We start from the raw sequence: 53,430 nt of genomic DNA, 5'->3' as shown, positions 1-53,430 counted from the left end.
TCTGCCAGGACTGCTGGAACGCGAAGCGGGCCGCCTCGACCTCGTGGCGCTGGTCGGCGTGCAGGACGCCGAGGGCGTAGGCCGTGGCCGGGGCGATCCGGGGGGTGCGGGCTGCGGCCGCCGCGGCGGAGGCCGCCTCGGAGGCGTCGCGGTGGCGGTTGAGGGCCTCACCGGCCGCGAGGAGGCGTACGTCCACGGGGACCGCCTGGGGGTGGAGGACCTCCAGGGCGTAGCGGTGGAGGCGCAGCAGGAGCCGGACCTGGTGCCAGGGGGCGTCCTGGGGGTGGGGGGCGGTGTCGGGGGAGAGGCCGTGGATGAGGGCCTCGGCGTTGTAGGGGTGGCCGGCGGTCAGCAGGGGGAGGCCGGCAACGGCGTCGCGGAGGCGGTCGTGGGCGGCGGCGGCCAGGGGGCGCAGGTCCAGGGCGGGGGCGGTGGGGGTGAGGGGGACCTCGCTGGCGAGGACGGCGACGCTGTCGGCGACGGCGTGGAAGCGGGAGGAGCCGAGCGCCTGGAGGGCCGCCGAGTGGGCCCGGGTGCGGGCGAGGGTGAGCTGGCGGTCGAGGAGGGCGCCCGCTTTCGCGGCGCCGATGGTGAGGTTGCCGCGGTCGGGGGTGGCCGGGGTGCGGGTGCCGGTGCCCCCGGGCCCCGGCGGGCCCGCGCGTTCCGCCCCGGCGGTGCGGCCGGTCACGGGGGCGCCGGCCTGGGAGGGGAGGGCGGCGGTGGCTCCGGACAGCCGGTTCAGGGCCGCCACCAGGCGGTCCAGCCGGGCCGCGTAGGCGTGCTCGCGGCCCAGGGTGCCCGACAGCCAGGCCAGTTCGGGGCGGAGGGACTCCGACCAGTCGGCGTCGAGCAGTGGGCGGAAGGTGTGGAGGGTGCCGCTGATGCGGCGGGCCGAGCGGCGCAGGGCGAGCGCCGCGTCGGTCGACTCCTCGGCTCCGGTCGCCGCACCCCCACCGCTCTCCCGGTGGGTGCGCAGCGCGCGGAGGAACTCGGTGGCCTGGGTCCGCAGATACCCGGCGAGGGCGTCGGCGGCGACGGCCGTGGAGTTCCTGGGGTCAAGGTGTTGCTGTGCCACGCCGGCGCCTCCGGGCGTCAATGAGCATCTCCTGGACGTTGCGCAGGGGCTGGCCGTCCGCGTCGGTCGAGTGCCGGGTCCACTCGCCGTCGGGGCCGAGGTGCCAGGAGGAGGTCGTGTCGGACATACCGGTCTCCAGCAGGCGGTTGAGGGCCGCCCGGTGCGCCGGGTCGGTGACTCGTACGAGGGCCTCGATCCGGCGGTCGAGGTTGCGGTGCATCATGTCGGCGCTGCCGATCCACACCTCGGGCTCGCCGCCGTTGCCGAAGGCGAAGATCCGGGAGTGTTCGAGGAAGCGGCCGAGGACGGAACGGACGCGGACGTTCTCCGAGAGGCCGGGGACGCCGGGGCGTACCGCGCAGATGCCGCGCACCCAGATGTCGACGGGCACCCCGGCCTGCGAGGCCCGGTAGCAGGCGTCGATGAGGGCCTCGTCGACCATCGAGTTGACCTTGATGCGGACGGACGCGGGACGTCCGGCGCGGTGGTGCTGGACCTCCTTGTTGACGCGGGCGATCAGTCCGTCGCGCAGGGACTTGGGGGCGACGAGGAGCCGGCGGTACGTCTCGCGGCGGGAGTAGCCGGAGAGACGGTTGAACAGGTCGGAGAGGTCCGCGCCGACCTGCTGGTCGGCGGTGAGCAGACCCAGGTCCTCGTAGAGGCGGGCCGTCTTCGGGTGGTAGTTGCCCGTGCCGACGTGGCTGTAGCGGCGCAGGGTCTCGCCCTCCTGGCGGACCACCAGGGACAGCTTGCAGTGGGTCTTCAGACCGACCAGGCCGTAGACGACGTGGCAGCCCGCCTCCTCCAGCTTGCGGGCCCACTTGATGTTGGCCTGCTCGTCGAAGCGGGCCTTGATCTCGACGAGGACGAGGACCTGCTTGCCGGACTCGGCGGCGTCGATCAGCGCGTCCACGATCGGGGAGTCGCCGGAGGTCCGGTACAGGGTCTGCTTGATGGCGAGGACGTCCGGGTCGGCGGCCGCCTGCTCCAGGAACGCCTGCACGGAGGTGGAGAAGCTGTCGTACGGGTGGTGCAGCAGGACGTCCCGCTCGCGCAGGGCGGCGAAGATGTCGGGCGGCGACGCGGACTCGACCTCGGCGAGGTCGCGGTGGGTGCCGGCGATGAACTTCGGGTACTTCAGCTCGGGCCGGTCGAGGGCGCCGATGCCGAAGAGACCGGTGAGGTCGAGAGGGCCCGGCAGCGGGTACACCTCGGCCTCGGAGATCTTCAGCTCGCGGACCAGCAGGTCGAGGACGTACCGGTCGATGGACTCCTCGACCTCCAGGCGCACCGGCGGCCCGAAGCGGCGCCGCATGAGCTCCTTCTCCAGCGCCTGGAGGAGGTTCTCCGCGTCGTCCTCCTCGACCTCCAGGTCCTCGTTGCGGGTGAGGCGGAACGCGTGGTGCTCCAGCACCTCCATGCCCGGGAACAGCTCCTCCAGATGGGCCGCGATCACGTCCTCGATGGGGACGTAGCGGCTGGGGGAGGCCTCCAGGAAGCGGGAGAGCAGCGGGGGGACCTTCACGCGGGCGAAGTGCCGGTGGCCGGAGACCGGGTTGCGGACGACCACGGCCAGGTTCAGCGACAGGCCCGAGATGTACGGGAAGGGGTGCGCAGGGTCCACGGCGAGCGGGGTGAGGACGGGGAAGATCTGGTGCCGGAAGAGAGTGAACAGGCGGGCCTGCTCCTTCTCGGTGAGCTCGCCCCAGCGGACCACGTGGATGCCCTCCTCGGCGAGGGCCGGGGCGATGTCCTCGTGGAAGCAGGCGGCGTGCCGGGCCATCAGCTCACGGGAGCGGGCCCAGATCATCTCCAGCACCTCGCGGGGCTGGAGACCGGAGGCGGACTTGGTGGCGACGCCGGTGGCGATACGGCGCTTCAGACCGGCCACCCGGACCATGAAGAACTCGTCCAGGTTGCTGGCGAAGATCGCGAGGAACTTGGCCCGCTCCAGCAGGGGCGTGTTCGGGTCCTCGGCGAGTTCCAGGACACGCTCGTTGAAGGCGAGCCAGCTGCGCTCCCGGTCGAGGAAGCGGTTCTGCGGCAGGCGGTCGCCGTCGTACGGCGCCTCCTCGTAGGCGTCGAGGTCGGCGTCCATGTCGGGTTCGAGATCGGAGACGACCGCGGCCACCGTGTGCGGGCGGTGCGCGGCTATGGAGCCGACGGACGGCTGCTCGTGCTGGACCTGTGCCTGGGCGTTGGACTGGCTCATGGCACCATTCTTCCGCGCCGCGAGCATCACAGGCGCGTCGGACAGGGCCACAGGGAGCGCGACGGCGTTCCCGGCGATGTCCGCGTCGATCCGCGCGACGACGTCGTCGGTGCCGCCGGGGTGGGCCGCGGTGGCCGGGGGACGGCCGCTCCCCGCGCCCTTCCCGTTGCTTGGGCCGTTGCGTGGGGGAGGCGAGGGCTCGGGCGGGACGGGGTTCATTGCGGAAGCGTCGCAAGGTCGTCTGAATCGCCGGTTACGGAGACCTTACGTGCGGGATAGCGCAGGGAGGCCCGCCGGTTCCCCGAGTGGGCGCCGGCCCGTCTCCGAAGCGCCCCGTTTCGTAAGGCGCCCCGCCTTCTCGCCCCGCGCCGGTGCACGCCTTCGGCACGCCCCTCCCCCCGTAGGAAGGGCGTGCCGGGTCCGGGGCGCCGGTCAGCGGGTGCGGCGGCGCAGCAGCCAGTAGGCGGCACCGGTGGCCACGACGGCGACGGTGAGGATGACGCTGGTGGTCATCAGGTGCAGGGGCCAGAAGTGGGAGGCCGGGTGTTGGCTGGGGAACCAGCTGCCGCCGGTGCCGGAGAGGGTCCTCGCGGGCCACAGCTCGTGCCAGTGCCGGTCGACGTACAGGTGGAACCAGAGGATCAAGCCGAACGCCACGGCCAGGGCGGGCAGCGAGCGCCGCAGGGCGATGCCCGCGAGGGCGCCGACGGCCAGGGCGCACAGGGCGTACGCGAGGACCGCCGGGCCGCGGTTCAGGAAGGGGTCGGGGTCGTGCCACTCGCTGCCCCGCAGGTCCTGGCTCGCCGTCCAGAACCAGCGGTAGACCAGGACCAGGACGGTGGTCCCGACGGTCAGCGCCACAGCCGGCACCGCGAGCTTGGCGGTGAGCCAGCGGGTGGGGCTGATGGACTGGGCCCAGGCCAGCTGGGCGGTGCCCCGCTCCAGCTCGCGGCCGATGAGGGAGGCGCCGGCCCAGGCGGCGATGCCGTAGGAGGCGTATGCGATGAGGGTGCCGATCCAGCCCTCGTTCATGGAGTGGCTGAACGTCATCACGTCGATGCAGCCGCCCTCCACCCTCCGGCAGGCGGCCATCTCGGCGCGCACCCGTGCGCCCGAGACGTACTGCACCCAGAACATCCAGCCCGTCATCAGCAGGACGTACGCGCACCACACCAGCAGGGCCGGGCGGTGCACGCGCAGCACGGTCCAGGTCAGGCCGCGCAGACGGGGGCCTTGACGAGCGGCGGTGGCGGTGGCGGCGACGGCGCTCGTCATGACGTACCTCCTGTACGGCGGCGCAGCAGGTGGAAGGAGGCCAGGACCAGCAGGGCGGTGACGGCGAGGATGACGCCGGTGGTCATCAGGTGCAGGGGCCAGAAGTGGGACTGGGGGTGCACCTCGGCGTACAGGTCGGTGAAGCCGTTGTCGGCCATGCACCTGGCGTAGTCGGCGTCGGCGTCGACGTCGAAGCAGGTCAGGTCATTGATCCGGGCACCCGAGCCGGTGACCGCGCCCAGCTCCAGCTGGTTGGCCGACATCGGCAGTCGGCTCGCGGCGGTGCCGGTGAGCGTCTTCGTCGGCCACAGCGTGATCGACCGCTCGTCGAGGTACAGGTGGAGGCAGACGATGAAGGCGACGGCCGTGCCCAGCGCCGGCAGCGCCCGCTTCAGGGCCAGGCCCGCCAGCGCGCCGACGGCCAGTGCGCACAGGGCGTACGCGACGACCGCGGGGCCACGATTGACGAAGGGGTCGCTGTAGTACCAATCGTCGCTGCGCACCTCCTCGTTCGCCGACCAGATCCAGCGGTAGACCAGCATCAGCACCGTGGTGCCCACGGTGAGGGCGACTGCGGGAACCGCCAGCTTGACCGTGAGCCAGCGTGTCGGGGTGACCGACTGGGTCCAGGCCAGGTGGGCCGTGCCGTGCTCCAGTTCGCGCCCGGTCAGGGAGGCACCCGCCCAGGCGGCCACGGCGTAGGAGGCGTAGGCGACGAAGGTACCGACCATGGACATGCCCTCCCCGAAGGCGAACATGTCGAAGTCGATGCAGCTGCCGTCCTGTCCACGGCAGGTGTCCTGCGCGGCGCGCGCCCGCGCCCCCGAGACATAGTGCACCCAGAGCATCCATCCGACCGTCCCTACTACGTACGCGCACCACACCAGCAGTGCCGGGCGGTGCACACGCAGGACGGTCCCGGTCAGGCCGTGGAGGCGCACGCGCCCTCGGGTGGTGGAGGCGGTGGTGTCGACGGTCGTCGTCATGACGTGCCTCCCGTACGGCGGCGCAGCAGGCGGAAGGAGAGCACGACCAGCACGGCGGTGACGGCGAGCACGACGCCGGTCTCGACGAGCTGGAGGGGCCAGAAGTGGGACGCGGGGTGGTAGTCGCGGTAGTGGGTGACGACGTCCCGCCCGAGGACGCAGTTGTCGCTGGTCAGGCAAGGATTGGGGACCCGGTCGCCGGTGGGGGTGATGCCGCCCTCGTCGACGGTCATGCCGATGTAGCCGGGGTATCCCTCGGTGGCCGGGGTCGTCGCGGTCCTCGCCGGCCACAGGTACGGCCGGGCCAGTTCGAGGGCGTACAACAGACCGCCCAGGGCGAAGAAGCCGTAGCCCATGGAGGACAGGGAGCGGCGGGTGAGCAGGCCGGCCAGGACGCCGACGGCGAGGCCGAGCAGGACATGGGCGACGGCGGCGGGGCCGTTGGCGACGAAGATCTCGCTGTCGTGCCAGTGCTGGACGCCCCGCGCCCCCCACTGCTCGGTGTGGGCCTGCCACATCGTCCGGTGCAGTTGGACGAGCAGGAGCGTGCCGGCGCAGAGCACGGCCGCGGGGAGGGCGAGCTTGGCGGTGAGCCAGCGGGCCGGGGTGACGGACTGCGTCCAGGCCAGTTTCGCGGTGCCGCTCTCCAGCTCCCGCCCGATCAGCGCGGCGCCCGCCCAGACGGCGACGAGCAGCGGCGCGATGGTGATGATCGCGGAGCCCAGGTACATCGCCGTGTCGTACAGCTCGATCGCGGGGGCGTTGAGGTTGCAGCCCTCGTCCACCACTCCGTTGGCGCAGCCCCCCGAGGTGTACGCGGCCCAGGCGGCGTTGCCGCCCGCTACCGCGGCCCACAGCAGGCACCCGGCGGCCACGGCGACGAGGAGCGCCCAGAACCACACGGCCGCGCTGTGCAGGCGCAGCAGCGTCCAGGTCAGTCCGCGCGGGCCGCCCCTCGTGCGGGGCGCGGTGGTCGTGAGGGCGGTCACGCGGCGCCTCCCGTGCGGCGGCGCAGCAGGTGGAAGGAGGCCAGGACCAGCAGGGCGGTGACGGCGACGACGATGCCGGTCTCGACGAGCTGGAGGGGCCAGAAGTGGGAGGAGGGGTGGGACTGGGCCCAGTAACCGACGACGTCGCTCCGGCCGCAGTCGGGCTCCCCGCAGAGGACGTTGGAGATCCGGTCGCCCGAGGCGGTGACGATGCCCTGGTCGACGAGCATGCCTTTCCAGAGGGGCTCCGAGGAGGACGAGCGGGTGTCCACCACCGGCCACAGGTGGTCCCGGTTCGCCTGGAGGACGCCCATGAGGGCGAGCGTGCCCGCGAACCCGGCGGCGAGCGCGGGCAGCGAGCGGCGGAGCAGCAGGCCGGCCACCACGCCGACGGTCAGGGCGAGGAGGGCGTAGGCGGTGGCGAGGGTGCCGTTGCCCGTGAAGGTGGTGACGGCGAACCAGTCGCGGGTGACCACCGCGCGCCGCAGCGGCTCCTCCCGCCACCACACCAGACGGTTCAGCAGGGTCAGCAGGACCGTCCCCGACACGATCAGGGCGGCCGGGACGGCCAGCTTGGCGGCGAGCCAGCGGGCCGGGGCGACGGACTGCGTCCAGGCCAGCTTCGCCGTGCCGCTCTCCAGCTCGCGGCCGATCAGCGAGGCGCCCGCCCAGGCCCCGATCAGGGCGGGCGCGACGGTCAGGACGGCGGGGCCCAGGGTGACCACCATGTCGTAGCGCTGGTAGGCGGGGCCCATGTCGCAGTAGTCGGCCTCCCGGCAGCCGCTCTTGAGGTAGGCGTCCCAGGCGGCGTCGAACCCCGGCCCCGCGGCCCACAGCAGTCCGCCGCCGATGAGCGCCACCAGCAGCCCCCAGAACCACAGCGCCGACTGGTGCGGGCGCAGCACGGCGCGGGCCAGGGCGCGAGTGGGGTGCGCGGGGCGGCGGTCCGGTGCCCCGACGGACAAGACGGTCACGGCGCTCATACGGAGGCTCCGCGGGTGCGCGTGCCGTTGGTCTCGCCGTCGTTGTTCCCGCTGTTCGTGCCGCCGTCGCCCTCGTCGTGGGCGTCCCCCTCGTCCGTGAGGGTGAGCGCCGGGGCGCCGGGGGCCCGCAGGTGGGCGAGGACCAGCTCCTCCAGGGTCGGCTCGGCGGTCCGCCAGCCGGCGGCGATCCGGCCCTCGGGCCGTATGAGCGCGGTGATCTGACGGCCGGTCGTACGGGACTCGACGACGGTGTGCGGGGCGAGGTCGCCGGTCGGGCCGGTGACCAGGGTGTGCGCGGCGATGAGGGCGTCGAGCGGGCCGGCCAGGCGGACACGTCCGCCGCCGAGGAGGAACAAGTGGTCGCAGGAGCCCTCCAGTTCGGCCACCACGTGCGAGGACATGACAACCGTGGTGCCGTGGTCGGCGGAGTCCGCGAGCAGGGTGCCCATCAGCTGGTGCCGGGCCAGCGGATCGAGGTCGGCCATCGGCTCGTCCAGCAGCAGCAGTTCGGGCCGCTTGCCGAGGGCGAGGGCGAGCGCGACCCGGGTGCGCTGGCCGCCGGAGAGGGAGCGGATCTTGGAGCCGAGGTCCAGCCCGCCCTCCTCGACGATCCGCCCGGCCACGGCCGCGTCCCAGCGGCGGGGGTTCAGCTCGGCGCCCATGCGCAGGGTCTCGGCGACGGTGAGCTGCGGGTACAGGGGCTTGTCCTGGGCGACGTACGCCATGCGCTCGCGGGCCGCCGACGGGGTCGTGCCCAGCACGCTGATGCCGCCCTCGGTGGGCGCGAGCAGGCCGGCCGCGTGGGCCAGCAGCGTCGACTTGCCCGCGCCGTTCGGTCCGACGACCGCGCAGACGCGCCCCACCGGGAGCCGCAGCGTGCAGTCGCGCAGCGCCCAGCCCCCCTGCCGCCACCCGAACCTCTTGCCGAGTGCGGCCGTCTCGATGGCCGTGTCGGTCATGCCTCGTCCCCCTGATCTTCCTTGAAGTGTTCGTCCAGTACGGAGGTGAACAGCGCCTCGACGTCGCCCCGTTCGAGCCCGGTCTTCTTGGCTCGGACGGTCCACTGGTCCAGCTCCGCGCGCAGCGGGGAGTCGACCGGATGGGCGCCCAACGACTTCCGTACGAAGGTGCCGAGGCCGCGGCGGGCCTCGACCAGGCCCTCGCGCTCCAGCTCGCGGTAGGCCTTCAGCACCGTGTTCGGGTTGATGGCGGTGGCCTCCACGACCTCGCGGGCCGTGGGGAGCTTGTCGCCGGGTTCCAACAGGCCGAGCCGCAGGGCCTGTTTGGTCTGCTGGACGATCTGCACATAGGTGGCGACACCGCTGCGCCGGTCGATGCGGTACTCGACCACTCGAACAACCACCCTTTCACTAATTGAGTAGTGAAAGGGTGGTGCAAGAGAGGGGGCGGTGTCAACACACCGCCCCCTGCCGGTCTCCTGCCCGTGTCCTGTCCGTCTCCTCCCCGTGGACGACTTCCGCCGGGGAGCCCCGGGACCCCGCCCCGAACGTCAGGTTTCGCTGCGGTACATCAGATCCGTCTCGTACGTCACGAATCCGAGGCGTTCGTACACGGTCACCGCCGCCTTGTTGTCGGCGTCGACGTAGAGCATCGCGGTGGGCAGGCCCTGCGCGGCCAGGTGGCGCAGACCGATCGTGGTGAGCGCCTTGCCGAGGCCGCCGCCCTGGGCGCCGGGGCGGACGCCCACGACGTAGACCTCGCCGAGCTGTTCGGCGGCGTGGACCTTCGTCCAGTGGAAGCCGGCGAGTTCGTCGCCCCGGAACGCCAGGAAGAAACCCGCCGGGTCGAACCAGGGCTCGGCCTTGCGGTCGTCGAGGTCGCGCTGGGTCAGGGAGCCCTGTTCCGGGTGGTGGGCGAACGCCTCCGCGTTCGCGGCGAGCCAGGCCGTGTCGTCCTCGCCGGGCACGAACGCGCGGACGGTGACGCCCTCGGGCAGGACCGGCTCCGGGGGGTCGAAATCGGCCAGCGAGCGGCGCATCTGGCGCAGTTCGCGGAACAGGGTGAGGCCGAGGACCTGGGCGAGGTGCCGGGCCGCGGAGTGGCCGCCGTGCGCCCAGACGCGCAGCCGCTTGCCGGACTCGGCGAGCAGCGCCGAACCGAGGGCCCGCCCGTGGCCGTGGCCCCGGTGCGAGGGGTGCACGACGAGTTCGGCCGCGGGGGCCTCGACGGGGTCGGTGTCCTCCAGCTGGGCGTAGCCGGCCAGGGTGTCGCCGACGGTGAGGAGGAGGTGGCGGACGCCCTCGCGGGGGCCGCCGCGGAGTTGGAGGCGGCCCTGCTCGGACACCGCGGGCTGGCCGTCGACCTGGGCGGCCTCGTCGAGGAGGTCGAGGACGGCCGCCCTCTGGTCGGGCGTGAGTTCCAGGCGGGTCTCGATACTGCGGGCGGCTGCGTGGGGCCGGGCGGCGTCGTCGCTGGTCATGGGTTCGAGATTAACCGGGGGCCGCGGCGGGAGGGCGCCTCGGAACCGGGTCCGTTCCCCGGGGCGGCGGGCGCGGGCGCGTGGTTGGCCTGATACCGGCGGCGTGGAGGGGCGGGGGGTGAGGCGAACCGGACTGGGCGGAGGGGCGGGGGGTGAGGCGAACCGGCCTGCGTGGAGGGGCGGTGGGTGACGCGAACCGGCCTGCGTGGAGGGGCGGTGGATGACGTGAACCGGCCTGCGTGGAGGGGCGACGGGTGATGTGATCCCGCCACCGTGACACAACCGCACACGAAGGCTTCCATCTCCGTGGCGGAGCGGCACATCTCGCGCTCCCGCGCCCCTTTCGGGCGGTCCGTACGCCCCGTTTTGTCAATCATCCTCCTCGATGGCAACCAGGTCGTAACCATGAACCCCCTGTCGCGCTACGCGCGTTGACCCTACGCTTCGGGCCGACGGGGCCTGTTCTCACGTTTTCCTTACGTCTCTTACGAACCAGGGGGGCACATGTCAGCCACACCCCACGCGCAACGCCGTGGCAGCCGCCGCAACCGGATCGTCGCGGTAGCGGCCGGCATCGCGACCGTCGGTGCGCTGGCCGCCGCCATCCCGGCGAGCGCCGGTGAGGCCAAGCCGGGCAAGACCGAGCCGAGCCGGTACCAGGACGTGCAGCTGCTGTCGTTCAACGACCTGCACGGCAACCTGGAGCCGCCGGCCGGTTCCTCGGGCCGGGTGACCGAGCTGCACGAGGACGGCACGACCACGACGATCAACGCCGGTGGTGTGGAGTACCTGGCCACGCATCTGCGCGACGCCCGCGGGGACAACCCGTACTCGATCACGGCGGCCGCCGGTGACATGGTCGGAGCCTCGCCGCTGCTGTCGGGCCTGTTCCACGACGAGCCCACCATCGAGGCGCTGAACCACCTCGACCTCGACGTCACCAGCGTCGGCAACCACGAGTTCGACGAGGGCGCCAAGGAACTGGCCCGCCTGCAGAAGGGCGGCTGCCACCCCACCGCCGGCTGCTACGTCAAGGGCAAGAAGTTCAAGGGCGCGGACTTCCCGTACCTCGCGGCGAACGTCATCGAGAACAAGACCAAGAAGCCCCTCCTGAAGCCGTACTGGGTGTGGAAGAAGAACGGCGTCAAGATCGGCTTCATCGGTGTGACCCTGGAGGACACGCCGGGCGTCGTCTCCGCCGAGGGCGTCAAGGGCCTCACCTTCAAGGACGAGGTCAAGACGATCAACAAGTACGCCAAGGAGCTGGAGCGCCAGGGCGTGAAGTCCGTCGTCGCGCTCATCCACGAGGGCGGTGCCCCCGCCTCCACGTCGTACAACTACGACTGCGACTCGCCCGGCGCCGGTGACGGCATCTCCGGCCCGATCGTCGACATCGCCAAGAACATCACCCCGAAGGTCGACGCCCTCGTCACCGGCCACACGCACGCCGCGTACGCCTGCACGATCAAGGACCCGTCGGGCAAGCCGCGCATGGTCACCTCGGCCGCGTCCTTCGGTCGCCTCTACACCGACACGACGCTGACGTACGACCGCAAGACCGGTGACATCTCCCGTACGGCCGTGAAGTCCGCGAACCACGTCGTCACCCGTGACGTGGCGAAGGCCGCCGACATGACGGACCTCATCAACCGGTGGAACACGCTGGCCGCGCCCATCGGCAACCGGCCCATCGGCTACATATCCGCCGACATCCCGAGCACCGGCACCGAGTCCCCCATGGGTGACCTCATCGCCGACGCGCAGCTCGCCGCCGGCAAGAAGCTGGACCCGGAGACCGACCTCGCGCTGATGAACCCCGGCGGTGTCCGCGCGCCCCTCACCTACGCGGCCAAGGGCAGCGAGGGCGACGGCGTCGTCACCTACGCGGAGGGCTTCACCGTCCAGCCGTTCTCCAACACGGTGAATCTGCAGAACTTCACGGGCGCCCAGCTCGTGCAGATCCTCAAGGAGCAGGTCAGCGGCTCCAACGCGGCCTCGCCGAAGATCCTGCTGCCGTCGACCGGCTTCACGTACACGCTGGACCTGACGAAGACCGGCGCCGACCGGATCGTCGTCGACTCCATCAAGCTCAACGGCGCGGCCCTCGACCCGGCCGCCACGTACCGCGTCGCGACGAACAGCTTCCTCGCGGGCGGCGGCGACGGCATCACCACGCTGGGCCAGGGCACCAACGACCTGGTCGGCGGCGACGACCTCGCCGCGCTGGAGGCGTACCTGACCGCCAACTCCTCGGCGAGCAACCCGATCGCCCCGCCGGCGGCCAACCGCATCACGGTCGTCAGCTAGTCGGTAGCCGGTCGGTTCGTCGTCACAGCCGAATCCCCGCGCCCCGGTGTACTCCGGGGCGCGGGGATTCCGCGTTTCAGGCGTCCTGCTTCCGGATTCGCTCAGTCGCCGACGGCGGTCCGCTCCACGGGTATCCACAGCTCCGCGTCCGCCTCGGTGGCGTCCTCGGAGAGGCGGGTGCGGAGGATCTCCGGGCCCGGCCTGCTCTGGTACGGGTTGGACGGGAACCACTGGGTGAAGACGTCCCTCCACAGGTACTGGAGGGCCTGCGGGAACGGGCCGGAGCTCTCGAAGACGGCCCACGAGCCCGCCGGGACGACGAGCGAGTCCAGGTCGTCCGGGACATCCGGGGCGTCGGCCGCGGCGGACGACGTCACCACGGCGTGGTAGTAGTCGAGTTCGGTCCCCTCCGCCCGGCTGGGGTCGAGGTTGTCGCTCACCCCGAGGATGCCCGACGGCTCCCCGTCGGAGAGCGCGGCGATCCGCTCGATCGTGTCCCGCCCGAGCCCCCGGACGAACTCGACGATCCCGGGGTTCATCCCCTCATGGACCAGCGGCACCCTGACCTTCCTCCCCACCACACGGAACTCCTCCTTCTCCACGACCCTGTATCGCATGCTGCTTCTCCCTTCCACGACGAGACGGAAGGACATCCGAGGCTGCGACCGCAGCGCCGCGCGATCCCGCCGGGCCTCGCCCGGCCCCACCCCGTGCATGGCCTTGAACGCCCGTGCGAACGCCTCGCCCGAGCCGTAGCCGTGGCGCACCGCGATCTCCAGTAGCGTCCGCTCCCCGGCGAGCACCTCGGCGCCCGCGACGGTGAGCCGTCGGCGCCGGATGTACTCCGAGAGCGGGATCCCCGCGAGCGCGGAGAACAGCCGCCGGAAGTGGTACTCCGACGTGGCCGCGATCCGGGCCAGCTCGGTCACCTCGATCGACTCGGCCGGCTCGGCGAGCCGCGACTCGATGTGATCCAGGGCCTCGTTCAGCCGCTCCAGCACCTCGGTCTCCTTCCCTTGCGCCGTCCACGCTAGGAAGAGGACACCGCACCGCACCCGACATCCTGTGCCCGGTCGGGTGGGGTCAGTCTGCATCCGGAACGGGGGTCGGTCTCCCGTCGAGTCGTTGCCCCCGGCTGACGGCGATCCGTAGGACGTCCTCCAACGACTCCACGGCCCGGGTGAGCGCGAACCGCAACGCCCGCTCCCCGGCCACCGGGTCCGCGAGTACGGCCCTGCCACCGGCCGCGACCTCCTCCGCCGAGCCCAGCTGCATCACCTCCACGTGGTCGGCGAGCAGGGACAGGGTGCCCGGGTGCGCGGTGTCCGGGTCGAGATAACAGGGCTTGCCGTCGGGGGAGGTCCAGGGCAGCAGCCGCAGCCCGGGCATCACGCGGACACCCCGCCGAGGTCGACGCCGTAGACGTACAGCTCCTCGGGGCTCAGCACGTAGGGCCGTACGAAGTTGTCGTAGGGCTCGAAGGGCCAGAGGTCGTCGACGGGTTTGGGGGAGGGGAGCGGAAGAGGATCGGGCGGCTCGGGGGTATCCACAGCCTGTGGGTCCACGGCCGCGTGCCGTTGCATGAACACCCGGAGTCTCGCGACGAATCCGCGCATGGCAAAGCTCCCCTTCACGTCTCAGGGTTATTTCAGGGTCGGGATGACGAGCGGTGATTACCGTTCGCGATCAGATCGTCACGGCTGCGGCGTACGTTGGGGAAGAGTCCTGGCGTTGCCTGGAGCGCCAGACAACGGGGAGGGGTGACGTGGGCGAATCGGTTGACGGGGAACGGGAGTCGAGGCGCGCCGAGCTGGGCCGGACCCTGCGCTTCCTCCGCGAGAAGGCGGGCAAGACGCTGGCGCAGTTGTCGGCGGAGACGTCGTACGACAAGAGCTATTTGTTCCGCCTGGAGAAGGGCGAACGGCTCTCCAAGCGGACGGTCATGGAAGACCTGGACAGCTACTACGAGTGCGGTGACCTGCTGGTTCGCCTGTGGAGGGATGCGCGGAAGGAGGTCATCAAGGACAAGTACAAGGCGTTCATGGAACTGGAGGCGACGGCTCGGATCATGTGGCTGTTCCAGCTGCGCGTGCCGGGCATCTTGCAGACCGAGGACTACGCCCGCACGGTGTTGTCAGGGTTGTCTGGCGCCCAGACAACGGCTGGCAACAGCGACGAGATCGAGGAGCAGGTGGCTGCGCGCATGGGACGGCAGGAGTTGCTGCACCGCCAGTCGGCGCCGAACATCCGCGTCATCCTCGACGAAGGGGCCCTGCGGCGAGCGGTTCCCGACAAGAAGGTCTGGACGGACCAGTTGTCGCACCTGGTGGAAGCAGCGGAGCTGCCGAACATCGCGCTTCAGGTGCTGCCTTACGCGGCCGGCGTACACGACCTCATGGACAGTCACCTGTGGCTGTTCTGGCAGCGCACCGGCGACGCGGTCGCCTACGCGGAGGGCAACGGCATCGGCGAGTTGATCGACGATCCGGACAGGGTCCTGAAGTTCCGCTTGTCCTACGATCTCGTGAGGGACGCGGCCCTGACCCCGGTGGAGTCGATGGCGTTCATCAAGCGCCTTCTGGAGGAGTGCACATCGTGAACCGGACCCCCGACCTCACCACTGCCGCCTGGCGCAAGTCGTCGTACAGCGACGGGGGCGGTACGAACTGCCTGGAAGTCGCCGACGGCCAACCCGGCATAGTCCCCGTCCGGGACAGCAAAACCCCGAACGCCCGCCCCCTGATCTTCTCGACCGACTCCTGGTCCCGCTTTGTGGACGGAGTCAAGGCCGGCCCGGCCGAGTGAGCCCCCTGTCCTACACCCCCGCGTCCAGCACATCCGTCGTGCCGGGCAGGAGGAACCTCCGGTAGTCGCCCTCGCCGAACAACTCGCCGATCTCCATTCCGGGGAACTCGACGGGGCGTTCGCGGCCCTCCAGAGCGACCCTTACGCGCCACTGTTCGCCTCGGTGCTCCACGAGTACGTCGGCCCACTCCCGGGTCGGCGCGTCCACGCCGCGCAGTTCCGGTCCGCCCTCAGGCCCGTACTCGCGGAACGAGAACAGAAACGGCAGCTCGCCGACCAGGTGGGCGAGATGGGCCCAGGAGGGGGAGCCCAGCAGGACCGCTCCGCCCGACTCCTCGCCGGGCGCCCGTACCGGCGGCCGGGGGTCCACCTCTCGTTCCTGCCGGAAGGCGCACGTGCGGGTCGCCACGTCCACGCTCCGCAGCTCCAACCCCTTCGGCCCGGCCTCGAAGCCCAGCTCGGCGACATGGTTCAGGAACGCGCCGACCTCGGCGTCCCGGCGATCCCGCTCGCTGGTGTCGACCGGTCCCGCCCCCGGTTCGCCGAGAGGTTCGTACGAGAAGACGTACCGCGACGTCTCCCCGAGCTCCCCGGACGCCCCCGACACCCCGCGCTTCCCTCGCTCGCCGTGCTCCCCGTGCTCGTGGGGTTCCCCGTGCCTGCTCATCCGCGGTCCTCCCGAGGCTTTCCGAACAGGGCGACGCCGCCCCGGACATCCCACGATGCCCGAAGCGGCCCACAGGCCCCCGACCGACCCGCCCACCCGACTCTGCGGCGGCTACGACGCCAAGGTCAGGGCGCCCTTGACGGTCTTCACCGGCTGGTACGTGAACACATAGCGTTCCCCGTCCCGCGCCGTGCCGGAGTTCATGGACCGCACGTCGGCCGCCGCGCTCTTCGGGATCTTGAACTTGGTGTTCACCCAGGTCGGGCACTTCAGGGTCTTCTTCGTGTCGTAGCAGAACGACGTCACCGCGCCGAAGTACGCGAAGCGAGGCCCCTCGCCGACCGGCGTCGCCGTCTCGTCCGTCACGAGGATCATCTTGCGGCGGTCCACGATCTTGCAGCTGCCGGACTTGCACTTGATGTGATGGGCGAACCCGGTGAGGCCGTACCGCTTGTTGCCCTGGGGCGCGACGTTGGGTGACTTGGCCAGCCAGCCGATGATGCCGTACTTGGTGATGTTGTGACGCTTCTTGATCTTGGTCCAGCCGAAGCCGACCATCTTTCCCTTGCTGTTGCGGTAGTACTCACCCTGGCGCAGCGGCAACGTCCGTGACTTCGACCGCGAGTAGTCGAAATCCTTCAGGATCTTCAGCTTCGACGAGCCCTTCGCCGCCACGGCGTCCGTCGCGTCCTGTCCCGACATCGCCTGCGCCGGCCCGGTCCCGGCCAGCAGCGCCGCGGTCACTACGCCGGTGGCGACCAGCTTGATCTTCTGCATCGTCCCTCACAGCGATCGTCCCCGTTGGATCCCCGGTGGGGCAGGGGAAGGACGACCACCGTACGAACCCTGACACAACCGTCTCTATTGTCTCTTCGGGTACTGCACTCAAGGGCTGTGCCTCTCCGAACTCCGGTGACGTCGACTTCGGCCTCGTAGCCGGTGTTCATCCCGTGGGGTGAACCAGTCGGAAAACCGGGGCTCGGAGCGGCCGGTTCGGTCACGGTGGTGGCATGGCGGCACATGCGATCTTCGGTGACGGATTCGGCTGGGGGCCCGAGAGCGTGCGTGGACGATCCGCGCTGGGATGGTGAGCGCGACTATGGTCGTAGACACGACGCGACGAAGGAGGACCTCGATCATGGCTGCGCGTGCTGAGGAATCCGATCAGGTCGTCCCGCCCATGCCCGAGCGGAACCCCGCGGCACTGCGCAGAGCGATTGCCGAGCACGCGCCGCTTCTGCTCCCGGATTTCGACGCGCACTGGAAGCGGGCCATCGCCGACACCTATGACCTCCGCCCTGTGCCGGCTTTCGTGGCGCGTTGGTGGGTCGAGTACGCGATCGCACGTGACCCCAAGCTGGACGACCACCTACGTGACCTGGAACTCCGTGCATCCGAGTGCACTGACGCCGCCGAGGCGAAAGCCCTTCTCGAAGAAGCGTCGAGGATTCGTCACAGGGCACTGCGCATGGAGCCCGGCGAGTGACCGATGAGTTCATGGGGCCGCCCTGGCAGATGGACTGGCGGCTCGATGCCCTTGCTGCTCTCGAAGCGCTGCCCGTCCGCGTACAGGAGGTGGTCTACTCCACACGTGCTGAACTGGTCGCCGTGAAGGACCCCTATTTCCGAGGCATCGAGACCGACGCTGACCTGCCCGACGGCATGTGGGTCGAGCCGGTTCGGTCCAGTCAGCCGAGGGGTCCTCGCGTCTGCTACTTCGATGGGGGAAGTGGCTGGCTGACGTACACCTTCGTACCGCGAGCGGAAGAACCGCAGATCACGGTGGAGCAGATCTTCTGGCAGGAAGGCGGGGAGAGCCCTATGTCATCTCCGGCGGAGGCGTAGCCGCCCCCGGCAGCCGAACCGTCGCCAGCGTGCCGCCGCCCTTCGCTCGGGTCAGGGTGACCTCGCCGCCTGCCTGTTGGACCGTGCGGGCCACGATGGAGAGGCCCAGGCCGGAGCCGGGGAGGGCCCTTGCGCTGGGGGAGCGCCAGAAGCGGTCGAAGACATGGGGGAGTTCGTCGGCGGGGATGCCGGGGCCGTGGTCCCGCACCGTGAGGACGCCCGACTCCAGTGCCACCTCGATCGTGCCGCCCTCGGGGCTGAACTTCACCGCGTTGTCGAGGATGTTGACGATCGCCCGCTGCAGGGCTGAGGGCTCGGAACGTACGTACCAGGGCTGGAGGTCCGCCGTGATCGTCAGCTCCGGGCCCCGCAGCCGGGCCCGGCGCAGCGCGGCCTCGACCGTCTCCTGGAAGTCGACGATCTGGAGCCGGCCGCCGTTCTGACCGGAGTCGGAGCGGGACAGCTCCTGCAAGTCGCCGATCAGTGAGGCCAGTTCCGTCATCTGCGCCTTCACCGAGGCGAGCAGGGCCTTGCGGTCGTCGGCCGGGATGGGGCGGCCCGTCTCCTCGCTGCGGCTGAGCAGCTCTATGTTCGTCCGCAGGGACGTCAGCGGGGTGCGGAGTTCATGGCCCGCGTCGGCGATCAGCTGCTGTTGCAGGTCACGGGAGCTGGCCAGCGCGCTCGTCATCGAGTTGAAGGAACGGGACAGCCGGGCGACCTCGTCCTCGCTCTCGTCCTCCACCGGGATACGGATGCTCAGATCCTCCGTGCGCGCCACGTGCTCGACGGCGTCCGTGAGCTTGTCGACGGGGCGCAGCCCCGCCCGGGCCACGGCCAGCCCGGCCGCTCCGGCACCGACGACTCCGATACCGGAGACCAGCAGAAGGATCAGGGCGAGGTCGTTGAGAGTGGCTTGGGTGCCGTGGAGGGGGAGGGCGGCGATCAGCGCCGCGTTGGACAGCTGGCCCGTCTCCGGATCGGCGATACTCACCGGCTGGGTCTTGACTCGTACGTCGTTTCCCTTGGTGTCGGTGCCGTTGTGGTAGATGGCCTCGGTGCGCTCGGTGCCGTTCACCACCTCCATGTCGGTGTGGGTCACCTTGACCAGACCCGAGGAGAAGTCCAGAACGCAGGACGTCTCATCGTCCAGCACCACCTGGAAGTAGGTGTTGCGGGGACCGAAGCGGGGGTTCTGCTCGCCGACGGTCTGGGTGCAGTTGTTGACCGCGTACCTGGCCTGGTCCTGGATCGCCCCCATGCCCATGGCCTTGTCAAGTTGGTCGTCGACCAGGTCGTACAGCTTCCCCTGCACGATGAACCAGCACGTCACCGATACCGCCGCCACCGCGAAGGCGACCGCCGCCGCGACCAGGAGGGACAGGCGGGTGCGGATCGGGAGGGTGCGGTAGCGGCGCAGGATCTTCTTCACTCCGCGCCGCCTTGTCGCAGGACGTACCCCACGCCGCGCACCGTGTGGACGAGGCGGGGCTCGCCCGCCGCCTCCGTCTTGCGGCGCAGATACATGACGTACACGTCGAGGGAGTTGGAGCTGGGCTCGAAGTCGAAGCCCCAGACCGCCTTCAGGATCTGCTCGCGGGTGAGGACCTGGCGCGGGTGCGCCATGAACATCTCCAGCAGCGTGAACTCCGTACGGGTCAGCTCCACCGGCCGGTCGCCCCGCCGCACCTCACGGGTCGCCAGGTCCATCCGCAGGTCCGCGAAGGTGAGCGCCTCGTCCTCCTGGGCCGTCTCGGCGACGGCCGCCGCGTACGAGCTGCGGCGCAGCAGCGCGCGGACGCGGGCGAAGAGTTCGTCCAGCTCGAAGGGCTTGACCAGGTAGTCGTCGGCGCCCGCGTCGAGGCCGGTGACACGGTCGCCGACCGTGTCGCGGGCCGTCAGCATCAGGATGGGGGTCGTATCGCCCGCGCCGCGGATCCGGCGGGCGGCGGTCAGGCCGTCCATGCGGGGCATCTGGATGTCGAGGATCACCAGGTCCGGCTTGTACGCGGTCGCCTTTTCCAGCGCGTCCGCGCCGTCGACCGCGACCCTCGTGTCGTACCCCTCGAAGGCGAGGCTGCGCTGGAGTGCTTCGCGCACCGCCGGCTCGTCGTCGACGATGAGGATGCGCTGGGGTTCACGGTCGCCTTCGGCGGGGCTCATGGTCGTGTCGTTCCTCGGGTGCGGTGGGACGTGGAGGGGGGAGGAGAGCGAGGAGTGGTCGATCCGGACTCAGCCTCGCACGTTCCAGGGCGCCGGGTTGGGCAGGGCTGTGGATAAGTCGAGCCTCAGCCGATCATCCGACTGTCGTACGGCGGTGGGTGCGGGCCGCCGTGGCCGTCGACTTCCGTCGGGGAGCCATGGCCCGGGTCGCGGCGGGCGCGACCTCGGGGGCCCGCGTGACCGGCGGGTGCAGCTCGGCCGCCACGGCGAGGGCGAGGCCGAGTCCGGAGGGGCCGTCGGCGGCCGGGGCGTCGTGCGCAACCTGCTTGATCATGTCGACCTCCAAGTCGAAGGAGAGCCAGTCGGTGGCCGTGGTGGCCGTGGTGGCCGGGGTGGCCGTGGTGGCCGTGGTGGCTGCGGTGGCTGCGGTGGCACGGTGGCCAGCGTGGCCGTCAGTCCGAGCCGCCCGCCCGGAGCGTGCTCAGGTCGGACTTGACCGTGTTGATCGGGATGGCGAAGCCGAGGCCCGCGCTGCCGGCGTCACCCGAGGAGGACGCGGAGTACATCGCGGAGTTGATACCGATGATGTTGCCGTTCATGTCGATGAGGGCGCCGCCGGAGTTGCCCGGGTTGAGGGACGCGTCGGTCTGGAGCGCCTTGTACGTGGTAGTCGACGAACCGGTGTCGCCGTTGAACTGCTGGCCGCCGAACTCGAACGGCCACCCGCCGCCACCGCCCTGCTGCTGTTGCTGCTGGCCCTCGTCCGTCGAGACCGTCACGTCACGGTCGAGCGCGGAGACGATGCCGCTGGTCACCGTGCCGGTGAGCCCTTCGGGGGAGCCGATCGCCACGACCTGGTCGCCGACCTTGACCCCGTTGCTGTTGCCGAGGGTCGCCGCCTTCAGCCCGGAGGCGTCCCGCAGCTTGATGAGCGCGAGGTCCTTCTTGCTGTCGGTGCCGACGACCTCGGCGCTGTACGTCTTGCCGCTGTGGGTCGTCACCTTGATCCGGGAGGCGCCGGAGACCACGTGGTTGTTGGTGATGATCTCGCCGCCGCTGGTGATGATCACACCGGAGCCGGTGGACTCCCCCGCGTTCGAGTTGGCGTTGATCTCCACGATGCTCGGGCTGACCGCCGAGGCGACCCCGGCGACGGTGCCCTTCTCGCTGGTCGGCACCACACTCGTGCTGGTCGAGCTGGAGGCGACGGTGTCGTTGCCGGTCAGCTCCTGGATCCCGTACGCCGTACCGCCGCCGATCGCCGCCGCGACGATCGCCACGGCCGCCACCAGCGCGAGGGGACCCTTGGCACGCTTCTTCGACGCGGACGCGGACGCGGACGCGGACGAGGACGAGGCCGCCGCCGCGGGAGCGGCACCGGAGGACACCGGCTCGGAGAGGAGAGCGGTCGAGGCGGACCCGTACCCGGTCGCGCCCTGGTCGGCGTAGCCGTACGCGGGCGCCGGCGTCGGCGGAGTCGGCTCGTAGGCCGGCGGGGGCGGCCACTCCGGGTTCACCGGAGAGGTGCCGTGCTGCTGTTGGTCACCCTGGTAGGGGTTCTCGTGTTCGCCGCTGCGGCGGAAGCTCTCGGTCATGGCACAGAGCTTCGCGCGCCACCATGAGAGCTCCCTGAGTGCTCCCTGAGAAGCCCGACAGAACCTCGTATGCCCCATATAAAGGCGCCCGGCCCCCGCCGCATGGGAAACAAAGGGGTGCAGCCATGGTGATGCCGCACAACGCGGCGGCCGACCGGAACCTCCCGGCTTGTGGAACCGCGCCGTACGGGCCGGTCCCCACGGGAGACTTGATCATGACCTCATCACGTTCCAGGGCGTTGTTCACCGCGTGCGCCGCCGCAGCGCTGCCCGCACTGCTCGTCGCATGCACTTCGGGCGGTGGCGCCGGGGCGGCCGATCCCACGCCGTCCCGGCCCTCCGGTACCGCGACCGCCGCCGGGCCTTCCGACGCGGAGCTCGCCGAGCGGGCCGAGGCGGCACTGGCCGGTCTCGGGGACGAGGCGCTGGTGGAGGCCGGCGTGGAGAAGGTGACCGACGGAGTGCACACCGAACCCCACCTCGAGGACGGCAAGCCGTACCGGATCACCCTGGTGTGCGTGGGGGAGGGCAGCGCGCAGTTGGCGTTCAGGCCCGCGGGTTCCGGCCGGAAGGGCGTCGCCGTGCCGTGCGACGGCGCCCTCGTCCACCAACGCGTCACCGGCGCCGAGCCGCTCCGCATCGATGTCGACGGCAGCGAAGGGGCAACCGGCGCGATCGCCTGGCAGCTCGACCGGGTCTGACCGTCACAGCGAGGGCCCCCTGCTGCTTTTCAGGGGCGCGGGGTCGGTGACACATACGGCTCCGCCGCGCGGGCGCGACCCCAGCCACGACGAATCCGCGGTCGACCACGTGCCCGAGCGTCTACGGCGCATCGACCACGTGCCCGAGCCCCTACGGCGCCACCCCGCCCCCGCCGGAGGCTACGCGCAGCCGCAGGACCGTCGTGTGACCAGCTTCGACGGGAACAGCTTCACCCGTTCCCGGTGGGAGCCCGCCACGCGGAGGCCGTCGTCGAGGACGAGGTCCACGGCGGCGCGGGCCATCCCCGTGCGGTCCGTCGCGACCGTGGTCAGCGGCGGGTCGGTCAGCGCCGCTTCCTTGACGTCGTCGAAGCCGGCGACCGCCAGCTCGCCGGGCACCTCGATGCGCAGCTCACGCGCGGCGCGCAGTACGCCGATGGCCTGGTCGTCGGTGGAGCAGAAGATCGCCGGGGGCCGGTCCGGGCCGGAGAGCAGGTCGAGGGCCACGTTGTACGCGTCGTAGCGGTTGTACGGGGCCTCGAAGAGGCGCCCCTCCGTGGAGATGCCGGCCTCGTCCATCGCGCGGCGCCAGCCCTCGACGTGGTCGGAGACGGGGTCGCCGACCAGCGGGGTCTCGGCGATGCCGCCCAGACACGCGACGTACTCGTGTCCGTGCGAGAGGAGATGCTCCACGGCGAGCTGGGCGCCGCCGAGGTCGTCGGTCACCACGGCGACGTCGTCGATCGCCTCGGGCCGCTCGTGCAGCAGCACCACGCGCGCGTCCCACGCCTCTATCTCGGCGGCGGCGTTGTCGTTGAGGGCGTGGCTGACCAGGATCAGCCCGGAGACACGCATCCCGAGGAACGCCCGCAGATAGTGGACCTCGCGCTCCGCGATGTAGTCGGAGTTCCCGACGAGGACCATCTTGCCGCGCTCGGCGGCCGCCTGTTCGACCGCGTGCGCCATCTCGCCGAAGAACGGCTGACGGGCGTCCGGGACGATCAGGCCTATCAGCTCGGTACGCCGCGACGCCATGGCCTGGGCGACCCGGTCGGGCCGGTACCCCAGCTCCTTGATCGCGGCGAGGACACGCTCGCGCGTGGCCGGGGCGACCGGCCGGGGTCCGTTGTTGATGACGTAGCTGACGACGGCGGTGGAAGTTCCCGCCAGTCGCGCCACATCATCCCGAGTCACCTTGGCCACGCGCGGAGTCTACGCGGATGGACCGCCCCTGGGCAGGGCGTACAGGCGCTCGTCTGTACGAGAGCCGTGCGTCCGCCGTGCGCCGAGGGCGGGTTGGGCCGACGCACTACGCCTCGGCCGCGACCTCGGCGGCCTCCAGGGGCGCCGTCTCGTCCGCATCCTCCGCCTTTGAGTGCTCGACCTTGGCCTTCGCCTCGTCGCTCGCGCGCTCGCCCTTCTCGGGGGTAACGAATCGATAACCCACGTTCCGGACGGTGCCGATCAGCGACTCGTGCTCGGGGCCGAGCTTGGCGCGCAGCCGTCGTACGTGGACGTCCACGGTGCGTGTGCCACCGAAGTAGTCGTAGCCCCAGACCTCCTGGAGCAGCTGGGCGCGGGTGAAGACGCGGCCGGGGTGCTGCGCGAGGTATTTGAGGAGCTCGAACTCCTTGAAGGTGAGGTCGAGGACGCGGCCCTTGAGCTTGGCGGAGTACGTCGCCTCGTCGACCGACAGGTCACCGTTGCGGATCTCCATCGGGGAGTCGTCGTTGACGATCTGCTGCCTGCCCATGGCGAGCCGGAGCCGTGCCTCCACCTCGGCGGGGCCGGCGGTGTCGAGGAGGACGTCGTCGATGCCCCAGTCGGCGGTGACGGCGGCGAGACCGCCCTCCGTGACGACGAGGATGAGCGGACAGCCGGGCCCGGTGGAGCGCAGCAGCTGACACAGGCTGCGGACCTGCGGGAGGTCACGGCGCCCGTCGATGAGGATCACGTCGGCACCGGGGGTGTCGACGAGGGCGGGCCCTTCCGCCGGGGCGACCCGCACGTTGTGCAGCAGCAAGCCGAGAGCCGGGAGCACCTCCGTCGATGGTTGGAGGGCATTGGTCAGGAGCAGCAGAGAACTCATACGTCTGGTTCCTCCTCGGTCCCTGCGAGGACGTTTACGGCACTGCGAACTGCACTGCGGAACTTCACAGCGTTCTGCTCTGCGTTCCCGGGGCCCCGTACACCTGCGGTCACCTGGTGTTTCCCGCTTCGTATACAACGCTTCCGAAAGCACAAAAGGACCCGGGGGCTACGTTGCCCGAGTCCTCTGTCCAGCAGAATAGCCCACATGAGCGCTGGTCCGGCAGGTGATGTGACGCGATCCTTCGATATCCCGGACTCTGAGACGGGGGATCGAACCGCTCCACGACCACCGGCGAACCCTTTGCGCAGGTTTCTGAGCACGGAAGACGGCGTGAATATCGAGGCCGTATACGACCCGGGCAGTGTCGTATACAACGCCTCTCACCTTCTCTCCGACGACTCCGGAAAGCCACTCGGAAGTCATCCGGCGATCGTCGTCGCGCACGGGTTCACGGGCGGTGTGGATCGGCCGCACGTTCGAAGAGTGGTGGCGGCCCTCACCCGGTACGGCTCCGTCGTGACCTTCTCCTTCCGCGGCCACGGACGGTCCGGCGGCCACTCCACGGTGGGCGACCGCGAAGTCCTCGATCTGGCGGCGGCCGTCCAGTGGGCGCGCGACCTCGGGCACGAACGCGTCGTCACGGTCGGCTTCTCCATGGGCGGCTCGGTCGTCCTGCGCCACGCGGCCCTGCCGGACGCCGGCATCGACGCGGTCGTCTCGGTCAGCGCGCCCGCCCGCTGGTACTACCGGGGCACGGCCCCCATGCGCCGCCTCCACTGGCTGGTCACCCGCCCCGCCGGCCGTCTCGTCGGCCGCTACGGCTTCGGCACCCGCATCCACCACCGTGAATGGGACCCCGTCCCGCCCTCCCCGGTCGAGTCGGTCCCCCTGATCGCCCCGACGCCACTGCTGATCGTCCACGGCGACAGCGACGGCTACTTCCCGGTCGACCACCCCCGGATGCTCGCGGAGGCCGCGGCCGGGCACGCCGAACTGTGGCTGGAGGAAGGGATGGGCCACGCGGAACACGCGGCCACCGGGGAGTTGCTGGACCGGGTCGGGGAGTGGGTGCGAGGGACGACGGGGCGATGAGGCACGGGCCGCTGAGGGACGGGTCGCTGAGGTACGGGCCGGGCGGGACGATCCGCCCGCGGTTTCTCCACGGCACGGACTCCCCCGTAGCCTGAACCCCGTCCCGACTAACCAAGAGGAACGCAGATGCCAAAGGGCACTGTCCGCTACTGGGCCGCGGCCAAAGCCGCCGCCGGCATCTCCGAGGAGCCCTACGACGCGGACACCCTCGCCGAGGCCCTCGGCGAGATCCGTGAGCGACACCCCGGCGAACTCGTCCGCGTGCTGCGACGATGCTCGTTCCTCGTCGACGGGAACCCTGTGGGCACCCGTGAACATGAGACGGTACGTCTGGCCGAGGGCGGCACGGTCGAGGTGCTCCCGCCGTTCGCAGGAGGGTGACCCCCACATCATGAGCAACCAGCCGTACGGGTACGAGGGCCACCAGGGGCACCCCGGTTACGACGCCCACCAGCAGCCGGAGCAGCAGCCGCCGTACGCGGCGCAGCCGCAGTGGCAGGGGTACGACGAGGGGCAGGCCGCCCAGGCGCAGCAGTACACGCAGCAGTGGGAGGGCCAGACCTGGGAGACCCAGGCGCAGCCGCAGACCGCCCCCTTCGCGCCGAACCTGGCGGAGACGGCGTACCTGCCCCAGCAGACGGACGGCCGCCCCGCGCAGTACGCCCCGGACTACCGACCCGGACAGCAGGGCCTGCCCGGTCCGGGGGGTCAGGCGTACCCGCAGGGCCAGGGGTTTGCCCAGGGGCGGGCCCCGGTGGCTCCGCACGACCACGCCCACGGGGGCGACTGCGCCGGTTCCGGCGAGGCCGGGCCCGCGTACGGGCCGCCGACGCTCACCGGGAACGCGCGGATCACCGACGCGCAGCGGGCGCGGGCCGAGGGACGGTCGCCGATCATCGAGCCCGGCATGCAGCCGGCGCTGATCACGGCCGTACTGGGGCTGCTGCTGGCGGGCGCGGCGGCGATCGGGGAGTTCGCCCTCGCCGTACCGCTGGTGATCCTCCAGGCCGTGACGGCGGCGGGCTGGTTCCGGCTGAACGGCATGTGGCCGGCCCGGCAGGGCATCGTGCTGGCGTTCGCGGGCGCGCTCGCGGCGGACGCGGCGCTGTTCGTGGCCGGGCGGGAGCACGCGCCCGCGGCGATCCTCGGGACGCTCGGGGTGTGGGTGCTGCTCGGGATCGTGCTCGGGCTGCGGAGCCACGCGGACCCGGACGAGCGGATGTACGGGCTGATGGCGACGGTCGCCTCGGCGGCGCTGGCGATCATCGCGACCGGGTATCTGGCGGCGGCCGCGGACGCGGTCACCGTCGGCGGGGTCGCTGTCGCGGTGGCCGTGGTGGCGCGGGCCCTGCCGTTGCCGACGGCGGCATCGGTGGTAGTGGCGCTGCTGGCGGCGGCCGGTGCGGGGGTCGCCGTCGGCGGGGTGACCGATCTCGGCAGCTCCGGGGCGCTGCTGGGGGCGGGGGCCGGGCTGTGCGCGCTGATCGGACACCGGGTCGCGAGCTATGACTACCCGTCCCGCTTCGTGCACTTCACGGCGGGGGTGGCACTGCCGCTCGCCGCGGCGGCACCGGCGGTGTACTTGTTCGGCCGGGCGCTGGGCTGAGACCACGGGCGCCGCCTTGCTCGGGGCCGGGCGCCCGATGACTCGGGGGTGCGCCTGTTCTTGGCGGGTGCGGGTCCGTTGTGGTTTCTCGCGCAGTTCCCCGCGCCCCTGAAAAGCGACCGGGGCTGCGCCCCGTGCTTTTCGACGGCGACACCTGCTGAAGGGCGGGCCGCAGGCCCCTGAACTTCCGGGGCAGCGGATGAAGTGCGGGCCGCAGGCCCAGCCCTCCAAGGGCGCGGGGCGGTGACGCGTGCGGCTCCGCCCCGTGGGCGCGACCAGCCCCCACCCACCCGCACCCGAAGCCCGGTCCCTCCGAGATCGCGTCCTGTCACAGGTGATCAACAACGTTCAGGAGTTCGCCCCGGCTTCACTTTCCCGCGATTACCCTCGCCCGGAGCGGCCACTCTGGTCGTTGAGACGGGCGGGCCGCCGAGTGGACAACGTGGGGGACACCGAGACATGCGCGCACTGCGGATACTTGTGATCGTCGCCGTGATCCTGGGCGGCCTCTTCGTGGTCGCGGACCACGTGGCCGTCGGGTTCGCCGAGGACGAGGTCGCTCAGAAGCTCAAGAGCAGCGAGGGCCTGACCGCCACCCCGGACGTGTCCATCAACGGCTTCCCCTTCCTCACCCAGGTCGCGGGCGGCGAGCTGGACGACGTCGAGGTCGGCATCTCGGACTACGAGGCCACCACCGGCAACTCCGACGAGAGCATCCGCATCGCCGACCTCACGGCGCACATGCGCGGCGTGAAGTTCTCCGGCGACTACAGCTCCGCCACGGCCGCGTCCGCCACCGGCACCGCGACCATCTCGTACGACGAACTCCTCAAGGCCGCCAAGTCCGAGCCGACGCGTATTTTCCCCGGGGTGACCGCCCAGGTCACCGGGCTCTCCGACGGCGGCAACGGCAAGATCAAGGTCAACATCAAGGTCTCGGCCCTGGGTTCCGCCACGACGTACCCGGTCCTGAGTACGGTCACCGTCGACGACGACATCGTGAAGGTCCACGCCGACAACCTGCCGAACCTCGTGGTCCAGGCCGCGGAGGGCCAGGTCCGTTCGATCACCGACTTCCAGCAGAGGATCGACGGACTGCCCGGCGGCATCAAGCTCGACAAGGTCGAGGCCGCGCCGGACGGGGTGGACATCTCGGTGAAGGGTTCGAACATCCAGCTGGCCGGGTAGTTCCGTAGCCGGGGAGCCACGGGGGTAGCCCAGGGGCCGTGTCCGAAGAGCGAGACGCCGGTGTCCGTACCGTAGATGCGGCGGCGGTCGCGCGGACCCGGCGGCCCCTTCCGTACCGCCGTTCCGGGGAACTCATCCCACAATCCGGACGATCGCGTCTCAGAATACGACATGCCGGTGACACGCCCGCCTGTCCGTCCCTACGATCGACAACCATGAAGCGACAGGCGGATCTCACGAAGCGGCGGGCAGTAGACCTGTGCCGCGTCGCCGCCATGCTCTGTCGCACTTTCTGAGTGGCAGCCCAGGCCTGCCGCATTCCCCCGCCCTGCCCAAGCCAGGGCACACCCCCGTGCGCGCCCGGCCGAACCGCCGGAGGCGCTTCGCACGCCCCGCCGCAACTGCCCCGGAGGAGAAACAGCATGAGCCGCAGCGACGTCCTGGTCGACGCCGACTGGGTCGAGGCCAACCTCGACGACCCGAACATCGCCATCGTCGAGGTCGACGAGGACACCACCGCGTACGAGAAGAACCACATCAAGAACGCGATCCGGATCGACTGGACGCAGGACCTCCAGGACCCGGTCCGCCGTGACTTCATCGACCAGGCGGGCTTCGAGAAGCTGCTGTCGGAGAAGGGCATCGCCAACGACACCCTCGTCGTCCTCTACGGCGGCAACAACAACTGGTTCGCGTCCTACGCCTACTGGTACTTCAAGCTGTACGGCCACGAGAACGTCAAGCTGCTCGACGGTGGCCGCAAGAAGTGGGAGCTGGACGCCCGCGAGCTGGTCGACGAGGTGCCGGTGCGCCCCGCCACCGAGTACAAGGCCAAGCCGCAGAACACCGCGATCCGCGCCTTCCGCGACGACGTCGTGGCGGCCATCGGTTCGCAGAACCTGGTCGACGTGCGCTCGCCCGACGAGTTCTCGGGCAAGCTGCTCGCCCCGGCCCACCTGCCGCAGGAGCAGTCGCAGCGTCCGGGCCACGTCCCGTCCGCCCGCAACATCCCGTGGTCCAAGAACGCCAACGACGACGGCACCTTCAAGTCGGACGAGGAGCTCAAGGAGCTCTACGCCGAGGAGCAGGTGGACCTCGCCAAGGACACCATCGCCTACTGCCGTATCGGTGAGCGCTCCGCGCTGACCTGGTTCGTCCTGCACGAGCTGCTCGGTGTCGAGAACGTCAAGAACTACGACGGCTCCTGGACCGAGTACGGCAGCCTCGTCGGCGTCCCGATCGAGCTCGGCGCCAACAAGTAAGCACCACCAGCGGTTACCCGCACACCCCCGTTCGTCCCGACCGGCCTTCCTTCCGGTCAAACCCCTGATGGAGAAAGACATGTGTGGAGCGAAGGCCGGCGGCCCGGACGCCTCGACGATCAAGCCCGGTGAGACCACGATCCAGGGTCAGGTGACCCGCGACGGCGAGCCGGTGACGGGCTACGTCCGTCTGCTGGACTCGACCGGCGAGTTCACCGCGGAGGTCCCCACCTCCGCGACGGGCCAGTTCCGCTTCTACGCGGCCGAGGGCACCTGGACCGTCCGCGCCCTGGTCCCCGGCGGCACCGCCGACCGCACGGTCGTCGTCGCCGAGAAGGGCGCGCTCGCCGAGGTCGCGATCGCCGTCTGAGGCACCGCGTGAACGGCCGAAGGGCCGCGCCCCCCTGGGTTGGACGCCTGGGGCGCGGCCCTTCGGCATGCCGGGAGCGGCCGTCCTACCCTGGAGGCATGTACGCGCGGCGGCGCCACCGCTACTTCGTCATGATGGGGACGTGCCTCACGCTCTTCGTCCTGGCCTGGGGAGTGGTACGGCTCTGGTCGGTCCCCGTCGCGGTCGGCATGTGTCTGGTCGCCATGGTCATCCCGCCGCTGGCCGCCGTCGTCGCGAACCGGCGGGGGCCCGACGACCGCTGGTGGGACGACCCGTCCGGCGACCCCAAGTCCGACGAGTGGTGGGACGAGCTGGACGGCAAGAAGCGGCCCGGCCGACAGCCCTGAGCCGGCCGGCCCGCACGGTGGTGAACCGTCGTCCCAGTAGACGAGCGCCCGGGTTCAGTAGACGAGCGCCTGGGTTCAGTAGACGAGCGCCTGGGTGTCATCGGCCAGCGTCTCCTGCACGAAGACCTGCGCGCCCGCGATCCGTACGCCCTTGATGACGTCCTGCTCGGTGATGTCGCGCCGCGCGGCGCACTGCGTGCACAGGGTGAGGCGGCCCCCGGCCAGGATCGAGTCGATCAGATCCGGCAGCGGCGCCGCGTGCGGCAGTTCGAACTCGGCGGCCCGCCCCGGCAGCGCGAACCACGCCGACTCACCGGTCAGCCACAGGGAGACCTCCACCCCGCTGGCCACGGCCACCGCGGCCACCGTGAACGCCTGGGAGCAGCGCTCGGGAGCGTCCGCCCCCGCCGTCACCTTGATCACGAGCTTCTTCGCCATGCCCGCAGCGTAGTCCGCCGACCGCACTGCGGTCCGCCGACCGCACGGGGCGGCGACCGCACGGGGCGGCGACCGCACGGGGCGGCGACCGCACGGGGCGGCGACCGCACGGGGCGGCGACCGCACGGGGCGCCGATCGCACGCGACCACGCGGACCTCACCGACCGTCCCCGGGCCGGGCCGCGTAAGCTGGGGGTCGGCCCTGTGTAGTACCGAACCTTCGCTCATTTCGAGGAGCACCCCGTGGAACTCTTCTTCGAACTCCTGCTGGTCGCGGTCTGTGTCGGCGTTCTCGCCTTCACCGGACTGGCTGTGAAGAAGCTGTACCAGGGCCAGCGCTGACCGACCACTCCAGGAACCGCCACTCATGATCGAGATCCCGTCCGACCTTCACAAGGACCTCGTCCCCCTCGCTTTCCTGCTCGGGAACTGGTCCGGTGCGGGCGTCCACGACTTCCCCGGCGCCGAGAAGTGCAACTTCGGCCAGGAGGTCTCCTTCACCCACGACGGCCGGGACTTCCTCGAGTACCACTCCCACTCCTGGGTGCTGGACAACGAGGGCAACAAGGTCCGTCCGCTGGAGTCCGAGTCCGGTTTCTGGCGGATCGACGCCGACCGCAAGGTCGAGGTCACCATGGTCCGCAACGACGGTGTCGTCGAGGTCTGGTACGGCGAGCTCGCCGACAAGAAGCCCCAGATCGACCTGGTCACCGACGCCGTCGCCCGGACCGCCGCCTCCGGCCCCTACACCGGCGGCAAGCGGCTGTACGGCTACGTCAACAGCGACCTCATGTGGGTCGGCGAGAAGCAGACCCCCGAGGTCGAGCTGCGCCCCTACATGTCCGCCCACCTGAAGAAGGTCGTCACCCCGGAGGACGTCGAGCGCTGGGCCAAGGCCCTCCCCGACGACATGCCGGACGACGGCATCGCCTTCTTCAAGTAGTCATTAGACTTCCAGTGTGGTGAGCACCGACTGGAAGACTGATCTGCGGCAGCGCGGTTACCGCCTGACGCCGCAGCGGCAGCTTGTGCTCGAAGCCGTGGACACCCTGGAGCACGCGACCCCCGACGACATCCTCGCCGAAGTGAGGAAGACGGCGTCGGGGGTCAACATTTCCACCGTCTACCGGACCCTGGAGCTCCTGGAGGAGCTGGGGCTGGTCAGCCACGCCCACCTGGGGCACGGCGCGCCGACGTACCACCTGGCCGACCGGCACCACCACATCCACCTCGTGTGCCGGGACTGCACCACGGTCATCGAGGCCGATGTCTCGGTGGCCGCCGAGTTCACGGACAAGCTGCGCGAGACGTTCGGCTTCGACACGGACATGAAGCACTTCGCGATCTTCGGCCGCTGCGCGGACTGCTCCGCGAAGGCCGAGAAGGCGGCGCGCAGCGGGAAGGCCGCGCCGCCGAGCGGCGGCGGTGGGGGTGACACGGGCCGGAGCGCCCCTGACGACCTGAAAGATTCAAATACCGAGTCGTAGGCTTAGTCGTATGAAAAGCCCTCTGCTGTCCCTGCCCGGCGCCGTCCCCGCGGAGGGCGTGGACGAAGGTGTCGCCGCCCACTACGGCGATCTGTTCCGCGAACAGCGCGCTCTCGCCGACGGCACCGGATTCGTCGACCTCTCCCACCGGGGCGTCATCACCGTCACCGGCCAGGACCGGCTCAGTTGGCTGCATCTGCTGCTCACCCAGCACGTCAGCGAACTCCCGACCGGCCAGGCCACCGAGGCCCTCATCCTCTCCGCCAACGGCCACATCGAGCACGCCCTGTACCTCGTCGACGACGGCGAGACGGTGTGGGCCCACATCGAGCCCGGCACCCGGGAGGCGCTGCTCGCGTACCTGGAGTCGATGAAGTTCTTCTACCGGGTCGAGGTCGCCGACCGCACGGACGACTTCGCGGTCGTCCACCTCCCCGCCGGGTCGATCACCGAGGTCCCCGAGGGCGTCGTCGTCCGCGAGACGCCGTACGGCCGTGACCTGTTCCTCCCGCGGGCGGACCTGGAGACGTACGCCGAGAAGGCCGGCCCGGCGGCGGGCCTGCTCGCCTACGAGGCGCTGCGCGTCGAGCAGCACCGGCCCCGCCTGGGCTTCGAGACCGACCACCGCACCATTCCGCACGAGCTGGGCTGGATCGGCTCGGCGGTGCACCTCCAGAAGGGCTGCTACCGCGGCCAGGAGACGGTCGCCCGTGTGCAGAACCTGGGCAAGCCGCCGCGTCGGCTGGTCTTCCTCCACCTCGACGGCAGCGAGGTACACCTGCCGCCCCCCGGCACGGACATCCGGCTCGCCGACGACGGCCCCGAGGGCCGCAAGCTCGGCTTCATCACCACGTCGGTACGCCACCACGAGCTGGGCCCGGTCGCGCTGGCCCTGGTGAAGCGGAACGTCCCCGTGGACGCGCCGCTCCTGGCGGACACGACCGCGGCGGCCCAGGAAGTGATCGTCGAGCCGTAGGGCCGTAGGGGGCCGTGGGGCTGTCGGGCCGCAGGGGCGTAGGGCCCGTTCGGCTCGGTGAGGGCGCTCGGCCGTGGTCGGCCGGGCGCCCCTACATCTCCAGCAGGACCGTGAAGGGGCCGTCGTTCGTCAGGGACACCCGCATCTTCGCGCCGAACCGTCCCGTCGCCACCGTCGCCCCCAGGGCCCGCAACTGGGCGACCACCTCGTCGACGAGCGGCTCCGCGACATCGCCCGGCGCCGCCGCGTTCCACGTGGGCCGACGGCCCTTGCGGGCATCCCCGTACAGGGTGAACTGGCTGATCACGAGCAGCGGCGCGTCGATGTCGCTGCACGACTTCTCGTCGTTCAGCATCCGCAGCGACCATAGCTTCCGCGCCAGCTGCGCGGCCTTCTCCTTCGTGTCCTCGTGGGTCACCCCGACCAGGACGCACAGGCCCTCGCCCTCGATCGCCCCGACCGTCTCACCGTCCACGACGACGCTCGCGCCGTCGACCCTCTGCACCACCGCACGCATGCCGACCATCATGCCGCCGCCGTCCATCAGCCGTGCGTGAGGGGGTCCTCCTTACGGGGGGTTTGTGATCACGGGCGTTTGAAGCGCACTTTGCCCGGTCTTTCTTATTGATCCATTAGCGACCATCTGGGGGTGGATCGGGGGGACTCGGTCCATCGTGGCCACCGAGAGTGGCACCATGCTCACACACACCGGTCGAGGGGACGGTTGAGGCGCATGAGCACATCGAGTACCGGGCAGCCCCCGGGCACTGCCACATTTGCCCGGACGGGACCGGGGCCCGCACCCGGGATCCGCCGGCCGCCGGTCCAGCGCACGGACAGCGAACCACTGGTGCCGCCGGACCCGCCGGAGCACGACCTGTCCCGGCTGCGACTGCCGGAGCTGCGCACCCTGCGCCGGGACGCCCAGCGGGACGAGGCCGACCTCAGCTATGTGCGGCGGCTGCTCCAGGGCCGGATCGACATCCTGCGCGCCGAGTTGGCACGCCGAGGGGGTACGGCACAGCCGTCCGGCTCCGACGGGCGTACGCCGGCGCTGGTCGACCGGCTCTCCGAGATCCTCATCGACGCGCCGGCCCGGCACCGTTCGTCGGCCCGGCACGTCACCGTGGGGACACCGCACGGCGAGGAGTACCGGCTGCTGGCGGCCGAGATGCTCGCCGAGGTCGAACTGTCCGACCTCGCCGCCCGCACCGACGAGGAACTCACCGCCGGGCTCGGCCGCCTCGTCCGCTACGAGCAGCAGGTGTCCGGCCGCCGTCAGCGGCTCCAGCGCACGGCGGACGAGTGCAGCGCCGAGATCGCGCGGCGCTACCGCGAGGGTGAGGCACAGGTGGACGACCTGCTCCTCTGAGACACCGGGTACGACCGCCGCTTCGGCTCGTCGCCCCGGCTCCGGTGACCGCGGAGCCGGGGCGACGGGCATGGTGGGGCGGGCATGGTGTGGCGGGTGGCCGGTGTTGGGTACCGGAGTGAGATCCCGCCGCTCCCGTACCGGAAGGTGACCGCCGATGCCCGCGAACCCCATAGAGCCGGAGATACCCGCCGCGTCCGGCCCCGTTGAGACGACTGCCGGATCCGGTGGAGCGGGGACGGCTGCCGGGTCAGGAGGACGGGGGACGACTGCCGGGTCCGGTGAGGTGTCTGTTCCGCCCGTTCTCGCGGAGCTCGTGCGGTCGGGGTTCGTCGAGGGGCGGCATCGGGGAAGCCTCGTGCTGCTGGGCGCGGACGGGGCCGTGGAGCGGGCCTGGGGCGACGTGACGGCGCCCGTCTTCCCCAGGTCCGCGAACAAGCCGATGCAGGCCGCCGGCGTGCTGCGGGCGGGGCTCGACCTCGCGGGCGAGCGGCTGGCGCTGGCCGCCGCGAGCCACTCGGGGGAGACGTTCCACCGGGACCTCGTACGGAAGATGCTCGCGGAGTCCGGGCTCGACGCGCAGGCGCTGGGGTGCCCGGAGGATCTGCCGTTGGACCGGGTGGAGGCGGAGGAGTATCTGGCCGCAGGCGGTGTCCGCGACCGGGTCACCATGAACTGCTCCGGCAAGCACACGGCGATGCTCGCGGCGGCGGCGCTGCGGGGGTGGCCCCTCGCGTCGTACCTGGAGCCGGACCATCCCCTCCAGCGGCTCATCCGCACGGTGGTCGAGGAGGCCGCGGGGGAGCCGGTGGCGGCGGTGGGTGTGGACGGCTGCGGTGCCCCGTTGATGGCGATCAGTCTCACGGGGCTGGCCCGTGCGTTCCGCTCGTTCGTGCTCGCGCCGGAGGGGTCCGCGGAGCGCCGGGTGGCCGACGCGATGCGGGCCCATCCCGAGTACGTCGCCGGTACGCGCCGCCACGACACGTGGCTCATGCGGGAGGTGCCGGGTGCGTTGTCCAAGATGGGCGCGGAGGCGGTCCAGGCGGTGGCGCTGCCCGACGGCCGGGCCCTCGCGTTCAAGGTCGACGACGGTGGGGGGCGGGCGTTGGGGCCGGTGCTCGGGCGGGCGTTGACGCTGATGGGGGTGGAGGGGCCGGTGATCTCCCGGATCAGCCGGCTGCCGTTGCTGGGGGGTGGGCGGATGGTGGGGGAGGTACGGGCGGTGTTCTGAGGGCGCCTGGTGTTTGAGGGGGCGCCCAGTGGGGCGGGGGCGCTTGTCGGTTCGGCGGCCGCGGGTCCGTCGTGGTTCCTCGCGCAGTTCCCCGCGCCCCTGAAGGGAACGGGCCTGCGGCCCGCCCTTCAGCAGGTGTCGCCGTTGAAAGCACGGGGCGCAGCCCCGGTCGCTTTTCAGGGGCGCGGGGAACTGCGCGAGCAACCCCCACCCACCCGCACCCGCCAACGCACCCCCCCCGGCCCCCTGCCCGCCGCGCTCGAAAACCCCGCGACAGCCGGTCCGCGCACCCCCTAGCGTGGGTTCATGAGCCCCTCCCAGGACATCGTCGTGCGTGCCATCGGCGAGGACGACAAGGCCGATTGGATCCGCGCGCTGAACACCGGGTTCCTGCGGCCGCCGGAGACCTGGTCCGAGCAGGAGCTCAAGGACCGCACCGCGCACATCATCCCGGCCCGCACGCTCGGCGCTTTCGACGGGGACCGCTGCGTCGCCACGTTCCGTTCGTTCCCGCAGCGGCTGACGGTCGTGGGCGGCGCCGCCGTCCCCGCCGACGCCATCTCGAACGTCACGGTCAGCCCCACGCACCGCCGCCGGGGCCTCCTGACCCGGATGATGGCCGAGGACCTCGCCGCCGCGAAGGACCGCGGAGACGTCGTCGCCACGCTGATCGCCGCCGAGTACCCGATCTACGGCCGCTACGGGTTCGGCCCCGCCACGTGGACCACCCAGTGGACGATCGACGTGCCCCGCACCGGACTCGACGCCCGCTGGTCCGGCCCGGCCGACGGCGGCCGCATCGACCTCGTCGACGGGGCCGACGTCCGCAAGCTGGGCCCGGAACTGCACGAGCGGCTGCGTCTCGCCCAGCCGGGTGCCGTGGACCGCGAAGAGCGTTGGTGGCGGCTCAACACCGGTGAGCGGGGCATCGTCTCGTCGTGGACCGAGCCGTTCTACGCCGTGTACCGCTCGGCGGCCGGCGAGGTCCAGGGCCTCGTCTCGTACGAGTCGGACGACAACTGGCACGACAAGCAGCCGCACAACACGGCCGACGTCAACTGGCTGATCGCGACGACCCCGGCCGCCGAGCGCGCCCTGTGGCACTTCCTGTGCTCGATCGACTGGATCACCAAGGTCAAGACGGGCTGGCGGGCCCCCGACGACCTCCTCCCGCAGTTCTTCCCCGACCCGCGCGCCGCGCGCGTCACCGCCCAGGCCGACTGGTTGTGGGTGCGGATCCTGGACGTCGTACGGGCCCTGGAGGCGCGGACGTACGCGGGGACCGGGACGCTGGTGCTGGAGATCGTCGACGGCGGCCGGTTCGCGGCCGGGCGCTACCGACTGGACGCCGGTCCGGACGGCGTGAGTTGTGTGCCGACGAGCGAGGACGGCGATCTGGTGCTGGACGTCGCGGACCTCGCCACGCTGTGGCTGGGCGACGAGTCGGCGGTGCGACTCGTCGCGCTCGGCCGGGTCGGGGAACAGCGGAAGGGCGCCGCCGCTGTCGCCGACGCCCTGCTGCGGACGTCCAGGCGCCCGTGGTGCCCGGACCTCTTCTGATGTCGGGTCCGCCGCCGGGACCCGGGAGTTGTCGTTCGACCTTTCCTCGGTGTGCGGGTGTGCTGCATCCGTAGCTATTCAGTTGTGGTTGTGGCTGCGCATTCAGTTGTGGCTGTGCCATTCAGTTGTGACTGTGCGAACCGGTCGAACTCCCGGCTCCCCTCCGGAAGGGAGGTCGATCGGTCGGTCTGTGTGAGCCAGGTCACCAACAAGCTGAAAGTTTGACCATGTCAGCGAAGTTGGCGACCAACTCTTCCTTACTTATCTCCGCTTGGAGTCGTCTCATAACCACCTTCCCATGAACTGCCGCAAGATGGCGCGAAGTTGTAATGTTTGTTCGTGGAGCGGGAAGGTGCGGCCGTCGATCGACGGAAGTCGTCACAGCGGCCCCAGAGGTCACATCACGAGGTGGCCGACGTGTTGCGCCGCCGGATCAGGTCCGGCGAGCTGCGACCGGGACAGCGCATGCCCACCCAGGCCAAGCTCGCCGACGAGTTCGGCGTGGAGCGCGGTGCCGTCCGCCAGGCGCTGCGCATCCTCCAGTCGGAGCAGCTGCTCACCAACGTTTCCAAGGGGAGCCCCGCGACGGTGGCTCCGGACCTGGCAAAGACGTTCACCGGTGGTCCCGGAGCGCCGCCGCGCCCCACCATGGTGGAACTCGCCCCGCGCATATCCGCCGCCTTCGCCGCCCCGCACGTGGTGATCGACGCCCTCTGCCTCACAGCGGTGTCCCTCACGCTCGCCGTGGGTGAGCCGTTGCGCGAGATTCACGCGGGGCGCATAAAACCGGCCAGGGTCGACGTGCGGGTGCTGCTGCCGAGCCGGGACATCCCGCTCGCGTTCCCCGCGCCGGTCGACGCCTCGGTCGACGGCCGGCTGCAACGCCGCTGGCTCGCCCAGCGCAACGCCCAGGGCCAGGTGCTGCGGCACAACCTGCTGGCCCTGCGGTCCACGCACGGCGTCGACGTCCATGTCACGTTCCGCGCGCTGCCGTTCACCCCGCCGGTGAAGCTGTACCTCCTCAACGGCACGGAGGCGCTGTTCGCGTACTACACCGTGCAGCGGACGGAGGCGGAAGTGGACAGCGAGCAGCTGGAGATGTACGACGCCGAGGGCACCCAGTCGATGCTGTTCGCCTTCGAGCGGGGCGCCGCCTCGGCCCCGCGGGACGCGAGCTTCGTCGAGCAGTCCCGGCTGTGGTTCGACGCGCTGTGGGAGACGATCAGCTCGGAGCTGGTGCTCACGAGCTGACGGCGCGCCGGGGGCGGGACCGCGGCCCCTCGGTGGGGTCAGAAGGCGGGGCCCGCGAAGAGCAGTGCGAGGATGACGGCGCCGATGGAGCTGCACGTGTGGTTGCGTGCCTTCAGGCCGATGGTGAGGAACAGCAGGCCGACGATCCCCATCGTGCCGTAGCGCCACTCGACCGTCTGCTCGAAGGCGACGACGGCGATGGCGGAGAGAAGGGCGATGGCGGGCATGGTGGTACCTCCTTCGAGGCGCTGAGGCGGGTCGGGCAAGAGGAGGCAGAACTTCCGCCAACTTCACCAAGTTGGTTACCAACTCTGCATAGATGGTGCCCACTTGGTCGATACTCATAACCACCTTGCAGTGAACTCCACAAAGATGGATCAAAGTTGTAGCGTTTTGGTCGTGACCCAGGAGAACGTCGCAGTGAACGGCAGCAGAAGGCTCTCGTCCCAGGAGATCGCCGACACCCTGCGGGAACGCATCCGCAGCGGCGCCCTGCGGCCGGGCGAACGGCTGCCCACCCAGGCCGAGCTGGCCGACGAGTTCGGCGTCGAGCGCGGCACCGTGCGACAGGCCCTGCGCGTCCTGCACGAGGCCGGGTTGCTGAGCAATGTGAGCAAGGGCAGCCCGCCCCGCGTCGCCGAGGCCACCCGCCCCACCGGCCACGAGCCCCAGCCCACGATGGTGGGCCTCGCACCCCGGCTCGCCGAGGCGTTCTCGGCACCGCACGTCCGGGTCGACGCCGCCTGCCTCACCGCCGAGACCCTGATGCTGGCGCTCGGCGAACCGGTCCGCCTCATCCACGAGGGAACGATCCGCCCCGAGTCGATCGACGTCCGGATCCTCCTGCCGTCCCGGAAGATCAACCTGGCCTTTCCGGTGCCGGTCGAGGGCCGCGGCGAGGACGACGACGAGGACCCCGTCCACAAGCGCTGGCTGGACCAGCGCAACGCCCAGATCCGCGTGCTGCGCCACAACCTCCGGGCGCTGCGCACCTCCCACGGCATCGACGTCCGCGTGACCTTCCGGGCGCTGCCGTTCACCCCGCCGGTGAAGCTGTACCTCCTCAACGGCACCGAGGCCCTCATCGCGTACTACACGCTCATGAGGCGCGAGGAGCAGTTGGAGGGCGGCCCGCTGGAGATGTACGACGCCTTCGGGACCCAGTCGCTGCTGTTCTCGTTCGCGCGGGAGACCAGTCGGCGGGACGAGGCGTTCGTGGAGCAGTCCCAGCAGTGGTTCGACGCCCTCTGGGAAACCATCACCACGGACCTGACACTCTCCTAGTGACGCCTGATACGACGCAGACTGATGCGGTGACGGTTGAGACAGAGATCCTGCGTGAGCTGATCGCTCCTGTTCGTTACGTGGTGTTCGACTTCGACGGCCCGATCTGCCGGCTGTTCGCGGGCCACTCCGCGGAGCAGGTGGCGAAGGACCTGGTCGCATGGCTGGAGGGGCAGGGACTGCACGGCCTGCTCACCGACGAGGAACGGGTCCATCCGGACCCGATGGTCGTGCTGTACGCCATCAACCGAAGGCGCCCGCGCAGCGATCTGGTCGCCGAGCTGGAGGAGAGGTTCACCCAGCTGGAGCTGAAGGCGGTCGCCTCGGCCATGCCCACCGCGTACGCCGATCCGCTCATCCGCACCTGGTCGGCGCTCGGCAGCCGGCTCGCCGTGGCCACCAACAACTCCCCGCGCACCGTGGCCGATTACCTCGCCGGCCGGGGCCTGACGGGCTGCTTCAGCCGGCACATATACGGCCGGACGAGCGACCTCCACCTGCTGAAACCGGACCCCCACTGTCTGAACCGGGCCCTCGGCGCACTCGGCGCCACACCGTCCGCCGCCCTGATGATCGGCGACACCCCGACCGACCTGATAGCCGCCGAACGGGCGGGAGTGCCGTTCCTCGGCTACGCCCGTGACGAGGACAAGGGGAGACAGCTGCGGGACGCGGGCGCCGGAGTCGTCGTCCGGTCGCTGGAAACCGTCCTGAAAGTGCTCCGGTCCCGGACGTAGGGCCCTTCCGCGAGGACAGCGCCGCGGCCCCCACCAGCCCCGGGGAACAGGACGACCGGACGGGAGAGCCGAGCGCAAGTCCTGAACGAGCCATTGGCCGGGTGGCGCGGGGCTCAGCCCATTACAGTGGCCCCACTCTCACTTTCGTCGCATGAACATCAGAGGCGACGCACGGCTGTTCAGGAGTGACCCTTGGATGGTCCACCCATGCCTGGTGCCCGGAGGACGGCGTACGACGAGTTCGTGCGCCGTGCGGAAGCTCTGGGCTCGGCCGGCCGGGGCCATCACCATCTGAACCACACCGTGCGGACGCCGACCGAGGCCGACCGGCGGCTCCTGGGCTGCGAGGCAGGGCAGTCCGTCACCGTGCGCCGGCGCGTTCGGCCGGCGCTGCCCGTGGTCGTGCGGACCTGGCAGGACGAGGCCGAGATCCTGCGCGCGGTCCACCGGTTCCTGCCGTACACACCGCGGTGTCTCGTCCGGCACCGGGACCTGACCGTCCTGACCCATGTGCCGGGCGTACCGCTGTCCAGCCTCCACCCCGACGGCACTCCGCTGGACGCCCGGCTGATCCAGGGCCTCACCGGGCTGCTGGCGGACATGACCCGGGTGCGCAGGAAGGACCTGCCCCCGCTGCCGCAGTCGTGGCCCCGGTCGAGCAGGGACAGCCGGGCCTTCCTGCGGGCACTGGCCCTCGCGGCGGAGGAGCAGATCAGACGGCGCAACTGGCACACGTTCGGCGGGCTCTTCGCGACCCTGGGCGTCCCCGAGGACGCCCTGGTGCGGTTCGCCGAACGGGTGCCGGCGATGACCAGCCGCCCGTTCAGCCTGCTCCACACCGATCTGCACCGCGGCAATGTGATCGTGCCGTACGACGGCGATCCCCCGCTGGTCTGCGTCGACTGGGAGCCGGCGACCTACGGCGACCCGCTGCACGACCTGGCCACCCATCTCGTGCGCACCCGCTACCCGAGCGAGCAGTGGGCGCAGGTGACGGACGCGTGGGGCGAGGCCGTGGGCCGGCTGCGGGGCGAGGCCGTCAACGGCCTGGAGCGGGACCTCGGCCACTACCTCGCCTTCGAGCGGGCCCAGTCCGTCTACCCCGACGTCATGCGCGCGGCGACCGCGCTCGGAGACTCCTTCGACCAGCGCGACCTGGACGAGGCGACCCGCGTCGTGCACCGGGCGCTGGTGGCGGCGGAGGAACCCCTGCGGCTGCGGCGCGTGCCCGACGAGCGCGCGATCGAGCGCGTCCTGTTCCGCTGGAACCTGTCCCACGCCCGACGGCACAGCCGGGAGCGGGCGGTCTCCGCCGTCTTCTGGCAGCGCGACCCGAGGGTGCCCGAGCACCCGGAGTTCCCCGCGTCGGCGGTGCGGGAGGCGTTGTTCGAGGAGGGCGCGGCCTCCGCGGACCGGGTGTTCCGGGGGACGGCCCACCTCAGTACGGCCGTGCGCGTGTCCGGCTTCCCGCGTCCCGTGATGGTGCGGCGCAAGGTCGGCACGGCCGTGCCCCGGGAGCGCCGCTTCCTCAACGAGCACGCCGTCCTGCGGGCCGTCGAACGGTCCTGCCCGGGGGTGCGCGCCCCGCGGGTGCTGGCGCTGGGCACCAGCGCGCTCGGCGACCGGTTCACCATCCACTCCTACGAGGGGCCGACGGGAACGATCCGGCAGCCCGACCACCCGGTGCACGGCCTGCTGCCGCACGAGGCGGACGACCTCGTGGACCAGCTCGCCGAGTTGACCCGCGCGGAGTACGGGGAGCTGGACCGCGACGCGTCCCTCGACGACTTCTACCCCCGCCTGTGCGACGAGCTGATCCGGATGGTCGCCGAACTCCCCAAGGAGACCATCGACCTCGCCCGGGAACTGGGACTGCCCGGCAGCGCCCGGCTGGGGGAACTCCTGCGGCGCCATCTGCTGGCCCCGCGCCGCCCCAGCCTCCTGCACGGCGACCTCAACCCGTGGAACCTGGTACGGCGCGAGGACGGTGCCGGGCTCACCCTCATCGACTGGGAGATGGCGATGGTGGGCGACCCGCTCTACGATCTGGTCCGCCACATGCACCTCACCCCCACCCTCGCGGACATCCGGGAGCGGCTGTTCACCCGTTGGTCCCGGCTCCTGCCGGAGGAGTGCACCAAGGGGTGGAAGGACGACTGGCGGGTCTACCGCTGGATCGAGACGGTCCGCTCGGCCTACGTCGACCTCGACCGTCTCGTCACCGGCGACGGCCTGGAGGCGCCCAACGTGCGCCGGGCGGTGGACGGGTACGCCATGACCCTGACCGCCGCGACCGCGGGCCTGGGACTCCACGCCAGGTCGCACGCCTTCCACGGCGCCGGGGCCGCCCTGGGCGCCCGCGCCCCTCTGGGTGCCCGCGCCCCTCTGGGTGCCCGCGCCCCTCTGGGTGCCCGGCCCTCCCTCGGCTCGCGGCCCTCCCTCGGCGCCGGGGACGAGGCCCGCGTGCCTGCGTAGGCTCGACCCATGAGTGAGACCGGCCTGCGGGAGCGCAAGAAGCGGCGGACGTACGAGACGGTGTCCGAGATCGCGATCGAGCTGTTCCTGGAGAAGGGCTTCGACGCGGTCTCCGTGGCCGAGATCGCCGCGGCCGCCGAGATCTCCAAGCCGACCCTCTTCCGCTACTTCCCGGTGAAGGAGGATCTCGTCCTGCACCGGATCGCCGACCACGAGACCGAGTCGGCGCGGGTCGTGGCGGGCCGGGCCGAGGGCGAGTCGGTGGTGGGGGCACTGCGCGCCCACTTCCTCGCCGGGCTGGCCCGGCGCGACCCGGTCACCGGACTCAACGACCACCCGCGCGTCCTCGCCTTCCACCGGCTCCTCTACGGCACGCCGTCGCTGGTCGCCCGCATGTACGGCCACCTGGAGCGGTCCGAGGAGGCGCTCGCGGAGGCCCTGGGTGGCGGACTCGACGCGCGGGTGGCCGCCGGGCAGCTCGTCGCCGTACGACGGGTGCTGGCCATGGAGAACTGGCGGCGGATCGAGCGGGGGGAGCGGATGGAGGAGATCGAGCGGGACGCCGTCGCGGCGGCCGAGCGCGTGTTCGGGCGGCTGGAGCGGACGCTGGTCGTATGAGAGGCCGGGGAGGGCTCCCCATCGCTGAGCCTCGGTAATAAATTTAACTCGGTTACGTTATTTCGGTAGGCTCGGCGGAATGACGTCCACTCGTGCGCCCGAGAACCCGGCCGACCCGTCCCCCTCCCTGCGCAACGCCCTCGCCCTTGAGCGCGCCCATCACGACGCCTGCCGCGCCGCCCTCGCCGCCATGGTGGAGGGCGCGGGGGAGCAGGTGGTGATCGGTGAGGACGTCTCCGCCTCGGGGGCCGACGCGGAGGTGCTCGGATACCGGCTCCGCAGCCAGGCCAAGGCACTCCGGGATCTGCCGGAGGGCCCGCTGTTCTTCGGGCGGCTCGACTTCGGGGACGACGGCCATGAGGGCCACGACGGCCACGAGGGCGAGCACGCCGGGCAGAGCTACCACCTCGGGCGGCTGCGGATCACCGAGCACCCGGGGTCACCGCCGCTGGTCGTGGACTGGCGTGCGCCGGTGGCCCGCGCCTTCTACCAGGCGAGCGCCGGTGATCCGAAGGGCGTGGCCGTCCGGCGGCGCTTCGGCTGGGCCCCCGGCAGCCGGGGCGACTCGGCCGACCTGACCGGGTTCGAGGACGAGCCCCTGGGCGGCGGGGCACGCGCCGCTGGGGACGTGAGTGGAGAGGGCGTGGGCGATGAGGGCCCGGCGCCCAGCCGTTTCCTCGCCGCCGAGATCGAACGGCCGAGGACCGGGCCCATGCGGGACATCGCCGCCACCATCCAGCCGGAGCAGGACGACCTGGTACGCGCCGGTCTCGCGACCTCCGTCTGTGTGCAGGGCGCCCCCGGCACCGGCAAGACGGCGGTCGGCCTGCACCGGGCCGCGTACCTCCTCTACACCCACCCCCAGCGCATCCGCCGCGGCGGCATGCTGATCCTCGGCCCCAACCGGACCTTCCTGTCGTACATCGCGGAGGTCCTTCCGGCGCTCGGCGAGGTGGGCGTGCGCCAGTCGACCGTCATGGACGAGATCGCCCGGCAGCCGGTCACCGCCGAGGACGACGAGCGGGCCGCCGCCCTGAAGCACGACGTCCGGATGGCGCAGGTGCTCCGCCGGGCCCTGTACGCCCGCATCGCCACCGGGCGGCCCGACGCGCTGGTCGTGCCCGACGGCACGTACCGCTGGCGGGTCCCCGGCGACCGGCTCGAACGGATCGTGGCGGACGTACGGCAGGAGGAGCCGGAACCGCCGTACGACACCGGGCGGGAGCGGGTCCGGGCGCGGATCGTGGGGCTGTTGCGGGAGCAGGCGGAGCGGCGGGCCGGGCCGCAGTCGAACGCCTGGGCGTGGCGGATGTCCCGGTCGCGGCCGGTGGGCGCGTTCCTCGACTCCGTGTGGCCGCGGGTCCGTCCGGAGGAGGTCGTGGCGCGACTGCTGGCCGAACCGGAGGCGCTGGCCGCCGCGGCGGAGGGGCTGCTCGACGCGGCGGAGCAGAAGGCCGTGCTGTGGCCGAAGCCGCCGCGCTCGTGGCGGTCGGCGCGCTGGTCGGCCGCCGATCTCGTCCTCCTCGACGAGGTGGCGGGGCTCCTCGAACACCCCGAGGGGTATGGGCACATCGTCATCGACGAGGCGCAGGACCTCTCTCCGATGGAGTGCCGCGCGATCGGGCGCCGGGCCGTGTTCGGCTCGGTGACGGTCCTGGGCGACCTGGCCCAGGGAACCACCCCTTGGGCGGCCCGCGACTGGCCCCGCCTCCTCGCCCACCTCGGCAAACCGGACGCGACCGTCGTCCCCCTGACGACGGGCTTCCGGGTACCGCGGGCCGTGGTCGAGGTGGCCAACCGCATGCTGGGACGGCTGGACGTGGACGTGCCGGCGGCCCGATCCCTTCGGGGGGACGGGGAGTTGCGGATGCGGAGGGTGGGGGAGGCGGGAACGCGGCGGGCGGGGGATGTGGAGGCTGCCGGGGGCGCCGGTCTGGATGTGGGGGCTGCCGGGGGCGCCGGTCTCCTGGACGCCGTGGTCGAGGAAACCGTCACCGCCGTGCGGGACGCGCTCGCCCGCGAGGGTTCCATCGGGGTGATCGCCCCCGACGCCGAGACCGTACGGCTGCGGGAGGCGCTCGCCGCGGCAGGCATCGCGACCGGCGGCGCGGACGACCTGAGGGCGCGGGTCGCGGTGCTGGGGGCGCGGACGGCGAAGGGCCTGGAGTACGACCATGTCGTGGTCGTCGAGCCGGCCGCGATCGCGGCGGCCGAGGCGCGGGGCCTGCACCGGCTGTACGTCGCGCTCACGCGGGCGGTGTCGCGCTTGGACGTGGTGCATGGGTGGGGGGTGCCGTGGTGAGGGGGTATGGGGGAGGGGCGTCAGCTGGGGCGGGCCGGTGTCAGATGGGGTCGGTGTCAGCTGAGTCCGGTGTCGGATGGGGCCGGTGTCACGGGTGTTACCGGATGGCGGCGTAGTCATGACCTGGCGCGGACCTCGGCGCCGGGCGGGGTGACTACGGTCGAAGGTGCCGGTGAGCGGCGGAACGCACGAGCCCGATCTCCCTCCCCCCAGGGGGCTCGTCCGCCGCTCACCGGCTTGTCCGTGTCCGGGGCGGCCCATTACCTGCCGCCCGCCGGGTCAGCCCGCGGCCGAGGCGGCGTCCAGGGTCGGGATCAACTGCTGCTCCTCGTAGTCGAGATGGGCTTCGAGCTCGGCTATGAGCCGCTCCACTTCGGCGAGTACGGCCCCGGTGCCGGCGTTCTCCGTGGCCGTCAGTACCTGGCGCAGGTCCTCGACCAGGGCGGCGATCCGCTCGTGCTCCTCACCGAGGCGGGTGAGGGTCGGGGCCAGCTCCGGGTGCCGGTCGGCCAGGAACGGGAACAGCATGGTGTCCTCGCCGGTGTGGTGGTTGTGCAGCCCCTGGCAGAAGGTGAGGCAGTTGACGCGGAGCTGCGCGCCGAGGGCGGCCTTGCCGTTGCTCGCGATCAACTCCTGCTTGATAAGGGCGAGTTCACGGCGGAAGGCGTCGTGGACGACCTTGATGGCCTCGCCCATGGAGCCGGCGTTGATGTGCGGAGGGCCGGCCACGGGGACCTCGCGGAGGGCGACGACCGGGATCGTACGGTCCGTCTTGGCCTGGTACTCGGCCCACCCCGGGTCGGACTCGACGGCACGGGCGAATGCCCGGTCGCGTTCGTCGCCGTCCAGGACGACGGCGTCCGCCTCGTAGGTGAACACCCCGCTCTCGACGGTCACGCGGGGGTTGGCGAGGACGTTCCGGTACCAGTCGGGGTGCTTGGGCGAACCCCCGGCCGACGCGATGACGAGGACCGTGCCGTCGCCGTCGGGGAGGTAGCCGAGGGGAGTGGTGTGCGGGTTGCCCGTACGGGCGCCGACGGTGGTGAGGAGGATCAGGCGGGCGCCTTCGAACATGCCGCCGACCTTGCCGTGGTTGGCGCGGAACTCTTCGATGACCGGCTGGTTGAAGGGGTTGGGCATTCTCAGCTTTCTGTCGATGTCGGTGACGTGACGATTCCGGCGAGGACGCGCGGGGGCCGAGGCGCGACGGAGCGCCGCGGCGTCCCGGGCGTCACAGACGTCGCGGTGCCAGGGCGTCGTGGCTTCGCGGGCGTCGCGGGCGTCGCGGGTGTCGTGACGTCGTGGGTGTGGTGGTGTGCGGGCAGGGGTGATCGCCGCGCTGTGCGCGTTACGGCGGGAAAGGAGGAGCAGCGCGCTGCGGTGCGGGCGATGTCGTCCGACGCGGTGCAGGCGATGTCAGGCGGTGCGCTGCACGCGATGCCGTACGGCGCGGTGCGCGCGGTCGCGGTGCAGGCGGTGTCCGTGGTGTGCTGCGGCGCGGTGCTCCCACACGCCACGACAGGCGGACCCCTGGCCCGCCCCGACCTCACTCAGAGGCCGGGCAACCCATCCGCTCACGGCCCAAGGCCGACCCGGCAGTCATGAGGGCAACGGTAGTGGGCGCGGACGGACGGGGGCAACGAGTTATCGGGGGACGACCGCGAAGAGGCGCGCGTCAGCGGCGTTGCCGGGCAGGCGGCCGAGTACCGCCGCTCGGTCCCATCGACTCGGTCCGCCGCCACCTCACTTGCTCTCGCCGGGCAGGGGCCCCGCCTCAGCCGACTCCGCCAGGCGCCCCACCGGCCCAGACTCCAGGCATCCCTCTGGGCCACCCTCCAGGCCCCCCTTCGACTGGGCCGTCGCCTCGTCCTTCGCCTCGTCCTTCGCCTCGCCCTTCGCCTCGTCCTTCGCCTCGTCCTTCGCCTCGCCTTTCGGTTCGCCCCCGATGGCCCCGCGCCGGCTCCCCCAAGCCCACAGCGCCGCTGCCACGAGGGCCAGGGCGATGGTCGCGAGGCCGGAGGCGGCCAGGACGGGGCGGGGGCCCATCGCGGCGGTGAGGGGGCCGCCGAGGGCCGTGCCGACGGGGGCGGCGGTGAGGAGGGCGGCGCCTCGGGCGGCCAGGACCGTGGTGAGCCAGGCCGGCGGCGTACGGTCCTGGAAGAGCGTGTAGGACAGGGCGGTGAAGGGGCCGTAGATCACGCCGCCCAGCGCGAAGCAGACGAGGGTCACGGCGGCCGGGGCGCCCAGCCCGAACGGCACCAGCACACAGCCCCACCCGGCGACGATCGCCAGGGTGACGGGCCACAGAGGGAGTCGGCTCAGGGCGCCGACGGTGAGGCCGCCCACGACGGCACCCACGCCGAAGAACGTCCAGTACAACCCGAGCAGACTGGACTCGGCATGCAGATCGGCGGTGACGTGGAGCGGGAGCGCGACCTCGACCGGGCCGTAGAGGAAGTTGAAGAACCAGGTCAGGGCCAGGACGCCGAGCAGTTCGGGCTGCCTGCGCAACAGGTGGAGCCCGGCCGCCGACTGGCCGGTGTCGACGGGGGCGGCCGTCTCCGCGGTCGTGGCGGCGCCGCCGAGGCGACCGACCTGGAAGGCGAGTACGGCGAAGGACGCGGCGTCGATCCCGATGAGCCAGGCGGGGCTCAGCACGGTCGCCAGGAACCCGGCGACGGCGGGGCCGATGATGATGGAGGCCGAGGCGCTCGAACTGACCAGGGCGTTCGCGGCCAGCCGCTGCTCCGGCGGCAGGATGCGGGCGAGGAGGGAGTACTTGCCGGCGCTGCCCCAGGCGTGCAGCACGGACGAACCGGCGAGCAGGACGACGTACAGGACCGGGTGCAGTACGCCCAGCAGCCAGGCGAGCGGCACACAGCCGAGGAGTGTGGCGCGGATCCAGCTGTCCGCGGCCACCAGCCGCTGGGCGGGCAGCCGCCGCAGCCACCGGCCGAAGACCAGTGCCCCCACGGCCCCGGGCAGCGCGTACGCGGCGATCGCGGCGCCGACCAGCAGACCGGACCGGCCGGGCGGCGCGATCTCCACGGCGAGCCACGCCACGGCCACCACGCTCATCCCGTCCCCGAGATCCGAGGCCGCTAGGGCCGGCAACAGCCGCCGGAACTCGACGTGGCCGAACAGGGGCCGGTACGCGGACGGCAACAGACGGGAAGCCCAAGACGAAGTCACCCGCAAAGCCTCGCGGATCAAGCACAGTTGAGGTCAAGGCTTTATCCGTCACGGCCCGTACGCGGTGCGGTCGGCGGTGATCACCCGGCTTCCGCCGACCCGGCGTCGGCAGGTGGGCCATCGGGGGCCTTGTTGGCTGCGGCATCGGTCGCGTCGGCCGCTTCGTTGCCGACGGCGATACCGGCGGCAACGGCGTTCGTGGCGGTGGCGGTGGGGGTGGGGGTGGGGATGGCGGCCGGGTCGAAACCGGCCTCCGTCAGGATGTCGGCGGCGACACCTCGCCCGACCCCGGCGAGCCCGACCAGCAGGTCGTCGCAATCGATGCGCTCGGCCCCCCGCTCCCCGGAGCGCGCCTCGGCGAGGGCAATCGCCTTGCGGGAGTAGGGCGTCCAGGCAATCCGCTCGGCCGCCTGCGAGGCGCCCATGCTCAGCCGGTCGCCGACCGAGCGGTGGACCGTCTCCGGCGCGATCTCGGCGGCCCGCAGCAGCCGGGTGGCGGTGTTGTCCTCCGCGGTCAGCCCCCACAACAGGTGCTCGGTGCCGATGTAGTTGTTGCGGTGGTGCACGGCGGCCTGTTTGACGTGGACCATGGCCCGCCGCAGCCCGTCGGTCATCGTGTCGGGCCCGTAGCGCTTGTGCGGGGCGTGGAAACGCTGCTGCACCGCCTGCCGGCTCACCCCGAGCGCTCCGCCGATGTCCGTCCACGACGAGCCGTGCATACGGCAGTGCTCGACATAGTCCTCGACCAGGTCGTCCGCCAGTGCCTGCAATTGACCGGCCAGTCGCGCCGCGACCGTCAGCAGCGCGAGCCAGTCGGGCTGTTCCTGCCCACCGGGGCGGTGCGCGGTGTCGCACCGCCGGTCGACTTCCGCGATGAGATCGTCCAGATCCGGGAGCGCCATGATGCAAGTACGCCTTGACAATCTGGATTTGTCAACGAGTTCTTGCCTTCTTGGTGATGCCCCCTCCGGTGGCCGGTCGGCGTGGCGTGGCGCACTTTTGCAAGCAGGTGCTTGCAATAGTTAGCGAGGGTGGGGCATGGTGGAGGCATGGCAACGCTCAACGTCGGCAATCTCGGTGAGTACCTGCGTGAACAGCGGCGAAACGCGCAGCTGTCGCTCAGGCAGCTCGCCGACGCCGCCGGGGTGTCCAATCCGTATCTGAGCCAGATCGAGCGCGGGCTGCGCAAGCCGAGCGCGGAGGTGCTGCAGCAGGTCGCCAAGGCGCTGCGGATCTCCGCCGAGACGCTGTACGTGCGGGCCGGGATCCTCGACGCCGAGCGGGACCGGGACGAGGTGGAGACGCGCGCCGTCATACTCGCCGATCCCACGCTGAACGAGCGGCAGAAGCAGGTGCTGCTCCAGATCTACGAGTCCTTCCGCAAGGAGAACGGGTTCGAGGTCCTCATAGGCGACGGCGACGGCGAGGACGGAGACCCGGGCGCGGTCCGGGACGCGGACCGCGCCCGAGCGGAGACCGCCGACGGCAACGGCGCCGGAGCGGCCGCCGGTCCCGCTTCTCCCGCGTCCGACGGCGGCGGTGCCGGTGCCGGTCCGCGCCTGACCGCGAGATGACGGAGCCAAGGCCCCTCAGATCGCACACCCGCACACCCGTAGGCAGCACGACCGCTTCACCCCGTACGCGCGGACCCGCATCGACGCGGATCCGCACCCGCACAGACCGGAGATCCGGCCTCGTCGATTACGCCGAGCACGTCTGACGCGTTGACCGACTCGGACGCGGAACCCGTGGACGACGTCGACCGCGGGCCGGACCCACACAAACCCTCAGCTGAACGCCAGACCCGGAGGACCATCACCATGGCCATCACCGACGACATCCGCAAGGCCGTCACCGACCCGACGCCGCTCTACTTCGCCGCCGGCACCGCCGACCTCGCCCTCCAGCAGGCCAAGAAGGTGCCCGGCCTCGTCGAGCAGCTGCGCGCCGAGGCGCCGGCCAAGATCGACGCCGTGCGCAACACCGACCCCAAGGCCGTCCAGGAGAAGGCGACCGCCCGGGTCAAGGAGACGCAGGAGACCCTCCAGACCAAGGTCACCGAGCTGATCGGCACCCTGGACACCGACCTCAAGAAGCTCGGCGAGAGCGCCCAGGACCTGGCGCTGCGCAGTGTCGGCGTCGCCGCCGAGTACGCCGTGAAGGCCCGTGAGACCTACGAGCGCGTCGCCGAGCACGGCGAGCAGGCCGTGCGCACCTGGCGCGGCGAGGCCGCGGAGGAGATCGAGGAGCTCGCGATCGCCGTCGAGCCGAGCACCGCGCCCAAGACCGAGCCGGTCGCGGTCAAGGACGAGCCGGCGAAGCCCGCCGAGGCCAAGGCCGCGCCCGCGCCGGCCGCCGCCGACAAGAAGCCGGTCGCGAAGAAGGCCGCTCCGGTCCGCAAGCCGACGACCGCGAAGAAGACCACGCCGCCCGCCAAGTAGGGGGTACGCGCCCACCGGAGGACGGTGCGGCGCCGGAGGACACGGTACGGGGACGGGCCGGGCACCTTTGGGGTGTCCGGCCCGTTCTACGGGTACGGTGGCCCCGTAGGAGTGTTCGGAAGACCGTGACCGTGAGAACCGCGAGAACCGCGAGAGCGAAGAGAACGGGTGGTGGTGGGCAGCATGCTGATGAACGGCTTCGCTGGGTTCATGGGACTGTTGCAGCTCGCAGTGATCGCCCTCGCCGCGTTCGCGCTGATCGACGCCACGTTCCGGCGTGAGGACGCGTTCCGGGCGACCGACAAGCAGACCAAGGTGTTCTGGCTGATCATCCTCGGGATCGCGCTCGTCGTGAGCCTGCTCTTCCCGCTCCTGTCGTTCCTGCCGATCATCGGTCTCATCGCCAGCATCGTCTACATCGTCGACGTGCGCCCCGCCGTGCGGCAGATCTCCGGCGGCGGTGGCCGGGGCGGCAGCCGCGGCTCCAGCAGCGACGGACCGTACGGGCCGTACAACGGCGGTCGCTGACCTCACCTCGACCGTGCGGGCCGCACGACCGGACCGCCGGGGACGACCGGACCGCCGGGGACGACCGGACCGCCGGTGACGACGGGACCGCCGGTTCGTCGGGCGGGCGCCGTGGGTCGGGCGGGCGCTGCGGGTCGGGCGGTCCGGGCGAGTCAGCCCTCGCGGTCCAGGAGGGTCAGCCCTCGCGGTCCAGGAGGAGTACGGCCACGTCGTCGGTCAGCTCGCCGCCGTTGAGGTCGCGTACCTCGTTCACCGCGGCGCGCAGCAGTTCCTCGCCGCGCAGGCCCGCGGCGAGCTGGCGGCGAACCATCGCGACTATGCCGTCCTGGCCGAGCCGCTCCTTGCCCTCACCGATCCGGCCCTCTATGAGCCCGTCCGTGTAGAGCATCAGGCTCCAGGCGGCGCCCAGCTTGATCTGCGTGCGCGGCCAGCGCGCGTTCGGCAGCAGCCCGAGGGCGGGGCCGCTGTTGTCGAACGGCAGCAGCTCGGCCGACGGCGCGGCGCCGTCCCGCCCGTGGCGGACGATCAGCGGCGACGGGTGGCCGGCCAGGCACAGGCCCGCGCGGCGGCCGTCGGGGGCGATGTCGACCGTGCAGAGCGTCGCGAAGATCTCGTCGCTCTCCCGCTCGTGCTCCAGGACGCGCTGGAGCGTAGAGAGCAGCTCGTCACCGCACAGCCCCGCGAACGTCAGCGCCCGCCAGGCGATGCGCAGCTCCACACCGAGCGCCGCCTCGTCCGGGCCGTGCCCGCAGACGTCGCCGATCATGACGTGGACCGTGCCGTCGGGGGTGCGGACGGTGTCGTAGAAGTCGCCGCCGAGCAGCGCCCGGGAACGGCCCGGCCGGTAGCGCGCCGCGAACCGCAGGGACGAGCCCTCCAGCAACGGCGTCGGCAGCAGGCCCCGCTCCAGGCGCGCGTTCTCCTGGGCGCGCAGCCGCGACTCCGTGAGCCGGCGCTCGGCCGTGTCCGACCGCTTCCGCTCCACCGCGTAACGGATCGCGCGGCTCAGCAGCCGGCCGTCCAGCTCGTCGCGGAACAGATAGTCCTGCGCGCCGACCCGCACGGCCTCCGTGCCGCGCTCGGTGTCACCGGAGTCGGTGAGGGCGAGGACGGCGTGGCGGGGGGCCAGCTCCAGGACGTGCTTGAGGACGGAGAGCTCGTCGATGTCGGTGACGGTCTCCGTGGCGGTGCCGCCGCCGGCGGGGGCCGGGGCTTCGGGGGCGCGGACCGGGGCCGGCAGCGCCAGGTCCAGGAGGATGCAGTTGACGTCGTCGGTCAGCAGCCGCTGGGCCTCGGTGAGGTTGCGGGCGGTGCGGACACGGATCGGCTTGCCCGCGGAGTCGAGCAACTCGGGCACGTTGAGCGAGCCGGCCGGGTCGTCCTCGATCAGCAGCACCGTGAGGTTGGTGGTGCCCGTCGGCGCGACGGCACCGGCGGTCGGACCGGCCGGGTGTGTGGACTTGTCGGCAGGGGCCTGGGCCGAGGCGTTCAGGGCCGCCCCCTCTCCGGATGGGCCGCTG

The 53,430-nt window shown here is 71.4% G+C and carries 55 protein-coding genes (1 of these 55 cut by a window edge); 28 read left to right on the top strand and 27 right to left on the bottom strand.

Annotation, left to right across the window (positions count from 1 at the left end; translation table 11 throughout):
- From M8J73_RS31210 to mshD, 9 genes are all read right to left on the bottom strand, one after another.
- On the bottom strand, nucleotides 1–1,075 hold a 1,075-nt coding region (locus tag M8J73_RS31210), incomplete at its 3' end, for a CHAD domain-containing protein (protein ID WP_249829349.1).
- On the bottom strand, nucleotides 1,056–3,287 hold the full coding sequence (locus tag M8J73_RS31205) for an RNA degradosome polyphosphate kinase (RefSeq protein ID WP_055541024.1): 2,232 nt from the start codon (nucleotides 3,285–3,287) through the stop codon (nucleotides 1,056–1,058). The genes M8J73_RS31205 and M8J73_RS31210, both read right to left, overlap by 20 nt.
- 432 nt (nucleotides 3,288–3,719) lie before the next feature.
- The gene (locus M8J73_RS31200; protein ID WP_249829348.1) at nucleotides 3,720–4,562 is read right to left on the bottom strand and encodes an ABC-2 membrane transporter-related protein; all 843 of its coding nucleotides are present in this window, start codon (nucleotides 4,560–4,562) and stop codon (nucleotides 3,720–3,722) included.
- Nucleotides 4,559–5,548 (bottom strand): ABC-2 membrane transporter-related protein, encoded by a 990-nt coding sequence (locus M8J73_RS31195; RefSeq protein WP_055536731.1) that lies wholly within the window; start codon nucleotides 5,546–5,548, stop codon nucleotides 4,559–4,561. Before M8J73_RS31195 ends, M8J73_RS31200 begins: the two co-directional genes overlap by 4 nt.
- Nucleotides 5,545–6,537, bottom strand: coding sequence for an ABC-2 membrane transporter-related protein (locus tag M8J73_RS31190; RefSeq protein ID WP_055536730.1), 993 nt, complete (start codon nucleotides 6,535–6,537; stop codon nucleotides 5,545–5,547). Before M8J73_RS31190 ends, M8J73_RS31195 begins: the two co-directional genes overlap by 4 nt.
- Nucleotides 6,534–7,520 carry an ABC-2 membrane transporter-related protein gene (locus M8J73_RS31185; RefSeq protein WP_055536729.1) on the bottom strand — a complete coding sequence of 329 codons (987 nt, stop codon included), beginning with the start codon at nucleotides 7,518–7,520 and terminating at the stop codon, nucleotides 6,534–6,536. Before M8J73_RS31185 ends, M8J73_RS31190 begins: the two co-directional genes overlap by 4 nt.
- Nucleotides 7,517–8,479: an ABC transporter ATP-binding protein gene (locus M8J73_RS31180; RefSeq protein ID WP_055536728.1), complete on the bottom strand. Its 963-nt coding sequence runs from the start codon at nucleotides 8,477–8,479 to the stop codon at nucleotides 7,517–7,519. Before M8J73_RS31180 ends, M8J73_RS31185 begins: the two co-directional genes overlap by 4 nt.
- Nucleotides 8,476–8,871 carry a GntR family transcriptional regulator gene (locus tag M8J73_RS31175; RefSeq protein ID WP_055536727.1) on the bottom strand — a complete coding sequence of 132 codons (396 nt, stop codon included), beginning with the start codon at nucleotides 8,869–8,871 and terminating at the stop codon, nucleotides 8,476–8,478. Before M8J73_RS31175 ends, M8J73_RS31180 begins: the two co-directional genes overlap by 4 nt.
- A gap of 159 nt (nucleotides 8,872–9,030) precedes the next feature.
- Nucleotides 9,031–9,960 (bottom strand): mycothiol synthase, encoded by a 930-nt coding sequence (mshD, locus tag M8J73_RS31170; protein WP_249829347.1) that lies wholly within the window; start codon nucleotides 9,958–9,960, stop codon nucleotides 9,031–9,033.
- 504 nt (nucleotides 9,961–10,464) lie between these two features.
- Here mshD and M8J73_RS31165 point away from each other — a divergent pair.
- Nucleotides 10,465–12,267, top strand: a complete 1,803-nt coding sequence (locus M8J73_RS31165) for a bifunctional metallophosphatase/5'-nucleotidase (RefSeq protein WP_055542082.1) — start codon at nucleotides 10,465–10,467, stop codon at nucleotides 12,265–12,267.
- A 101-nt stretch (nucleotides 12,268–12,368) separates the two neighbouring features.
- Here M8J73_RS31165 and M8J73_RS31160 read toward each other — a convergent pair whose 3' ends face one another.
- The 3 genes from M8J73_RS31160 to M8J73_RS31150 all read right to left on the bottom strand — a co-directional run bounded on the left by M8J73_RS31160 (nucleotide 12,369) and on the right by M8J73_RS31150 (nucleotide 13,883).
- The gene (locus tag M8J73_RS31160; RefSeq protein ID WP_055542083.1) at nucleotides 12,369–13,268 is read right to left on the bottom strand and encodes an AraC family transcriptional regulator; all 900 of its coding nucleotides are present in this window, start codon (nucleotides 13,266–13,268) and stop codon (nucleotides 12,369–12,371) included.
- Nucleotides 13,269–13,350: 82 nt separating this feature from the next.
- Nucleotides 13,351–13,656 (bottom strand): hypothetical protein, encoded by a 306-nt coding sequence (locus M8J73_RS31155; RefSeq protein ID WP_055542084.1) that lies wholly within the window; start codon nucleotides 13,654–13,656, stop codon nucleotides 13,351–13,353.
- Entirely contained in the window at nucleotides 13,656–13,883 is a 228-nt protein-coding gene (locus M8J73_RS31150) for a hypothetical protein (protein ID WP_055542085.1), read from the bottom strand. The genes M8J73_RS31155 and M8J73_RS31150 overlap by 1 nt, the downstream gene beginning before the upstream one ends.
- A gap of 149 nt (nucleotides 13,884–14,032) precedes the next feature.
- Between M8J73_RS31150 and M8J73_RS31145 the strand changes: the two genes are divergently transcribed.
- Both M8J73_RS31145 and M8J73_RS31140 read left to right on the top strand, forming a co-directional pair.
- Nucleotides 14,033–14,866: a helix-turn-helix domain-containing protein gene (locus M8J73_RS31145; protein WP_055542092.1), complete on the top strand. Its 834-nt coding sequence runs from the start codon at nucleotides 14,033–14,035 to the stop codon at nucleotides 14,864–14,866.
- Nucleotides 14,863–15,072, top strand: coding sequence for a DUF397 domain-containing protein (locus M8J73_RS31140; RefSeq protein WP_055542086.1), 210 nt, complete (start codon nucleotides 14,863–14,865; stop codon nucleotides 15,070–15,072). The genes M8J73_RS31145 and M8J73_RS31140 overlap by 4 nt, the downstream gene beginning before the upstream one ends.
- 10 nt (nucleotides 15,073–15,082) lie before the next feature.
- On the opposite strand, the gene M8J73_RS31135 is transcribed toward M8J73_RS31140, so the two are convergent.
- Together M8J73_RS31135 and M8J73_RS31130 are read right to left on the bottom strand one after the other, a co-directional pair.
- Nucleotides 15,083–15,739, bottom strand: a complete 657-nt coding sequence (locus M8J73_RS31135; protein ID WP_157873323.1) for a hypothetical protein — start codon at nucleotides 15,737–15,739, stop codon at nucleotides 15,083–15,085.
- Nucleotides 15,740–15,850: 111 nt separating this feature from the next.
- Entirely contained in the window at nucleotides 15,851–16,516 is a 666-nt protein-coding gene (locus tag M8J73_RS31130; protein ID WP_055542088.1) for a hypothetical protein, read from the bottom strand.
- Between the two features lie 361 nt (nucleotides 16,517–16,877).
- Here M8J73_RS31130 and M8J73_RS31125 point away from each other — a divergent pair, with 361 nt between their 5' ends.
- Nucleotides 16,878–17,225, top strand: a complete 348-nt coding sequence (locus tag M8J73_RS31125) for a DUF6247 family protein (RefSeq protein WP_055542089.1) — start codon at nucleotides 16,878–16,880, stop codon at nucleotides 17,223–17,225.
- Entirely contained in the window at nucleotides 17,222–17,584 is a 363-nt protein-coding gene (locus M8J73_RS31120) for a hypothetical protein (RefSeq protein ID WP_055542090.1), read from the top strand. Before M8J73_RS31125 ends, M8J73_RS31120 begins: the two co-directional genes overlap by 4 nt.
- Here the strand turns inward: M8J73_RS31120 and M8J73_RS31115 are convergent.
- From M8J73_RS31115 to M8J73_RS31100, 4 genes are all read right to left on the bottom strand, one after another.
- Nucleotides 17,559–19,013 carry a sensor histidine kinase gene (locus M8J73_RS31115; protein ID WP_055542091.1) on the bottom strand — a complete coding sequence of 485 codons (1,455 nt, stop codon included), beginning with the start codon at nucleotides 19,011–19,013 and terminating at the stop codon, nucleotides 17,559–17,561. The two genes, M8J73_RS31120 and M8J73_RS31115, sit on opposite strands and share 26 nt — an antisense overlap.
- A complete protein-coding gene (locus M8J73_RS31110) occupies nucleotides 19,010–19,744 on the bottom strand; it encodes a response regulator transcription factor (protein ID WP_249829346.1) in 735 nt (244 codons plus the stop codon). Before M8J73_RS31110 ends, M8J73_RS31115 begins: the two co-directional genes overlap by 4 nt.
- 133 nt (nucleotides 19,745–19,877) lie before the next feature.
- Nucleotides 19,878–20,078 carry a hypothetical protein gene (locus M8J73_RS31105; RefSeq protein WP_055541076.1) on the bottom strand — a complete coding sequence of 67 codons (201 nt, stop codon included), beginning with the start codon at nucleotides 20,076–20,078 and terminating at the stop codon, nucleotides 19,878–19,880.
- Nucleotides 20,079–20,196: 118 nt separating this feature from the next.
- Nucleotides 20,197–21,339: a S1C family serine protease gene (locus M8J73_RS31100; RefSeq protein ID WP_055541077.1), complete on the bottom strand. Its 1,143-nt coding sequence runs from the start codon at nucleotides 21,337–21,339 to the stop codon at nucleotides 20,197–20,199.
- 215 nt (nucleotides 21,340–21,554) lie between these two features.
- On the opposite strand from M8J73_RS31100, the gene M8J73_RS31095 reads away from it, so the two are divergent.
- On the top strand, nucleotides 21,555–22,040 hold the full coding sequence (locus M8J73_RS31095) for a DUF6023 family protein (protein WP_240501580.1): 486 nt from the start codon (nucleotides 21,555–21,557) through the stop codon (nucleotides 22,038–22,040).
- A gap of 180 nt (nucleotides 22,041–22,220) precedes the next feature.
- Here the strand turns inward: M8J73_RS31095 and M8J73_RS31090 are convergent, their stop codons facing one another.
- Both M8J73_RS31090 and M8J73_RS31085 read right to left on the bottom strand, forming a co-directional pair.
- Nucleotides 22,221–23,243, bottom strand: a complete 1,023-nt coding sequence (locus tag M8J73_RS31090) for a LacI family DNA-binding transcriptional regulator (RefSeq protein ID WP_055541078.1) — start codon at nucleotides 23,241–23,243, stop codon at nucleotides 22,221–22,223.
- A 106-nt stretch (nucleotides 23,244–23,349) separates the two neighbouring features.
- A complete protein-coding gene (locus M8J73_RS31085) occupies nucleotides 23,350–24,129 on the bottom strand; it encodes a response regulator transcription factor (protein WP_055541079.1) in 780 nt (259 codons plus the stop codon).
- 207 nt (nucleotides 24,130–24,336) lie between these two features.
- Between M8J73_RS31085 and M8J73_RS31080 the strand changes: the two genes are divergently transcribed.
- The 7 genes from M8J73_RS31080 to M8J73_RS31050 all read left to right on the top strand — a co-directional run bounded on the left by M8J73_RS31080 (nucleotide 24,337) and on the right by M8J73_RS31050 (nucleotide 30,018).
- Nucleotides 24,337–25,224 (top strand): alpha/beta hydrolase, encoded by an 888-nt coding sequence (locus tag M8J73_RS31080; RefSeq protein ID WP_249829345.1) that lies wholly within the window; start codon nucleotides 24,337–24,339, stop codon nucleotides 25,222–25,224.
- A 126-nt stretch (nucleotides 25,225–25,350) separates the two neighbouring features.
- Entirely contained in the window at nucleotides 25,351–25,605 is a 255-nt protein-coding gene (locus tag M8J73_RS31075; protein WP_055513200.1) for a MoaD/ThiS family protein, read from the top strand.
- Between the two features lie 10 nt (nucleotides 25,606–25,615).
- Nucleotides 25,616–26,830, top strand: coding sequence for a hypothetical protein (locus M8J73_RS31070; RefSeq protein ID WP_249829344.1), 1,215 nt, complete (start codon nucleotides 25,616–25,618; stop codon nucleotides 26,828–26,830).
- A gap of 459 nt (nucleotides 26,831–27,289) precedes the next feature.
- Nucleotides 27,290–28,018 (top strand): LmeA family phospholipid-binding protein, encoded by a 729-nt coding sequence (locus tag M8J73_RS31065; RefSeq protein WP_055537808.1) that lies wholly within the window; start codon nucleotides 27,290–27,292, stop codon nucleotides 28,016–28,018.
- A 422-nt stretch (nucleotides 28,019–28,440) separates the two neighbouring features.
- Nucleotides 28,441–29,280, top strand: a complete 840-nt coding sequence (locus M8J73_RS31060) for a sulfurtransferase (protein ID WP_055537809.1) — start codon at nucleotides 28,441–28,443, stop codon at nucleotides 29,278–29,280.
- A gap of 79 nt (nucleotides 29,281–29,359) precedes the next feature.
- The gene (locus tag M8J73_RS31055; RefSeq protein ID WP_043502058.1) at nucleotides 29,360–29,650 is read left to right on the top strand and encodes a DUF1416 domain-containing protein; all 291 of its coding nucleotides are present in this window, start codon (nucleotides 29,360–29,362) and stop codon (nucleotides 29,648–29,650) included.
- Between the two features lie 98 nt (nucleotides 29,651–29,748).
- On the top strand, nucleotides 29,749–30,018 hold the full coding sequence (locus M8J73_RS31050; protein ID WP_055537810.1) for a DUF3099 domain-containing protein: 270 nt from the start codon (nucleotides 29,749–29,751) through the stop codon (nucleotides 30,016–30,018).
- Nucleotides 30,019–30,093: 75 nt separating this feature from the next.
- Here M8J73_RS31050 and M8J73_RS31045 read toward each other — a convergent pair whose 3' ends face one another.
- The gene (locus tag M8J73_RS31045; protein WP_055537811.1) at nucleotides 30,094–30,456 is read right to left on the bottom strand and encodes a DsrE family protein; all 363 of its coding nucleotides are present in this window, start codon (nucleotides 30,454–30,456) and stop codon (nucleotides 30,094–30,096) included.
- A gap of 367 nt (nucleotides 30,457–30,823) precedes the next feature.
- Between M8J73_RS31045 and M8J73_RS31040 the strand changes: the two genes are divergently transcribed.
- Genes M8J73_RS31040 through ygfZ form a run of 3 tightly spaced genes read left to right on the top strand, consistent with a single transcriptional unit; the run spans nucleotide 30,824 to nucleotide 32,919 of the window.
- Entirely contained in the window at nucleotides 30,824–31,399 is a 576-nt protein-coding gene (locus M8J73_RS31040; RefSeq protein ID WP_055513213.1) for a heme-binding beta-barrel domain-containing protein, read from the top strand.
- A gap of 16 nt (nucleotides 31,400–31,415) precedes the next feature.
- Nucleotides 31,416–31,943 carry a Fur family transcriptional regulator gene (locus M8J73_RS31035; protein ID WP_055537812.1) on the top strand — a complete coding sequence of 176 codons (528 nt, stop codon included), beginning with the start codon at nucleotides 31,416–31,418 and terminating at the stop codon, nucleotides 31,941–31,943.
- Nucleotides 31,944–31,953: 10 nt separating this feature from the next.
- The gene (ygfZ, locus tag M8J73_RS31030) at nucleotides 31,954–32,919 is read left to right on the top strand and encodes a CAF17-like 4Fe-4S cluster assembly/insertion protein YgfZ (RefSeq protein ID WP_055537813.1); all 966 of its coding nucleotides are present in this window, start codon (nucleotides 31,954–31,956) and stop codon (nucleotides 32,917–32,919) included.
- Between the two features lie 91 nt (nucleotides 32,920–33,010).
- On the opposite strand, the gene dtd is transcribed toward ygfZ, so the two are convergent.
- Nucleotides 33,011–33,436 carry a D-aminoacyl-tRNA deacylase gene (dtd, locus tag M8J73_RS31025; protein ID WP_055537815.1) on the bottom strand — a complete coding sequence of 142 codons (426 nt, stop codon included), beginning with the start codon at nucleotides 33,434–33,436 and terminating at the stop codon, nucleotides 33,011–33,013.
- A gap of 216 nt (nucleotides 33,437–33,652) precedes the next feature.
- Here dtd and M8J73_RS31020 point away from each other — a divergent pair, with 216 nt between their 5' ends.
- The 4 genes from M8J73_RS31020 (at nucleotide 33,653) to M8J73_RS31005 (ending at nucleotide 38,333) form a co-directional block, all read left to right on the top strand.
- Nucleotides 33,653–34,291 (top strand): RsiG family protein, encoded by a 639-nt coding sequence (locus tag M8J73_RS31020; protein WP_055537814.1) that lies wholly within the window; start codon nucleotides 33,653–33,655, stop codon nucleotides 34,289–34,291.
- Nucleotides 34,292–34,448: 157 nt separating this feature from the next.
- Nucleotides 34,449–35,522 (top strand): asparaginase, encoded by a 1,074-nt coding sequence (locus M8J73_RS31015; protein WP_372504045.1) that lies wholly within the window; start codon nucleotides 34,449–34,451, stop codon nucleotides 35,520–35,522.
- 306 nt (nucleotides 35,523–35,828) lie between these two features.
- Nucleotides 35,829–37,082, top strand: a complete 1,254-nt coding sequence (locus M8J73_RS31010; RefSeq protein ID WP_055538562.1) for a GNAT family N-acetyltransferase — start codon at nucleotides 35,829–35,831, stop codon at nucleotides 37,080–37,082.
- Nucleotides 37,083–37,490: 408 nt separating this feature from the next.
- The gene (locus M8J73_RS31005) at nucleotides 37,491–38,333 is read left to right on the top strand and encodes a winged helix-turn-helix domain-containing protein (RefSeq protein ID WP_055538561.1); all 843 of its coding nucleotides are present in this window, start codon (nucleotides 37,491–37,493) and stop codon (nucleotides 38,331–38,333) included.
- 38 nt (nucleotides 38,334–38,371) lie between these two features.
- Here the strand turns inward: M8J73_RS31005 and M8J73_RS31000 are convergent, their stop codons facing one another.
- Entirely contained in the window at nucleotides 38,372–38,560 is a 189-nt protein-coding gene (locus M8J73_RS31000; protein WP_055538560.1) for a hypothetical protein, read from the bottom strand.
- Nucleotides 38,561–38,753: 193 nt separating this feature from the next.
- Between M8J73_RS31000 and M8J73_RS30995 the strand changes: the two genes are divergently transcribed.
- From M8J73_RS30995 to M8J73_RS30975, 5 genes are all read left to right on the top strand, one after another.
- Complete coding sequence (locus tag M8J73_RS30995; RefSeq protein WP_055538564.1) at nucleotides 38,754–39,617, top strand: GntR family transcriptional regulator; 864 nt, start codon at nucleotides 38,754–38,756, stop codon at nucleotides 39,615–39,617.
- Nucleotides 39,618–39,646: 29 nt separating this feature from the next.
- Nucleotides 39,647–40,354, top strand: a complete 708-nt coding sequence (locus tag M8J73_RS30990) for an HAD family hydrolase (RefSeq protein ID WP_240501227.1) — start codon at nucleotides 39,647–39,649, stop codon at nucleotides 40,352–40,354.
- A gap of 207 nt (nucleotides 40,355–40,561) precedes the next feature.
- Nucleotides 40,562–42,829: a phosphotransferase family protein gene (locus M8J73_RS30985; RefSeq protein WP_249829342.1), complete on the top strand. Its 2,268-nt coding sequence runs from the start codon at nucleotides 40,562–40,564 to the stop codon at nucleotides 42,827–42,829.
- 9 nt (nucleotides 42,830–42,838) lie between these two features.
- Complete coding sequence (locus tag M8J73_RS30980; RefSeq protein ID WP_249829341.1) at nucleotides 42,839–43,447, top strand: TetR family transcriptional regulator; 609 nt, start codon at nucleotides 42,839–42,841, stop codon at nucleotides 43,445–43,447.
- A gap of 79 nt (nucleotides 43,448–43,526) precedes the next feature.
- The gene (locus tag M8J73_RS30975; RefSeq protein WP_249829340.1) at nucleotides 43,527–45,749 is read left to right on the top strand and encodes a HelD family protein; all 2,223 of its coding nucleotides are present in this window, start codon (nucleotides 43,527–43,529) and stop codon (nucleotides 45,747–45,749) included.
- A 279-nt stretch (nucleotides 45,750–46,028) separates the two neighbouring features.
- On the opposite strand, the gene M8J73_RS30970 is transcribed toward M8J73_RS30975, so the two are convergent.
- From M8J73_RS30970 to M8J73_RS30960, 3 genes are all read right to left on the bottom strand, one after another.
- On the bottom strand, nucleotides 46,029–46,889 hold the full coding sequence (locus tag M8J73_RS30970; protein ID WP_249829339.1) for a nitroreductase/quinone reductase family protein: 861 nt from the start codon (nucleotides 46,887–46,889) through the stop codon (nucleotides 46,029–46,031).
- A 603-nt stretch (nucleotides 46,890–47,492) separates the two neighbouring features.
- Entirely contained in the window at nucleotides 47,493–48,941 is a 1,449-nt protein-coding gene (locus tag M8J73_RS30965; protein WP_249829338.1) for an MFS transporter, read from the bottom strand.
- 80 nt (nucleotides 48,942–49,021) lie between these two features.
- Nucleotides 49,022–49,843: a Clp protease N-terminal domain-containing protein gene (locus M8J73_RS30960; RefSeq protein ID WP_249829337.1), complete on the bottom strand. Its 822-nt coding sequence runs from the start codon at nucleotides 49,841–49,843 to the stop codon at nucleotides 49,022–49,024.
- A gap of 147 nt (nucleotides 49,844–49,990) precedes the next feature.
- Between M8J73_RS30960 and M8J73_RS30955 the strand changes: the two genes are divergently transcribed.
- The 3 genes from M8J73_RS30955 (at nucleotide 49,991) to M8J73_RS30945 (ending at nucleotide 51,910) form a co-directional block, all read left to right on the top strand.
- Entirely contained in the window at nucleotides 49,991–50,515 is a 525-nt protein-coding gene (locus M8J73_RS30955) for a helix-turn-helix domain-containing protein (RefSeq protein WP_055543192.1), read from the top strand.
- Between the two features lie 246 nt (nucleotides 50,516–50,761).
- Nucleotides 50,762–51,382 carry a hypothetical protein gene (locus M8J73_RS30950; RefSeq protein ID WP_055543193.1) on the top strand — a complete coding sequence of 207 codons (621 nt, stop codon included), beginning with the start codon at nucleotides 50,762–50,764 and terminating at the stop codon, nucleotides 51,380–51,382.
- Nucleotides 51,383–51,565: 183 nt separating this feature from the next.
- Nucleotides 51,566–51,910, top strand: coding sequence for a DUF2516 family protein (locus M8J73_RS30945; protein ID WP_055543194.1), 345 nt, complete (start codon nucleotides 51,566–51,568; stop codon nucleotides 51,908–51,910).
- A gap of 175 nt (nucleotides 51,911–52,085) precedes the next feature.
- Here the strand turns inward: M8J73_RS30945 and M8J73_RS30940 are convergent, their stop codons facing one another.
- Nucleotides 52,086–53,430 carry the 3' portion of a PP2C family protein-serine/threonine phosphatase gene (locus M8J73_RS30940; RefSeq protein WP_055542679.1) on the bottom strand. Its footprint extends 74 nt past the window's final position, so the window shows 1,345 of its 1,419 coding nt (coding positions 75–1,419); its start codon lies off the right edge, out of view — the gene reads right to left on this strand; its stop codon occupies nucleotides 52,086–52,088.

The organism is Streptomyces neyagawaensis, from assembly GCF_023516595.1.
GTDB lineage: Bacteria > Actinomycetota > Actinomycetes > Streptomycetales > Streptomycetaceae > Streptomyces > Streptomyces neyagawaensis.
Note: the sequence above shows the minus strand (reverse complement) of the source record. Positions and strands in the feature narration are given on the sequence as shown.

What these genes read in the sequence shown, in the direction of transcription:
- M8J73_RS31205 (WP_055541024.1), bottom strand. Translation starts at nt 3,287, where the DNA reads ATGAGCCAGTCCAACGCCCAGGCACAGGTCCAGCACGAGCAGCCGTCC.
- M8J73_RS31200 (WP_249829348.1), bottom strand. Translation starts at nt 4,562, where the DNA reads ATGACGAGCGCCGTCGCCGCCACCGCCACCGCCGCTCGTCAAGGCCCC.
- M8J73_RS31195 (WP_055536731.1), bottom strand. Translation starts at nt 5,548, where the DNA reads ATGACGACGACCGTCGACACCACCGCCTCCACCACCCGAGGGCGCGTG.
- M8J73_RS31185 (WP_055536729.1), bottom strand. Translation starts at nt 7,520, where the DNA reads ATGAGCGCCGTGACCGTCTTGTCCGTCGGGGCACCGGACCGCCGCCCC.
- M8J73_RS31180 (WP_055536728.1), bottom strand. Translation starts at nt 8,479, where the DNA reads ATGACCGACACGGCCATCGAGACGGCCGCACTCGGCAAGAGGTTCGGG.
- mshD (WP_249829347.1), bottom strand. Translation starts at nt 9,960, where the DNA reads ATGACCAGCGACGACGCCGCCCGGCCCCACGCAGCCGCCCGCAGTATC.
- M8J73_RS31165 (WP_055542082.1), top strand. Translation starts at nt 10,465, where the DNA reads ATGTCAGCCACACCCCACGCGCAACGCCGTGGCAGCCGCCGCAACCGG.
- M8J73_RS31155 (WP_055542084.1), bottom strand. Translation starts at nt 13,656, where the DNA reads ATGCCCGGGCTGCGGCTGCTGCCCTGGACCTCCCCCGACGGCAAGCCC.
- M8J73_RS31150 (WP_055542085.1), bottom strand. Translation starts at nt 13,883, where the DNA reads ATGCGCGGATTCGTCGCGAGACTCCGGGTGTTCATGCAACGGCACGCG.
- M8J73_RS31135 (WP_157873323.1), bottom strand. Translation starts at nt 15,739, where the DNA reads ATGAGCAGGCACGGGGAACCCCACGAGCACGGGGAGCACGGCGAGCGA.
- M8J73_RS31130 (WP_055542088.1), bottom strand. Translation starts at nt 16,516, where the DNA reads ATGCAGAAGATCAAGCTGGTCGCCACCGGCGTAGTGACCGCGGCGCTG.
- M8J73_RS31125 (WP_055542089.1), top strand. Translation starts at nt 16,878, where the DNA reads ATGGCTGCGCGTGCTGAGGAATCCGATCAGGTCGTCCCGCCCATGCCC.
- M8J73_RS31110 (WP_249829346.1), bottom strand. Translation starts at nt 19,744, where the DNA reads ATGAGCCCCGCCGAAGGCGACCGTGAACCCCAGCGCATCCTCATCGTC.
- M8J73_RS31105 (WP_055541076.1), bottom strand. Translation starts at nt 20,078, where the DNA reads ATGATCAAGCAGGTTGCGCACGACGCCCCGGCCGCCGACGGCCCCTCC.
- M8J73_RS31100 (WP_055541077.1), bottom strand. Translation starts at nt 21,339, where the DNA reads ATGACCGAGAGCTTCCGCCGCAGCGGCGAACACGAGAACCCCTACCAG.
- M8J73_RS31095 (WP_240501580.1), top strand. Translation starts at nt 21,555, where the DNA reads ATGACCTCATCACGTTCCAGGGCGTTGTTCACCGCGTGCGCCGCCGCA.
- M8J73_RS31085 (WP_055541079.1), bottom strand. Translation starts at nt 24,129, where the DNA reads ATGAGTTCTCTGCTGCTCCTGACCAATGCCCTCCAACCATCGACGGAG.
- M8J73_RS31080 (WP_249829345.1), top strand. Translation starts at nt 24,337, where the DNA reads ATGAGCGCTGGTCCGGCAGGTGATGTGACGCGATCCTTCGATATCCCG.
- M8J73_RS31075 (WP_055513200.1), top strand. Translation starts at nt 25,351, where the DNA reads ATGCCAAAGGGCACTGTCCGCTACTGGGCCGCGGCCAAAGCCGCCGCC.
- M8J73_RS31070 (WP_249829344.1), top strand. Translation starts at nt 25,616, where the DNA reads ATGAGCAACCAGCCGTACGGGTACGAGGGCCACCAGGGGCACCCCGGT.
- M8J73_RS31065 (WP_055537808.1), top strand. Translation starts at nt 27,290, where the DNA reads ATGCGCGCACTGCGGATACTTGTGATCGTCGCCGTGATCCTGGGCGGC.
- M8J73_RS31060 (WP_055537809.1), top strand. Translation starts at nt 28,441, where the DNA reads ATGAGCCGCAGCGACGTCCTGGTCGACGCCGACTGGGTCGAGGCCAAC.
- M8J73_RS31055 (WP_043502058.1), top strand. Translation starts at nt 29,360, where the DNA reads ATGTGTGGAGCGAAGGCCGGCGGCCCGGACGCCTCGACGATCAAGCCC.
- M8J73_RS31050 (WP_055537810.1), top strand. Translation starts at nt 29,749, where the DNA reads ATGTACGCGCGGCGGCGCCACCGCTACTTCGTCATGATGGGGACGTGC.
- M8J73_RS31045 (WP_055537811.1), bottom strand. Translation starts at nt 30,456, where the DNA reads ATGGCGAAGAAGCTCGTGATCAAGGTGACGGCGGGGGCGGACGCTCCC.
- M8J73_RS31040 (WP_055513213.1), top strand. Translation starts at nt 30,824, where the DNA reads ATGATCGAGATCCCGTCCGACCTTCACAAGGACCTCGTCCCCCTCGCT.
- ygfZ (WP_055537813.1), top strand. Translation starts at nt 31,954, where the DNA reads ATGAAAAGCCCTCTGCTGTCCCTGCCCGGCGCCGTCCCCGCGGAGGGC.
- dtd (WP_055537815.1), bottom strand. Translation starts at nt 33,436, where the DNA reads ATGCGTGCGGTGGTGCAGAGGGTCGACGGCGCGAGCGTCGTCGTGGAC.
- M8J73_RS31020 (WP_055537814.1), top strand. Translation starts at nt 33,653, where the DNA reads ATGAGCACATCGAGTACCGGGCAGCCCCCGGGCACTGCCACATTTGCC.
- M8J73_RS31015 (WP_372504045.1), top strand. Translation starts at nt 34,449, where the DNA reads ATGCCCGCGAACCCCATAGAGCCGGAGATACCCGCCGCGTCCGGCCCC.
- M8J73_RS31010 (WP_055538562.1), top strand. Translation starts at nt 35,829, where the DNA reads ATGAGCCCCTCCCAGGACATCGTCGTGCGTGCCATCGGCGAGGACGAC.
- M8J73_RS31000 (WP_055538560.1), bottom strand. Translation starts at nt 38,560, where the DNA reads ATGCCCGCCATCGCCCTTCTCTCCGCCATCGCCGTCGTCGCCTTCGAG.
- M8J73_RS30985 (WP_249829342.1), top strand. Translation starts at nt 40,562, where the DNA reads ATGCCTGGTGCCCGGAGGACGGCGTACGACGAGTTCGTGCGCCGTGCG.
- M8J73_RS30980 (WP_249829341.1), top strand. Translation starts at nt 42,839, where the DNA reads ATGAGTGAGACCGGCCTGCGGGAGCGCAAGAAGCGGCGGACGTACGAG.
- M8J73_RS30975 (WP_249829340.1), top strand. Translation starts at nt 43,527, where the DNA reads ATGACGTCCACTCGTGCGCCCGAGAACCCGGCCGACCCGTCCCCCTCC.
- M8J73_RS30970 (WP_249829339.1), bottom strand. Translation starts at nt 46,889, where the DNA reads ATGCCCAACCCCTTCAACCAGCCGGTCATCGAAGAGTTCCGCGCCAAC.
- M8J73_RS30960 (WP_249829337.1), bottom strand. Translation starts at nt 49,843, where the DNA reads ATGGCGCTCCCGGATCTGGACGATCTCATCGCGGAAGTCGACCGGCGG.
- M8J73_RS30955 (WP_055543192.1), top strand. Translation starts at nt 49,991, where the DNA reads ATGGCAACGCTCAACGTCGGCAATCTCGGTGAGTACCTGCGTGAACAG.
- M8J73_RS30950 (WP_055543193.1), top strand. Translation starts at nt 50,762, where the DNA reads ATGGCCATCACCGACGACATCCGCAAGGCCGTCACCGACCCGACGCCG.
- M8J73_RS30945 (WP_055543194.1), top strand. Translation starts at nt 51,566, where the DNA reads ATGCTGATGAACGGCTTCGCTGGGTTCATGGGACTGTTGCAGCTCGCA.